This window comes from Curtobacterium sp. DN_7.5 (assembly GCF_022655355.1).
Classification (GTDB): Bacteria; Actinomycetota; Actinomycetes; order Actinomycetales; family Microbacteriaceae; genus Curtobacterium; species Curtobacterium luteum.
The window spans coordinates 340,609-397,508 of record NZ_CP093378.1; the positions used below are offsets into that span (position 1 = coordinate 340,609).

The window sequence follows — 56,900 nt, forward strand, 5'->3', positions numbered from 1 at the left end:
TAGGCGTCGAGGTCCTCGCCGGGGATCCGGGCGAGGACGGTCGGGTTCGCGATCTTCCACCCGTTGAGGTTGAGGATCGGCAGCACGGCCCCGTCCGACACCGGGTCGATGAACGTGTGCGCCTGCCACGAGGCGGCGAGCGGACCGGTCTCGGCCTCGCCGTCGCCGACGACGCACGCGACCACGAGGTCGGGGTCGTCGAGCGCCGCTCCGTACGCGTGGGCGAGGGAGTACCCGAGCTCGCCGCCCTCGTTGATCGAGCCGGGCGTCTCGGGTGCCGCGTGCGACGGGATGCCCCCCGGGAACGAGAACTGCCGGAAGAACTGCCGGAGACCGTCCTCGTCCGGGGTGATCTCCGGGTAGAGCTCGCTCCAGGTGCCCTCGAGCCAGGCGTTCGCGTTCATCGCCGGGCCCCCGTGCCCCGGACCGCAGACGTACAGCAGACGGCGGTCCGTCTCGGCGATGAGCGCGTTGCAGTGCGCGTAGACGAGGTTGAGCGCCGGCGAGGTCCCCCAGTGGCCGAGCAGGCGCGGCTTGATGTCGTCCGGCTCGATCGGCCGGGTGAGGAGCGGGTTGTCGAGCAGGTGGATCTGCCCGGCGGTGAGGTAGTTCGCGGCGCGCCACCAGGCGTCGATCGCCCGGATGCGGTCGGTGGTCGCGATGGGTGCAGGGGACATGACCCCACGCTACGGACGGGTGGGTGGAGATTTTCCAGCAACGCATCCAAACCGATCGGCAGGGGGTGCCGAATGCCTGTCACAAGGGCGAAACGCCCAAGAAGCTCCCCGGCCATGTACGGCCGGTACACGTCTCCCGCACAGCAAGGGAGGCAGGGCCACCGGCCGGAGCACCGACACAGCAAAGGAACTCATCATGCGCAAGAGCCTGAAGACCACGATCACCCTCGCCACGACCGGCGCGCTCGTCCTCGGTGGCGCCGCGTTCGGTGTCGGCGCCGCGAACGCGTCGACCCCGGCGGTCCACACCGTCTCCTCCAGCTCGTCGAAGATCCCGGCGCCGGTCGCGTCGGTGCCCGAGGTCCTCGGTGGCACCACGGCCGTGAAGCTCGACTCGGGCTTCACCGACGCGCTGACCGCGCTGAAGCTGACCCCGGGTGTGTCGGGCAACGCCAAGCTCGCCGACGGGTCGGTGTCGTTCCCGATCACGGCCGGTTCGGTGACCTACTGGAACCCGGAGGGCAACTACCGTCCGTACGTGCAGGGGCTGCTCAACCACGACGACTCGGGGCTGACGCTCAAGGCCGGTGACACGACGGTGACGCTGGAGAACTTCGTGGTAAACCCGGGTTCGTCCAAGCTCTACGGTGACGTGCTGGTCAACGGCAAGGTCGCGGTCGCGAACGCGTACCTGTTCGAGCTCTGGGGTGGCACGCTCAAGCCGCTGCAGCTCGAGGGTGACAACGCGGTCCTGACCGGCACCACGGTCCACATCTCCGAGGACGCTGCCGGCCTGCTGAACAAGACCTTCGGCACTGACGCCGTCAAGCGCGGCCTCCTCGTCGGCACCGCCACCATCACCGCCAAGATCAAGTAAGACCGCACCAACGCCGAGAGCGTCGTCCCCGACAGGGGGCGGCGCTCTCGTGCGTCGTGGCCGGATCGTCGTGTGCGTCGGGCGGGACGGGCGTGCGTCGTGCGTCGTGCGTCGTGGGTCGGACGGGAGGCGCGGATCGCGTCAGCGACGCCGGCGCCACCACCGGGACGGTCGGGTGTCGGACGCGGCCGCCTGCGCGGCCGCCGCTGCCGCGTCGGAGGCGGCCCGTGCCTCCCGGCGGTCCCGCCACGCCGCGACCTCCGCATCGACGTCCCGGAGCGGCGTCACGACCGGCGGGCCGCCGAGCAGCTGCCGACGAGCCTCCTTCACGCGGGCGTTGAAGTCCTCGAGGACGTCGCGGACGTCACGCTCGACCGACAGCGCATCGAGGTGCTCGTCGAGTTCGGCGTCCTCCTTCCGGAGGGCGAACGCAGGCGGGGCGATCCCGGTGATCTGCTCGCGCTCGATCTTCGACCGGATCCACCAGTCCGGGTCGTGTCGGCCGTCGTTCGAGGGCAGCGGCTTGCCGTGGTAGGGGTTCCCCTCGAAGACACCGCGGCGTTCGGCTTCCTCGATGAGCGCCCGGGCGTGCTGGCCGACGTCCTTCGCGCGGAGCAGCCGTCGTTCCTCGCGGACCTCGTCGGGGTCGAGCGACCCCCGTTCGATCTCGCTCTCGACGAGCCGCTCGTACCGGTACCGAGCAGCGCGCCGGAGCCGGTCCATGCGTGCGTCGACGTCGTTCATGACCCCTCCATGATCACTCCGTGCGGTCGCTGCCGCCAGTCTCGTCGGAGCCGGCCTGCTCGGTCCGGACCTCCTCGATGGTCAGCGCGGCCTGGATGAGCGCCAGGTGCGACAGGCCCTGCGGGAGGTTCCCCATGAAGGAGCCGTCCTCGCTGATCATCTCGCTGTAGAGCCCGACGTCGTTCGCCTGCGCCACCATCGCGTCCATCAGCGCCGCGGCGTCGTCGACCCGGCCCGTGCACGCCATCGCGGCGGCGAGCCAGAACGAGCAGGCGACGAACGGCGACTCCTCCTGCTCCATGCCCGAGTAGCGGTAGACGAGCGGGCCGCGCTGCAGCTGCTCCTCGATCGCGCGGATCGTGGACGCCATCCGGGGACCGCGGTCGAAGGCGCTCATCGCGTGCAGCAGGATCGAGGTGTCGAGCTCGTCCGAGCCCGGGTACATGACGTAGTACCCGCGTTCCTCGTCCCACCCGTGCTCGGCGACCCACTGCTCGATGAGTTCGCGGTTCTCCACCCACTTGTCCCGCGGGCCGTCGATCATGCCGGCGTCGTGCAGCTCGACGGCGGCGTCCAGAGCCTGCCAGCAGCCGATCTTGCTCGACACGTAGTGCTGGGTGTCCTGGAGCTCCCACATCCCCGAGTCGGCTTCCTCCCACCGGTGGCACGCGTCGTCCGCGAGGCCCTGCAGGACCGTCGCCGTCTTCCGGTCGATGACGTTGCCGGCACGGACGTACTGCCGGAGGATCTCGAAGACGTCGCCCCAGACGCCGAGCTGGAGCTGGTCGCCCGCGCGGTTCCCGATCGTCACCGGGCCGATGCCCTGCCACCCCGGCACGTCGCGCTCCTCGACGCCGTCGCTCGCCGAGCCGTCGAGCTCGTAGAAGATCGGCATGTCCTCGTCGTGCTCGGCGATGGTGCGCATCACCCAGGACACGGCCGCGTGGGTCTCCTCGCGCAGGCCGAACCGGGTGAGCGCGTGCACCGTGTACGACAGGTCGCGGACCCAGGCGAAGCGGTAGTCCCAGTTCTTCCCGCCGGTCCGGTCCTCCGGCAGGCTCGTGGTCGGTGCCGCGGCGATGGCGCCGGTGGGGGAGTAGATGAGCAACTTCAGGGCGAGGGCGCTCCGCTGCACGGCCTCGGACCACGGGCCGTCGTAGTGGAACGCCTCGGACCACGTCGACCAGTTCGCGATCGTGCGGTCCATCGCCGCGAGGGCCGCCTCGGGCTTCGGCATGAAGATCGGTTCGTCCTGGGTACCGACGATCGTGAGGATGTGCTTCGACCCTGGCGTCGCGGTGAACCGGCCGGAGAACCGGGGGCCGTCGTCGTGCACCGGTTCGAAGCCCTGCTCGACGATCGCGATGGTGACGCCGTCGATGCCGATGACGGCACCGTTCGCGGTGTCGAGCCGCTTCGGCTCGGCGGTGTTCAGCAGGGTGCCGGGGACGACGGCCCACTCGAGCTCCACCGATCCGCGCACCCCCTGGACGCACCGCGCGACCTCGGCCCACGGCAACCGTCCGGCGACCCCGGTCACCATGGCGTCGGAGACGGTCACCTCCCCGGTCGGGGTCGTCCAGGTCGTGACGAGGACGTTCGTCCCGGGCAGGTACTCGCGCGAGACCTCGGCGTCCCCGGTCGGACGGAGCGCGACGTGGCCGCCGTGTTCGGCGTCGAGGATGCTCGCGAACACGGGTGGCGAGTCCATCGACGGGATGGGCAGCCAGTCGATGCGGCCGTCGAGCGCGATGAGCGCCACCGTCCGCCCGTCACCGACCGCACCGTAGGAGCGGAGCGGGACGTAGCCGTCGACCCGCTCCTCGTCGTCGGTCGCGTCGGGGGTGTCCCGGGTCCGTTCGCTCATGCACCCAGCCTGCCCCGGGGGTACAGCCGACCATCAGCGGGACGTACCCCGACCGCTCCGGTGGCAGCATGGGCCCATGGTGCAGCCAGCTCGGATCGACGAGGACGGGGCCGGTCGGCGGGCCTTCCGCAACCAGCTCGCGGTCGTCACCGGGATCATGCCGGTGATCGCGTTCGTGCTCGTCGTCGACCGACAGGAGGTCGGTGTCCTCGCGACGCTCGGCGCGGCGCTGCCGCTGGTCGCCCTCGTCGTCACCGCGCTCGCCCGACCCGGTGCCGACCCCCGGTGGTTCGCCCTCGTCCTGGCGCTCGACGTCGCCGGGATCGCGTTCATCCGCGGGGACGTCCCGTCGATCGGCGTCAGCGCGCTCTTCGTCCTGCCGGCGCTGTGGGCCGGGTACGCGTTCGGCCTCCCGGGAGCGGCGAGCACCGCCGGGATCACCGTCGTCCTGCTGTGGATCGGGGCGCCGGGCGAATGGGACGTCATCGACACCGCGGACACCGCGCGGCTGATCTCCCTGCCCCTGGTCATCGTCGCGGTCAGCGGCACGGCGGCGGTCCTCGCCGCCCGGGCCCGCGCGCGTCAGGAACTGCTCCGGCGCCAGACCGTGCTCCTCCAGCAGCGGCTCACCGCCGTCGTCGCACGGGAGGAGCTCGTCCGTGCGACCCTCGACTCGGTCGACTTCGACGTGCTGGCCTTCGACGCCGAGGGCGGCACGACGGTCGCGAACCACGGCCGGCAGGGCAGCGCGCTCGACGACCTGGCGTCGGCGCCGGGCGATGCCTCGCTCGCCGAGCTCGTCCGGCGCACACTCGACGGCGACGAGCTCGAGGACGTCCTCGTCGCGGTGCGTCCGGGTGACGGAGCGGTGCGGACCTACTCGATCAACACGCGCCTGCTCCCGCCGGACACCGGGGGCGGGGTGCTCGTCGCCCGGGACGTGACGGCGGAACGCAGCGCGCTGGACGCCCGCGACGACCTGGTGGCGTCGGTGTCGCACGAACTGCGGACGCCGACGACGGCCGTGCTCGGTTCGGTCGAGCTCGCTCGCGAGGTGCCGGGGCTCCCGGAGACCGCCGAACGCATGCTCGACGTCGCGGCCCGCAACGCCGAACGGCTGGTCGAGTTGGTCAGCGGCATCCTCCAGGCAGCGCGGGAGGACCGGGTCGACCTCGTCCTCGCTCCCTGTGACCTCGTGGACGTCATCGAGGCGGCGGTCGAAGCGGCAGGACCGGCCGCCCGGGCGGCCGGCGTCGAGCTGCGCCTCCCGGTGTGCTCCGGGCCGGTGCCGGTGGTGGCGGACGCCTTCCGGGTCCGGCAGGTCGTCGACAACCTCGTCAGCAACGGGGTGAAGTACAACCACGCCGGCGGGTGGGTGGAACTCGGCGCGCACGCCGTGGGTGACCGAGCGTGGGTCATCGTCCGTGACGACGGCATCGGGATCGACGACGAGGACCAGACGCACCTGTTCGAACGGTTCTTCCGTGCCGAAGCGGTCCGCAGCAGTACCATCCACGGGACCGGGCTCGGGCTCGCGATCTGCCGACAGATCGCCGAACGCCACGGCGGGGACCTGACGGTGTCGAGCGTGCTCGGGGAGGGGACGACCGTGACCATGACGATCCCGGTGGGCGGGCCCGGCAGGACCGGGGGCGCGCGGTGAACCCGCTGCTCCTCTGGACGGCCATCGGCAGCGGCCTCGCCCTGCTCCTGGTGGTCCTGGTGACCCGTCGCCGGCTCGGCGGCCGGCACCCCGAGGTCCGACGAGGTTTCCTGGACGTCGGGGTCGCCAGCGTCGGCACCTTCCTCGTCCTGATCGGAGCGGCGCTCCTGGCCGGGGACGCGACCCGGATCCTGGTCGTGTGGCTGGTCGTCGTGCTCGCGGTCGCACTGGTGTGCACCGTGATCCGGTCAGCATCGACCCGTGACGAGCCCCCGGAGGACGTGCAGCGGCGGTCGGACGTGCTCCGCGGCGTCACGAGGGTCCTCGCCCGAGCGGACTACCACCAGGTGTCCTTCGTGCGGCTGGTCGTCTCCCTCGACGACGCCGCGCTGGTGACGACGGCCTTCGGTCCCGGGGCGGGGGTCGTGCACCGGGACCGGCTCGTCGCGGCCCTCCAGCGTCTGGTCCCGCCGGACGCGACCGTCTGGACCGAGGGGGACGACCGCGTCGTCGTCCTGGTCAGGCAGGAGGAGTGCGACCTCGCCGGGTGGCGCGCCGAACTCGAGATGTCGTCGACCGGGGACCCTGCCGACGGAGCGACGGTCGGGTCCTCGACGACCTGGGCCGTGACCTCGACGGACGACCGCGGGTACCGGCTGGAGGACCTCGAGCGGCCCTGACCCCCGGTGTCGCCGATGCCCGACGGCGTCCCGGGTCAGCCCTCGGTCGGGAGGTCGATCGAGAGCACGTCCGTCGCGGTCTGCTGGGTTCGCGAACCGCCCGATCCCTCGGCGAACACCAGGGTCACCACCACCCGCATGGTCGCGGTGCGGTCGTCCGTCGGGCCGAGGACGAACGTGCCCGACCAGGACTGCGGACGCGAGACCGCGAAGCCCGACGGGTCCGTCTGCGCTCCCGGCTGGCCGCCGGGTGGGAGGTCGCTCCCGTCGCGTGCCAGGGCGGAGGTCTCCACCGCCGCACGGACCAGCCGGACGTCGGAGCCTCCGCGGGAGGAGACGGACATCGACAGCGGCTTGGCGGAGCCCGCGGTCCAGTCCTGCAGCGGCAGCGTCGACCAGTACCGCACGCCGACGACGAGGTCACCGGCGCGGACCGTCCGGCTCAGGGCGCCGTCGACGAGGTCGCCGCCCGGTCGTGCTGACGGGGTGCTCGCGGCCGTGCTGGGCGAGCCCGACGCCGACGCCGACGCGCTTGCCCGACCGGGGTCGCGGGTCGCCCGGTCCGTCGCCGCGGACTCCCACGGAGGGGTGCCGCACGCGGTGAGCGCCAGCGCTCCCGTGGTGACGACCGCCGCGACGAGGAACGGCCTCGATGACGTCCGCCTCATCGCTCCCCCGATCCCAGAGCAGATCTTGAGGATCCGCAGCGCCATGCTAGCGCGCGGCCAGAGGACGCTGGGTGAGGCTGATCGCGACCACAGCACCACGCCGACCGATCAGGAGCCACCATGTCGACGACCCGACCGACCGCAGCCCCGACCACGGGCGTGCCGACCCGGTACACCGTCCGCCACGACCCCGAGCTGGCCGCAGCCGTCCTCGACGACCTCGCGTCGCTGCCGGACTACCGCCCGACGATCGGGTGCGTCATCCCGGCGTACAACGAGGCCGAGAGCATCGCCGCGGTCCTCGACTCCCTGCTCGCGCAGACCCGCGTCCCGGACGTCGTCCACGTCGTCATCAACAACACGACCGACGCGACCTTCGACATCGCGGCCGCCTACGCGGGACCGCACCGGATCGAGCACGGGGACGTCGTGCAGGAGACCGAGGTCTACGTGCACGACATCGGCGAGAACCCGGACAAGAAGGTCGGCGCGCTCAACTACGGCTTCAGCCTCATCGAGGGCTGCGACTACATGCTCGGGGTGGACGGCGACACGACCGCGCACCCCGAGGCGGTCGAGTGGCTCGCGCAGGAGATCGTCTCGGACGCACGCATCGGCGGCATCTCCGCGATCTACTCCATCGACGACGCACCGTTCCGCGGCCTGGTCCCGCGGTTCCTGATCGCCGGACAGCGTGCCCAGTTCGCCGCCTTCAACATGCAGAACATGCTCAAGGGCCGGAACATGGCCGTGCTCGGGGGCCAGTTCTCGATCTTCTCGATGCGCGCCCTGCACGAGGTGATGGAGGTCAACCACCAGGGGTCGCCCTGGGTCAAGGACAGCGAGGTCGAGGACTCGCTGCTGTCCCTGCAGATCAAGAGCGCCGGGTACCTCACGAAGATCAGCGCCCGGGCCCGTGCGGACGTGGGCGGGATGCACACCCTCCGCGGGCTCGACGCGCAGCAGGTGAAGTGGAACTTCGGGGCGATCGAGCTCATGTGGCCCGGGCAGCGCGGCGACACGAAGGGGCAGCCGTTCCACCCGAACCTGCGGCTGCGGTGGGTCGAGCACGCGTCGATGCTCACGAACTTCGTCACCCGCGTGCTGTTCGTGCTCCTGCTGGTGGCGTCGCTGTCGATCGGCGCCTTCGTCTTCAGCCCCGTGTGGCTGCTGCCCCCGATCGCTGCCGTCGCCCTCAACCTGCGCGTGGTCGCGTCGATGAAGCACCGGACGTGGCGTGACGTGGTCTTCGCGTTGGCTGCGGTGCCCGCCGAGGTCTACATGTGGATCCGGCTCGGGCACTTCCTCCGGGCGTGGACGCGGTTCGCGAGCAAGAAGCAGACCGACAACTGGGCCGAGCAGGCGAAAGCCGAGCGCGGTTCGGGCAACGGCTACCTCGCGCCCGTGGTGGTGGTCGTCCTGGTGATGGCGGCCGCGGTGTACGGCTGGCTGCAGCTCGACGTCGTCGCGCAGTCCACGATCCTGTGGTTCGGCTGGCCGGTGCTGGCGGTGATCACGGCGCTGCAGACGCTGGGCATGATCGGGAAGCTGCTCCGGCGCCAGTTCGGGTACCGGGTCTGATCCGCGTGTGCGACCGCGACTCAGCCGGCTGCGAACCCCGGATCGCCGGGGCCCGTCAGGCGGTACCCGACACCCCGGACCGTCACGACGAACCGCGGCGCGTTGGGGTCGTCACCGAGCTTCCGGCGGAGGTTCGCCATGTGCACCTCGACGTTCCGGCGGTCGGCGTCACCGACGTAGTGCGTGGTGACGTAGGCGTCGTTCCGCAGCGCCAGGGCCAGGTCGGCCTTCGAGCGCACGCGGCGCCGCGACTCGAGCAGGGTGGCGATGAGGTCGAACTCGGTCTTCGTGAGCTCCACCGGGGCGCCGTCGACCTCGGCGAGACGGGCGTCGGGGTCGAGTGCGAGCCCGTTGTGCTCGACCCACGAGGCGGAGGGGTCGTGCGGGACCGCGGACGGCTCGGAGGCGCTCGCCGCCGGCGTCCCGGCACCCGGGGCGGTCTCAGCGACGCCCGACGCGGACGCGCTGGTCGTGGCGGGCTGCGGCGGGGCGTCCGCGAGGGGCTCGGCGCCGGCGCCCGGCACCGGCAGCTCGGGACGGGGCTGCCCGCCACCGACGGCGGCGTGCGGGCCGTCGCCGACCGCGGCGTGCGGGCCGCCGTCCACCGCCGCGGTGTCGGAGCCGTCCACGACCGATCGTGGGCGGCGCAGCATCGCACCGAGCCGAGCGCGCAGCTCACGGGGGCGGAACGGCTTCACGATGTAGTCGTCCGCGCCGGCCTCGAGCCCCTGCAGGACGTCGATCTCGTCGCCCATCGCCGAGATCATCACGATGTAGGTGTTGCTCCCGGACCGGATGCGGCGGGCGACCTCGAAGCCGTCGATCCCCGGCAGCGAGACGTCGAGGGTGGTGACGAGCGGTTCGTGGGCGAGGACCGCACGGACGCCGTCCTCGCCGTTCCCTGTGCTCACGGTCGAGAACCCGGCCTGTGTGAGCACCTGTTCGAGCAGGTAGCGGATGTCGAGGTCGTCCTCGATCACGACCGCGACCCGACGCGGGTCGCCCGGCCGGTCCTCCATGCTGTCCCCCTCCAGCCGTCCGGAGGTGCTCCGTGGACGGCACGGTGATCGTCGTCGACGCGTCCACCGAGGCGGATCGCTACGGCTGGCTCGTCTCCTCGCAGTATGTCAGTCGGCTCGACCGGGTGTACGGCTGGGGGGCGGCGCTCAGCAGCTTCACACCGCCCCCGACGTTCCTGCTGATCGGCGACCCCGGTTCCGCCTCGGCAGCGCAGGTGCGGTCGATGGTCCGCATCAGCCGCACGCTCGGGGTCCGGGTGGTGTGTGACACCTCCCGGACCTCGGGCGAGCAGGGGGGAGACGTCCTCGCGCGGGCGATCGCGGCCGGTGCGACGGCGTGGGACGGCAACCCCGGTGCCGCCGGGGTGGTGTTCACACCGGCGTGACGACCGCGGTCACCGCGGGCGGCACGACGCCGCACCGCGGAACCGTCAGGGGCCGTCCGCGAGCCCGACGAAGGCGACCAACCGATCGAGCAGGAGCCGTCGGAACGGCACCGAGGACCAGCCGTGGTCCGCGCCCTCGACCGGGGTGAAGGCTGCCCCGGGCAGCACCTCGCCGTACCGTTCGCCGTACGACAGCGGCACGATCTGGTCGGCCGTGCCGTGCAGGACCTCGGCCGGCCCGGTGTAGCGGTCGATACCGGCGTAGACGTCGAGGCCGGCCGTGACCTCGTCGATGAACGCCGTGCCGAGCGCCATCCCGCCGAAGTCGAAGTACCCCTGCTCGCGGGCCGGCGCGAGTGGCTGGCCCTGGATCTCGTCCTTGCTCGCGATGTCGTCGACGACGACGCCCGCCGGCGACCACAGCGTCAGCGAGGCGACCAGCTCGGGGACCCGGGCCGCTGCCGTCGCGGACTCCACGGCGCCGAGGCTGTGCGCGACCACGTGCACCGGTGCTCCGGCGTCCGCGGCGAGCGTCCGGATCATCGACTCGACCTGGTCGACCTCGTCACCGATGGTGATGTCGGCGAACTCGCCGTCGCTCGTCCCGTGGCCGAGGCGGCTGTACGAGCGGACCACCGCTCCGTGCTCGTGGAGCCGACGGGCGGTCTGCACGAACAACTGCTGGCCGCCGGTGTCCGTGCTGCCGAAGCCGTGCACGAGCAGGACCGCCGGGCGTCCGGGCTCGACCGTGCCGAGCTCCCAGCCGCGGACCGTCCGGCCCCGGTGGTCGAGGGTGATCGGGCGCATCAGTTCGTCCGGTCCGCGAAGCCGGCGGGCAGGTCGGCGGGCGCTGTGTCGACCACGGTCTCGTCGTCCTCGCCCACGTGCTCGAACAGCGTGATGTGCGCGAATTCGGGCACGACGTAGATCGGGTAGGTCGGGCCCTGGTCGCGGTACTCGCGCATGCGGTCGAGGTGGTCGTTCTGGAAGAGCACGGTCTTGCTGCCGTCCTCCTCCACCCAGTGCGGGAAGAAGATCGTGCCGTGCAGCACGCGTTCGCCCGGGACGACGGTGACGACGACGCTCGTGCCGGTCGGCTCGTTCCACGACACCTTGTACACGCCGGCGGTCAGGGCGACGAGGTCGACCTGCTGGTCCTTGACCCAGCGACCGCCGACCATGCCCGAGTGGATCCGGTAGTCGATGGTGGTGGCGTTCTTGACGTACATCTCGTACTGCCAGCCGTTGGCGTACGTGTAGATGAACCGGTGTCCGACGATGCCGGAGAGGTCCTGCTCGGGGACGGGGTGTTCGACGCTCGTGGTGATGTCCATGCATTCGAGTTTGCACCCGGAATGCGTTTGTTGCAGACGTAGTTCCGGTGAGTACGCTGAGAGGGTGTCCACCCGCCCGAACGACCACGGCCTCTCCGACGCGGCCCGCCGCCTGAGCGCGGAGATCGGGCCCTTCCGCCGTGCGCTCCTCACCACGGCGCGCCGCTCCGGTGACCTGCCCGACATCCCGGACGCGCAGATCGAGGTCCTCCGGCGACTCGACGCCGACGGGTGGTCGAGCCCGACCGCCCTCGGACGGGCGCTGGGGCTCGCGCGCTCGACGGTCAGCAACCTCGTCGCCGCGATGGAGCGGGACGGGCTCGTCGAGCGCCGGCTCGCCCGCGGTGACGGTCGGAGCACCGAGGTCGGGCTGACCGAGCTCGCCGAGCGCCGGCTCGCGGTCTACGACGAGGCCGCCGAACGGGTGCTCGTCGAGGCCATGGCGGCGTCGTCCGCAGCCGACCGTCGCGTGCTCGCCGAGGCCGGCGCCGTGCTGGAGCGACTCCGCCAGCGTCTCGAGGGCCGCGCGGACTGACGCCCGACGAGCACGTCCGGCGCGCCGACCGCGCCGCCCGCGCCGCCCGCGCCACCGACGACCACGCCCGGGCGTGTCGCTCTTGTGCGCCCCGGGCGTGTCGCTCTTGTGCGCCCCGGGCGTGTCGCTCTTGTGCGCCCCGGGCGTGTCGCACTACTGTCGTCCTCCTGCCCACCGGCAGGACGCCCGCCCCGGGCACCACGGAAGGACTGCGCATGCGCGCCGTACAGCACCCCGAACAGTGGGTCGAGCTCCAGCTCGACGCACTCGTCGTGCTGTCCGAACGGCAGTACGCGAGCCAGTCCCTCCGCAACCCCGCGTAGGCACGCGACCGTCACCCGACGCCCCGCGAGCCCACCCGGCCCGGGGCGTCCCGTCTCCTGCCCTCCCGTCTCCCACCCGACCTCGGGTCGGGTGGACCGGTCGGCAGTCAGGCACCGTCCCGGACCGTCACCCCCGGCCGTCACCCGACGGCCGCCGACCGTCACGGAAAGCGAGACGAACCACCATGCAGCACATCACCGACCGATTGCTCAGCTGGGCCTCCCTGCTCGAGGAGACCACCGAGCAGCAGGCCCGCACGACGGCGCGGATGCCGTTCGTGTTCCCGCACCTCGCCCTCATGCCCGACGCCCACCTCGGCCTCGGCGCCACCGTGGGCTCCGTCATCCCGACCCTCGGCGCGGTCATGCCCGCCGCCGTCGGCGTCGACATCGGGTGCGGCATGATCGCCGTCCGGACGCAGTTCTCCGCGGCCGACCTGCCGTCCGACCTGCGCGGCCTCCGCGAGCAGATCGAGCGTGCGATCCCGCTGTCCGCCGGCGCGTCGAACCGGAAGATCGTCGCGACCGCCGAGCCGCGCATCGCCGAGCTCGAGACGATGGCCGAGGCGGCCGGGTTCGACCCCGCGGGCGCGCACGGCGGGTGGCGGAACCAGCTCGGGACGCTCGGGTCGGGCAACCACTTCATCGAGGTCTCGCTCGACGAGGCCGACCGGGTCTGGCTGTTCTTGCACTCCGGGTCGCGGGGCGTCGGCAACAAGATCGCCCAGCGGCACATCCGGGTCGCGAAGCAGCTGATGCGGCGCTGGTGGATCGAGCTGGCGGACCCCGACCTGGCCTACCTCGTCGAGGGGACCCCGGAGTTCGACCGGTACATCGCCGAGCTCCGGTGGGCGCAGCACTTCGCCCTGCTCAACCGCGAGGAGATGATGGACCGCGTCGTCCGGCAGCTCGCCGAGGTGCTCGGCACCGCGGTCGACGAGCAGGAGCGGATCAACTGCCACCACAACTTCACCCAGCGCGAGACGCACTGGGGGAAGAGCGTGTGGGTCTCCCGGAAGGGCGCGATCCAGGCGCGGGCCGGGCAGCCCGGACTCATCCCGGGCTCGATGGGGACCGCGTCCTACGTCGTGGAGGGCCTGGGCAACAAGCCGTCGCTCGAGTCGTCCCCGCACGGTGCCGGCCGTCGGTTCTCCCGGTCCGCGGCGCGGAAGACCTTCACGCACGACGAGCTCCGCGCCGCGATGGTCGGGATCGAGTACCGCGACACGGACGCGTTCCTCGACGAGATCCCGGCGGCGTACAAGGACATCGACCAAGTGATGGCGGACGCCGCCGACCTGGTCCGCGTCCGGCACACGCTGCGGCAGGTCGTCAACGTCAAGGGTGACTGACTGCCTGGGGCCACGCCGCCGGTTCCGGCCCGTCGCGCCAGCGACGGTCCGGCCGTGCCGGTGGGGAGAGGCGCGGCGGGCCCGCACCGCGGCCTCTAGTCCGTCCCGTCGTCGGCCTGGAGGCGCGTGGCGGGTCCGCACCGCGCCTCCGGTCCGTCCCGTCGTCGGCCTGGAGGCGCGTGGCGACCCGGCCACGCGCCTCCAGGCCCGTCCTCCCGGTCCGTCATCGGTGCGGTCCGGGGACCGCACGCGGTCCGGACAGGACCGTCCCCGACGGGCACGCTGGACCGATGAGCGGAACGGCGGAACGGGCGGTCAAGGACGCCGGACGGCAGGCACGGCGGGTGGCCGACAGCCGCTGGTTCGAACTGCTGGCGCGCGGCGGGTTCATCGGCAGCGGTGTCGTGCACCTCCTCATCGGGTACCTCGTGATCCTGCTCGGGATCGGCAGTGCGGCCGGCGGGAGCGAGACGGACCAGTCCGGCGCCCTGCAGCAGATCGAGCGGGTGCCGGGCGGGGTGTTCCTGCTGTGGGTGGTCGCCATCGGGACCGCTGCCCTCACCATCCGGCTCGTCGTCGAAGCCGTCGTCGGCGGGCGGAGCGACAGCGCTCGCGCCTGGGGAGCCCGACTCAAGAACGCCGGCAAGGCCGTGGTCTACGGCGCCATCTCGTGGTCGGCGATGCAGTACGCGATCGGGGCCGGGACGAGCTCGAGCGGGTCCTCACGGACCGCCGCAGCCAAGGCCATCGCGACGCCGGGCGGGGTGTTCCTCCTGCTGCTCGTGGCGCTCGTCGCGATCGCGATCGGCATCGCGCTCGTCGTCGAGGGGGCGCGTCGGTCGTTCTGGAAGCAGCTCGTCCGCCCGCGGCAGCCGATCGAGCACGCGGTGACCGTGCTCGGCGTCGTCGGCTACGTCCTCAAGGGTGTCGCGGTCGTCGCGGTCGGCGTCCTCATCGCCGTCGCTGCGTTCCGGAGCGACCCGGACCAGGCCACGGGCCTCGACGGCGCCTTCGACGCACTGCACGAGATGCCCGGGGGCACCGTGGTGCTCGTGGCGATCGGCATCGGGTTCGTGGCGTTCGGCGTGTACAGCTTCTTCCGGGCGCGGTACGCGCGGCTCTGAGGGCGCGGGGTGCCCTGGCCGTGCGGACCGGACGAGCCTCCGGGAGCGATGCGGCATCAAAGTCGTTTTGTGATCGAACTTCTACCCCCGCTTCTGGGGGTGCGGTGGTGAGGATGGCTCCGTAGCGTCCTGGGTAGTTGCTCAGGTCGGCCATGGGGGCTGTGCGCTGCACGCAGCTGTTGAGGGGTTCTTCGCGCGTTCGCTGCGTCCTTGTCGCGCCGTGTCCGTTGGTCAGTGTTCGCCGTGGTGGCGTTGCTCGCGCTGCTGGGGTCGTTGTTGGTGTCCGTGAGTCAGCCGGCGCCTGCGCAGGCGGCGGTGACGGGAACGGGTGGCCAGTTCGTCCCGATGCCGTCGAACGCCCGCGTGCTCGGCGGTGGGACCAGCGCCGGGACGTGGCGGACGGTGCAGGTCGCCGGGGTCGCCGGGCTGCCGTCGTCCGGGATCGGTGCCATCACGTTCATGGTGACGATCGCGGACCCGAACGGGTCGGGGCAGCTGCAGGCGCGCGCGGACTCGGGGGACGCAGCGACGTTGCTGACGATCTACAACTCGGGTGTGGGCGGGAACACGTCGAACACCGGGCTCCTGGCGGTCGCCGACGACGGCAGCATCCAGGTGAAGACCGACACGGCCCAGTCGACGGTCATCATCGACGTCACCGGGTACTACACGTCCACGCAGAACGGTGCGTCCGCGGGCGGGTTCACGGCGATGTCGCCGGTCCGGGCGTTGGACACCCGTGACGGTACCGGCGCGTCCTCTGCCGGGGTGCTGCCGCCGGGGTCGCGGCGCACGCTGCAGGTGACGGGCAAGAACGGCATCCCTGCCGGTGCGGCAGCGGTCGCGGTGAACGTCATCGTGATCAACCGTGAGGCGAAGGCCGGGTGGGTGCGTCCCACGCCGAACGGCGCCGACGGCAGCACCGGGGTGTTGAACCACAACTCGACCAAGGGTCTGACGACCGCGATGCAGGCGCAGGTCGCGCTCGGCGCCGACGGGAAGTTCTACCTCGACACCGCCAGCGGCGGCGGCAACATCGACCTCGTCGTCGACATCCAGGGGTACTTCCTGCCCTCGAACCCGGGTGGTGGGTTCACGCCGTTGCAGGGTCGACTGATCGACACGCGGAACAGCTCCAGCATCGCTGCCGGCGGCTCGTTCACAGTGCAGGTCGGCGGTCAGGCGGGCGCACCGACGGTCGAGGGCGGGCTGTCGGCGGTCGCGGTGACGTTCACGGCCATCAACGACAGCGGTGCGGACTCATACGCGAAGATGTGGGCGGACGGTGCGGCGGAGCCGGCCTCGTCGGCGATCAACAGCGACGCGACGTCGAAGGTGACGAACACGGTCGTGACGGCGGTGGGTGCGAACGGCAAGATCCGCATCAAGAACATGGGGTCGACGGCGATGAACTACCTCGTCGACCTGCAGGGCGCCTACAACTCGCTGCCTGGCGGCCCCGGGAACACGAACCGGACCGGTCAGCGGACCTCCGCGACGACCCTGCCGTTCCCGATCACCGACCAGACGAACGCGTCGGTTGACGTCGGGACGGGGAACCTGCTGGTCACCACGACCGCGTTGAACCTGCCCGGGGTGACGCAGAACACCACGATCGGGGCTGCGTACAACTCGCGGGCGACGAACGTCGCGAACGCGAACACGATGGACGCGAACCGGTGGCAGTACGCGCTCGCTGGTGCGGGCGACCTCACCGCCAACGCGCAGGGTGTCATCTACACCGACGCCGTCGGGACGGCGTGGCAGTTCACCCCGACCGGTACACAGGGTGCGTTCATCTCCCCGGCCGGTCTGCAGCAGACCCTGACCCGCGTCACTCCGAGCGGGGAGGACACGCAGTACCAACTCAAGGGGTGGACGTCGAACTCGACGACGGTGTTCAACCTCGCCGGGCAGCCCACCAAGGTGACCGACCGCAACGGCAACATCACCGACTTCACCTTCGCCACGTCCGACCGGTACAAGCTGACCAGCCTCGTTTCCACGGCTGGCGTGACGGGTGCGCGAACGGCGAACTCGTCGTACGCGAACGGCGTGCAGACGTTCTCCCAGTCCAGCGGCTCGAGCTCGCGGAGCGTGTCGTGGACGAAGAACAGCGCCGGTGACATCACCACGTACACGGACGCGCTCGGCAAGCGGACCACGTTCGGCTACACCAGCGGTGACCTCACCACCATCACGGCGCCCGAGGGCGGCGTGACGGCGTTCACCTACGACTCCTCCGACCGGATCACGAAGGTCGAGCAGCGCAACACCACCGCCGGTTCCCCGGGGACCGCCGTGACCCGACTCTCCTACGCATCGGACACCTCCACGCTCGTCGCGGACCCCCGGTCCGACCAGTCCAAGGCGATCGCCGACACGGCACACACCAGCTACACGCTCGACGGCAACGACCTCGTGACCAAGGCCGTCGACCCAGAAGGGAACGAACGGTCCCGGACGTACAACCCGGCGAACAACGGCGTTGCGACGTCGACCGTCGGAGCGGCGGGCGGCGATGTGGCGCAGACGAAGACCACGAACAAGTACGACGCGAACAACGGGCAGTCGTTGACGCAGTCCGAGTCCGGCTCCGGCAGCACCAGCAGCGCCACCTACGGCTCCTCCTCGGCAGCGGCGGCGTACCTGCCGTCAAAGACCACCGACGGGTCGAAGAACGACACCAACTTCACGTACGACGGGCCCGGGAACCTCTCCTCCACCAGCACCAACGGGCAGAGCGGGAGCACGGAAGCGTCGACCGCGACGCTCGAGTACAACAAGAAGGGCACCGACCCGTACGCATGGGGTGCGGTCAAGACCGCGCAAGCGCCCGGCAACACAGTCAAGACCAGCTACAGCTACGACACGAACAACCAGTTGCTCGCGATCACCGCTCCCGACAACACGGTCGGGCAGCAGAAGTACTCGTACGACGCATTCGGCCGGGTGCGCAACCACACCGACGGCAACGGCGGCGTCACAACGTACGCGTACGACAACGACGACCGGCTCCTGACGACCGCGTTCGACGACGGCACCCCGACGGTCACGAACACCTACGACGGCAACGGCAACCTCCTCACCGAGCAGTCCTCGACCGGCACCATCACCAACACGTACGACCAGCGCAACCGCCTGACGTCCACGGCGAACACCGCCGGCGGCGGGACCGTGTCCTACGCGTACGACCTCGGCGGGAACACCCGCACCGTCACCGACCAGCACGGCACCGTCACGCACGACTACAACTCCGCGAACGTGCTCACGGCGACCACCTACCCGGCCGCGAACGGCGGAACGGCGAAGCAGGTCTACAAGATCGACGACCACGGACGCCGCACCGACACCTGGCTCGGCGCCCCCGCGAACGCGACGCCGGACACGGCGCCTACGACCTGGGCGGCGCACCAGAAGATCACCTACGGTGCCGGCAACAAGGTCACCCGCGTCCAGGCATCGGCGAACAGCGCGAACCCGAAGCAGGTCATCGACCTGACGTACTGCTACATCACGGGTGTGGCAACCGGCGCGGACTGCGCAGCCCCCAAGAGCGCGGACGATACGGACAAGATCCAGTGGTCCAAGAACAACCTGTCCGGGCAGACCACCGTCTACACGTACGACTCCAACAGCCGCCTCACCAAGGCCGAGCAGGCTGCAGGTGGGACGGACGTGACCTGGGCGTACACGTACGACAAGGCCGGCAACCGACTCACCGAGACGCAGTCCGGTGACCGGACGAGCTCGCAGACGTTGACGTACAACGCGGTCGGGCAGATCACCTCGGACGGGTACGAGTACGACAAGGTCGGGAACCTGACCAAAGCACCGGGAGAGACGTTCACCTACAACGGTGCGCAGCAGCTGACCTCGTCCACCAAGGACGGCGTCACCACGACGTACGAGTACGCGGGCGCGGACATGAACAAGCTCCTGTCACAGTCCACGGACGGTGGTGCGGAGTACGACTACACGTATGGCACGACGGATCAGAACGGTGTTCCCGTGATCAGCAGCCGCACTGTCGCCGGCACGGGCACGGCGTCCGTGATCAGCGACCCGGTGACCGGGCAGCCGCTGGACTTGCAGACCACTGACGGTGCCACGAGCATGTGGGTCGTTGACGGGATCGGCAACCCGAACGCCGCGATCACCGACGCGGGTGCGAAGGCGTATGAGGTGCACTACGACCCGTACGGTACCGAGCGGATCACCGCTGACGACAAGGCCAGCGTGCAGTGGCAGCAGAACCCGTACGGGTTCAAGACCGGACTCCGCTCGAGCAGCAGCAACGGGCTGACGAAGTTCGGGTATCGGTGGCAGGCCAGTGCCACCGGCGGATGGATCGAACGCGACACCCTCGACGCACCCCTCGACCCGGGCAACGCAAACCGATACGCGTACGCGGCGGACGACCCCATCAACAGTTTCGACCCGTCCGGCCGAGCGATTGGATTGGTACGCGGTCTAGCAGCTGCTACCGGACTTTATTCGACTTATGGAGCGCTCAGCGGTGAAGGTACCCCTGCTGGCTATATCGCAGGCTCCTTGGCTGAGATAGGCTGCGGGCTTACTGCTGCTGCTATCGGAGTAGGTACCGCGGGGGTGGGAGCCGCCGTCGTCGGTTTCGGGTGCTTCGCCCTCGGCGAGTATGTGAGCAGTCAAGCCAGTGCTGCTTCGGTTAATTAAGGAGGGCGAATGAAACGCACGGGACCAACTGCAACGCTGGTGATAGGTGTGCTGGCCTTCGGTTTGGCGGCTCTTTTTGTATCTTCTTTTCAGCCGCTCGAGTCCGTCGGTCGATCCGGGTTGCCCGCGATTGTGATAGAGGTCGCACTCACTGTCGGGGGGATCGCGTGTGTGGTCTCCGGGCTGTACCGTTTGCGTCGGAAAGGCAAGTAAAAGTATCGACGATAACGGCCGCCGCACCGACACCTGGCTCGGCACCCCCGCCAACGCGACGCCAGAAACGGCACCCACGACCTGGGCGGCGCACTCGCATGCCAAGGGAGAGTATACGCAAACCGCCTTTCACAGCGGGATCCAGAGCGGATTGATCACCGGCCTGATCCCGGCCGTCGGAGGCGGAATCTACGGAGTTAAGGTATCGTGAGTAAATCTATCGTGCTTCGTGTTCTCAGCCTTGTCTTCACATTCGCGGCTCTCGGCATAGGCTTAGGCTTGTTCTTATCTCCGGAGAGCATGGAGTTGCCGACATTTCTGGTCATGGCTTTGGCTGCCGTTTCATTCGGAATAGCGGCGGTCGCCGTCTGGCGGCGAGCGGGTCGATCTGATAAGAGTGCGAGGTAGTCCTCTGGGGCGGTGTAGCTCCTTTGTGCATAGATCTATCGCCCGCCCTTGCCGTTACAGGACCCGCGTCCGTCGATCTGCGGCTGGGCCCAGGTGAGGAATGAAGTGAGTCGTTCAGGAACGATCACGATGTTCGTGCTCGGCGCGATCTCGTTCGCGGTGGCCATCGGTTTCACGTTCTCCTCGGAGCCGCTCGATCCGGTCGGGCGAACGGGATTGCCCGCGGTCGTGATCGAGGTGCTCGCTGCATTGGCTGGGATCGGGTGCGCGCTCTCCGGGGTGCGCGGGCTGCGTCGCAAGCCGTAGCGGGACCTGCCCTGACTGGGGGAGGAACCGACGTCGACCGCAGGGACACACGGCGTCGGGATCGACACGTTGCCGGAGTGCGCGACGGCGACCGGGAAAACCCTGTGCTCGGGGGACGTGTCGTCGAAGCCGCGGAGCGTGTGTGGCATTCGCCCACCGCGCTCGTCGACCACGGGTGAACGCGCACCGAGGCCGTCCCCGGTACGCAGGGACCATGGACCCCGCGACCACCGGACCCGTGACCGTCTTCTGCGACGACCAGGCCGTCCTCGCCGAGAGCATCGTCTGGAGCCCGGAGGAGCACGTGCTCCGCTGGACGGACATCACCCTCGGCACGCTCACCACGGCGTCGGCCGACGGCACGGTGCAGAGCGTGGTCCCGCTGCCGCCGCCTCTCGCGAGCTTCCAACCCCGGGCATCCGGAGGGTTCGTGGCCGCGCTCGGTGACACCGTGGTGCTCACCGACCAGGACGGCGTGGTCGATCGGGAACTCGCCCGGGTGGACCACGCGACCGCGGGCATGCGGTTCAACGAGGGCAAGTGCGATCCCTTCGGCCGGTTCGTCGTCGGCAGCATGGACCTCGGCGGTGACGATCCCGCGGGCGCGCTGTACTCGTTCGAGGCCGACGGCTCCGTCCGCACGTTGCGTGGCGGGTTTGGGGTGGCGAACGGCTTCGAGTGGTCCGCCGACGGGACGACGATGTTCGTGACGGACACCAGCACCTCGACCATCTACCGTGCGTCGTACGGACCGGACGGCGTGCTCGGTGAGCTCGTGCCGTTCATCAGCGGTGCGGCGCACGACGGGCTCGTCCGCGACGACGAGGACTGCCTCTGGACCGCGGTGTACGGCTCCGGGCGGGTCGAGCGGTGGAGCCCGGACGCCGCACTGCTCGAGGTCGTCGAGGTCCCGGCGCCGAACGTGACGTCGGTGGCGTTCGGCGGCGACGACCTGTCGACGCTCTTCATCGCGACGGCACGGGAGAACCTCGAGGAGGGCCAGCTGGAGGCGCATCCGCACTCGGGAGCGGTGTTCGCCGTCCCGACGCGTGTCCGCGGGCTCCCGGCGAACACGTTCAGCGGCTGACGGGGTGGGGTCCGTCGGGCAGGAGTCCGGCGCGGGTATCCTGGGCGACCGTTCGACCCGAGGAGACGCCGTGGACGACGACCGCACCCCGCACCCCGACGACCGCACGCCACGCGCCGGCACCGCACCGGACCCGGCGGGCCGCCTGGCCGAGGCGGAGGACGCCGACGTCACGGTCGAGGTGGACCGCATCGCCGTCGACGGAACCTACGTCCGGGTCAGCTCGATCGGTGAGCCGGGTGAACGCGCCTTCCTGCTCGTCGCGGGCCTCGGCATCGCGGCGACGTACTACGAGCGGCTCGCCCCGCACCTCAACGAGAACGGCCCGGTCCACGCCCTCGACCTCCCCGGGTTCGCGGGCGTCCCGCACTTCCGCGGCCGGGTGACGATCGAGCGGTTCGCGGACGCGGTCGAGCGGGTCATCGACGAGCTCGGTCTCGAGGACCCGGTGCTCGTCGGGCACTCCATGGGCACGCAGGTCGTGACCGAGGTCGCGGCACGGCGCCCGGACATCTCGGACCTCGTCCTCATCAGCCCGGTCGTCGACTCGCGGGCACGGACCGTGCGGCAGTCGGCGTTCCGGTTCCTCCGCTCGACCGTGCACGAACCGGCGGCGGTGCGCTGGCACGGCATCACGGCCTACGCGCTCTGCGGGTGGCACTGGTTCTCGAAGGTCCTGCCGCGGATGATCGCCTTCCCGATCGAGGAGCGTGCGGCCGAGGTGCAGGCCCGCGCCCTCATCGTGCGTGGTGAGCACGACGCGATGGTGCCGCGGGACTGGGTCCGACGGCTGGCCCGGGTGTTCCCCTACGCGGTGCTCCGCGAGGTGGTGGACGGCGCCCACTCGGTGATGCACGCGCAGGCGGACGCTGTGGCGCGGCTCGCGGTCGACCACGTGGCCGGTCGGATCCCGGACCGAGGGGTGTCGTCGCTGCAGCGTGTGCGTGACGACTCGACGTCATCGGACCTCGATCGGTTGGGCCCCGGTGATGCCTGGCTGCTCGTGAAGTCGCGGTTCATCGAGCTGTTCGGCATGGCCCGGAACGACGACGAGGCCCTGGAGGCCGCGAAGTCCGCACACGCGGTCGCGATGGCGGACGGCGACGGCCTCCCCGTCGATCCGGCGGACCGCCGAGCGGTCGTCGACGAGGTCGCACCCGAAGCGCGCGACGCGCGCTGACGACGGACGGGAGGCGCGGTGCCAGCTGGCACCGCGCCTCCCGTCCGTCTGTGGTGCAGTCCGTCAGGGCTGGATGCGCCCGATGAGCATGTCCGGCGTCAGCGAGTGGGCGTCCGCGAGGACCTTCCGGGCCTCGTCGGTCTTGTCCCACACGTTCCAGAGCAGCACGCCCTTCACGACCTGGTCGTCGTCGAGGTAGTACACGACACCGGTCACGGTCGGTTCGGTCCAGTCCTCGACGGTGTGCAGCGACGAGGACACCTGGCCGACGGCCTCGTACCCCATGTCGAACACGTCCGAGTAGAACATCGGCGTGTGGTCGTACGTCTCGTCCGCGTCCGCGAGGTTGCGGCCGGCCTGCCGACCCTGCTGCTGGGCGTTGTCGACGTGCTCCACGCGGCGCGTCCCGAGGATGCGGTCCGGGTACTCGGCGACGTCCCCGGCCGCGAAGACCGACTCGTCGTCGGTGCGGAGCGTCGAGGACACCACGATGCCGTCGCGGACGGTGAGCCCGGCGTCGGCGGCGAGCTGCGTGACCGGCTCGATGCCGAGGCCGACGACCACGGCGTCCGCCTCGACCGAGGAGCCGTCGTCGAGCGTGAGGACCACGCCGTCGCCGGTCTCCTCACCGGAGGAGACCCGCCGGCCGAGCCGCAGGTCCACGCCGGCGTCGACGAAGCGCTGCTGGAACGCCCGCGCCAGGTCGTCCGGGAACATCCGGCCGCCCACGACGTCGTCGGGGTCGACGAACGTCACCTCCGCGCCGTTCTGCGAGATGCCGGCCGTGATCTCGGTGCCGATGTACCCGCCGCCGACGACGACCACGTGGGCGCCGGCGTCGGCGAACTCCCGGAGCTTCCGGTAGTCGGCGGCGCTGCGGTAGTCGAGGACGCGGTCGGACGGCTCGAGTCCGGGCAGACCGCGCGGCTTCCCACCGGTCGCGATGAGCAGCCGCTCGTACCCGTGCGTCTCGCCCGAGTCGGTCGTGACGGTCTTCGCGTCCCGGTCGATCGCCGTGACCCGGCTGCCCAAGAGGAACGTCGCGCCGGTCTCCTCCGTGTGGAGGTCGACCTTCTCGTCCCAGCTGAACTCCGGGTCGGTCCAGAGCTTCTTCGAGAGCGCCGGCCGCGCGTACGGCGGGTCGACGTCCTCGCTGACGATGCCGATCGTCCCGTCGGCGTCGAGTTCGCGGATCCCGCGTGCTGCGGAGTCCGCGACCATCCCGCCGCCGACGATGAGGTACCGGAAGTCGGTCATGTCGTGCTGCTCCCTAGATCGTGGCGACCGAGCCGGAGTCGACCCGGTAGTTGGCGCCGTTGACGAAACTGGCGAGGTCGGAGCACAGGAACGCGACGACGTTCGCGACCTCCTCCGGCTCACCGCGTCGGCCGAGTTCCATGTACGGCCGTTCCTCGTCGAGGAACGACGAGACGGCCTCGTCGAAGGACGAGCCCAGCTGCTTCGCGCGCTTGTCCATCATCGCGTCGGTCATCGGCGTGTGGATGAACGCCGGGCTGACGCAGTTGACCAGCAGGCCCTCGGACGCGTAGCTGCGCGAGAGCCCCTTGGCGAAGGACAACACGCCGGCCTTCGCGGCGCAGTAGGGCAGCTCGTCGTCGTACGGCTGCGAGGCGTCCTCCGACACCAGGTAGACGATGCGACCCCAGCCGCCGTTCCGCAGGTCCGAGATGAACTCACGGGTGATGCGGACCGGCCCCATGAGGTCGATGTCGATCGTGTCGAGCCAGCCCTGTTCGTCGATCTCGTGGAACAGGCCCTGCGCACCGGTGACCCCGGACGACTGCACGAGGATGTCGATCTCGCCGACGGCGCCGCGGACCCGCTCGTGCAGGGCCGCGAGGCTGTCCGCCTTCGTGACGTCCGCCGCGAAGGCGTGCAGCCGACCAGGAGGGGCCTCGAGCTGGTCCGCGCTGTTGTCCAGGCGGGCCTGGTCGAGGTCGGTCACGACCACGGTCGCGCCTTCGGCGAGGAGGATGCGGGCCGTGTTCCAGCCGATCCCCGAATCCCCGCCGAAGACGAGCGCGGTCTTGCCCTGGATGCCGAGGTCCATGCGCTGCTTACTCGTGGTCGGAGGCGCTCGCGACCGCCGGGGTGGTGGCCGAGGCCAGCGGCGTGCTGGGCGAGCGGTTCTCCGCGGAGACCATCCAGGCCAGCTGCTCGAGGCGCTCGATGAAGCCGTGCAGCAGGTCGGCGGTGGTCGGGTCTTCCTCGTCGACCTCGTCGTGCACGTCGCGCATCGTGCCGGTCGCCTGGTAGAGGCGCAGCGTGATCTCGTCGATCGCGTCGTGCGTCGTGATCTCGCCGTCCGGGAAGGCGTCGAGGTGGCTCGACGCGGCGACGGTGGCCGAACGGCCGTCCGGCACGGCGTACAGGGCGCGCATGCGCTCCGCGGTGTCGTCCGCGAACTCACGCGCTGCGTCGACGATCTCGTCGAGCTGCAGGTGGAGGTCACGGAAGTTCGTGCCCAGGATGTTCCAGTGCGCCTGCTTGCCCTGGAGGTGCAGGTCGATGAGGTCCACGAGGACCGCCTGGAGGTTCTTCGCGAGCTTGTCCGATGCGTGCATGATCGGCTCCTTCCACGTCGGTGACCATTCCGGTCTACGCGGGACTCCCTCCGTGCACGCTGGCCGTCCGTCCCCCGGGCACGTCGAACGGACGACACGAGCCGGATGTGGGCGTTCCGACCACCCGCGGCCGGCGGGGCTCAGTGCGCGGCGACGGGGGTCAGCGCGCGGCGACGGAACTCAGCGCGCGGCGACGGAACTCAGTGCGAGGCGACGGGGCTCAGTGCGAGGCGACGGGGTCGACGTGGTCGACGGCCTCGCGCATGTCCTCGAGGAAGCGGGCGACGACCCGGGCGTCGGCGGCGGGGAGGCCCTCGGCGATCGCCATCATGCGGCGGTGCATCACGCCGAGTGTGGCCCGGACCTCGTCGTCGGTCTCGGTCGTCGGCACGATGACGAGGGCTCGGCGGTCCGTCGGGTGCGGCTCGCGACGCACGTGGTTCGACCGCACCAGCCGGTCGATGAGGATCGTCGTCGAGGCGGAGGAGATCTTGAGGTAGGCGGCGAGGTCCTTCGGGCTGACCTGGCGGCCGGCCCGCTGCGCCTGCAGCAGGAACCGGACGGCGAGCAGGTCGGTCTCACCCATGCCCATCGAGTCACGGGTGCGTCGGCGCATGGCCGTCTCGGCGGAACGGTAGCGACGCAGGGCGTTGAGGACGGCGACGCCCCGCTGCGTCGCGTCGTCGTCGGGGAACCAGTACCCGGACGCCTCGGTGATCTCCTGCGTGGACATGCGGGACAGCGTAACCCGTCTCCTTACTAGAGCGTCTAGCGAGTCCGCGGATGGGGTACAGGCGCATGCGCCTGCATGTTGTGCAGGAGAGACGAACGGGAGGCGCGCCGCCAGCTGGCACCGCGCCTCCCGTTCGTCCTGTCGTCGCGTGCGGCGACGGCCGCTGCGGACCGGCTACGCGGCGACCGGCTCCGACGCGGCGTCCGCGAGCGCGCGCAGCGCGTCCTGGACCAGCGAGACGACCTCGTCGTCCTCGCGCGGGTGGGTCTCCGCGAACCGGACGACCGACTGCGGGATCGCGACCTTGACGTCCTCGAGGACCTTCGCGCCGGCGATCCCGGCGACCTTGCGGGCGTCGTCGTGCGCCCAGACGCCGCCGTACTGGCCGAACGCCGAACCGATCACGGCGAGGGGCTTGCCCGAGATCGGCGAGGCGCCGAACGGACGCGAGGCCCAGTCGAGGGCGTTCTTCAGCACGGCCGGGATGGTGCCGTTGTACTCGGGGGTGACGAGGAGCACGGCGTCCGCGGCGGCGAGTGCCTCGCGGAACGCGACGGCGGCGGCCGGCGGGGTCTCGCCGTCGATGTCCTCGTTGTAGAAGGGCAGGTCGGTGATGGCGTCGTACGTGCTGAGCGCGATGCCCTCCGGAGCGTGCTGCTCCGCGGCCTCGGCGAGCTTGCGGTTGATCGAGCCGGCGCGGAGGCTGCCGACCAGGACCAGGACGTTCGTCATGCGCGTTCCCTTGTTCGGTGACGGAAAGGTGTCAGGTACAAGCAATCACAGGCGGGAACGCACTATTCCCGCACACCGGGTCGTCGGTATCGTCGGCCGCGTGAGCACGCCACGGACGCCCGCCAGCACGCCCCGCACCGCCGACCCCGACTGGTGGCGGAACGCCGTCGTCTACCAGGTCTACCCGCGGAGCTTCGCCGACGCGGACGGCGACGGACTCGGCGACGTGGTCGGGATCACGTCGCGGGTGCCCTACCTCGCCTCGCTCGGCGTCGACGCGGTGTGGCTCTCGCCGTTCTTCCCGTCCCCGCTCGCCGACGGCGGGTACGACGTGGCCGACTACCGGGCGGTCGACCCCCGGCTCGGCACGCTGGACGACTTCGACGCGTTCCTCCGCGCCGCCCACGAGCACAACCTCCGCGTCATCGTCGACATCGTGCCGAACCACACCTCTGATCAGCACGAGTGGTTCCGTGCCGCGCTCGCGGCAGGACCCGGCTCGCCGGAGCGCGCCCGGTACGTCTTCCGCGAGGGAGCGGGGGAGTCCGGCGAGCTCCCGCCGAGCGACTGGGTGTCGAACTTCGGCGGCAGCGCGTGGACCCGGGTGCCGGACGGGCAGTGGTACCTGCACCTCTTCGCGCCCGAGCAGCCCGACCTCGACTGGTCGAATCCCGAGGTGCGGACGGACTTCGAGGAGACGCTCCGGTTCTGGGCCGACCGAGGGGTCGACGGGTTCCGGGTCGACGTGGCGCACGGCCTGGCGAAGGACCTCTCCACGCCCTACCGGCCCTCGAACGAGCACGCTCTGCCGCTCGACGGTTCGGACCCGCTGTACGACCGCGACGAGGTGCACGAGATCTTCGCGGGGTGGCGCCGCGTGCTCGACGAGTACGACCCGCCCCGAGCCGCCGTGGCGGAGGCGTGGGCACCGGCATCCCGTCGGGTGCTCTACGCCCGGCCGACCGAGCTCGGGCAGGCGTTCAACTTCGACCTGCTCGAGTCGCCGTTCGACGCGGCGGTCTTCCGCGAGGTCATCGACCGGAACCTCGCGGCGTCCGAGCAGTCCGGCGCCTCCTCCACGTGGGTGCTGTCCAACCACGACGTCGTCCGGCACGCGACCCGGTACGGGCTGCCGGACGGGACCGACACCGACGCCTGGCTCATGACCGACGGTACGTCCCCGGAGCTCGACCGTGCGCGGGGGCTCCGACGGGCGCGGGCCGCGACGATGCTGCTGCTCGCGCTGCCCGGGTCGACGTACGTCTACCAAGGGGAGGAGCTCGGGCTGCACGAGGCCGCCGCCATCCCGCGGGACGAGTTGCAGGACCCCAAGTGGATCCGGACCGGCCACACGGTCAAGGGGCGGGACGGCTGCCGGGTGCCGATCCCGTGGACGACCTCCGGGCCGTCGTTCGGCTTCGGCACCGCCGCTCCGCACCTGCCGCAGCCCGCCGAGTCCGGGGCGAGCTCGGTCGAGGCCGAGTCGGGCGACCCCGCCTCGACGCTGAGCCTGTACCGCGCCGCGCTCGCCGAACGGGCACGGCTGCAGCGCGGGGAGGGGCTGACCTGGGTGGCGGAGCCCGCGTCGCCGGAGGTCGTCGCGTTCGACCGGCACGACGGGTGGCGCTCGATGACGAACTTCGGCACGGAGCCGGTCCCGCTGCCCGAGGGTGCCGTTGTGCTGGCATCGGGGCCGCTCGGTGACGCGGAACTCCCGGGGGAGACGACGGTCTGGATCGTGCCCGGACGCTGACGGCAGCTCCCCGTTCCTGCACAGCCGCGTCGGTCGCGTCGTCTCTCCACCGGTCTGACGCGAGCCCCTCGGAGGCGTGGTGCTGCTCGCGACGATCGGGAGCATGACACATCCCAGCACCACCAGATCCCGGATCGTCCGGCGCCTGGCGGTCGCGGCGAGCGCGTGCACCGCGCTCGCCGTGCTCGCCGCGCCGGCCCTGACCGCGCCGCACTCGTCCGCGGCGGAGCTCACGTTCCCGTACGTCCACGAGTTCACCTCGGCGGCCGGGGGTGAGCTGCACGGTGACGCGAAGATCGCCGGCGGACGCCTCCGTCTGACCGAGGACACCAAGAAGCAGGCGGGGGCGTGGTCGATCAACGACACGTTCCCGTCCGACAGCGGACTCGAGATCGAGTTCACGTACACGATGCACACCGCGAAGGACGACCCCGGTGCCGACGGGCTCCTCCTGTTCCTCGCGGACGGCGCCGCGCAGCAGGGCGTGGGGTCCTTCGGCGCAGGGCTCGGCTACACCTGCCGCAAGGAGGCGACCGAGGGCGGCGGCCGGGTGTGCGACCTGCCCGGCGTCCCCGGCGGGTTCGCAGCGGTGGCCCTCGACCACTACGGCAACTTCTCGGCACGGATCAACGGTTCCGGGCCCGGCGCCAGCCCGCAGCACGTGGTGATCCGCGGTTCCGGCGACGGGCTCGAGGGCTACCGCTGGATCGCCGGGGCCCCCGCGCCCGGCGGCGTCCTCGCTGCGGGTGACTCCCCGCGGCGGGTCCGGATCACGCTGTTGCCGGGTGCTGCCGGGCAGCTGTCGATGACGGTCCGTCTGCAGCAGGGCAGCGCCATGCGGACCGTGCTCGCCGACGTGCCGCTGCAGGGTGACGGGCAGGCTCCGCTGCCGGACACGCTGCGCCTCGGGTTCGCTGCGGCGACCGGCAGCCACGTCAACGTGCACGAGATCGAGCGGCTCCGCGTCTGGAAGCCCGCGGACCTCGCCGTGGAGCAGGACCTCCCGCCGACCCTGACCCCGGGCGCCCCGGTCGAGTACACGGCGACGGCCCGGAACACGGGCATCAACGACAGTGCGCCGAGCCCCTTCGCGGTCGACGTCCCCGACGGGTTCCGTGACGTGCGCTGGCGCTGCGCGGATGCCGACGCTGCCGCGTGCAGCGTCCCGTCCGGCACGGGCGACGTCGCCACGGACCTCGACCTGCCCCGTGGTGGGTCCGCCTCCGTCGTCATCAGCGCCACCGTGGACGACGCCGCGTCCGGTGAGCTCGAGAGCGTCGCGACCGTCGAGGCAGCTCCGTCCGTCTCCGACGTCGACGAGTCGGACAACCGCTCGACCGCGACCACGACGGTCGCCGCCGACACCACCGCGCACGTCGAGACGGACAAGCGCGTCAGCCCGTCGGACGGCGTCGCGCCGGGCGACGAGGTCGAGTACGTCGTGACCGCACGGAACCGCGGCCCGGCGGTCGCGCTCGACGTCGGGGCGGTCGACGACCTGCCCACGGCGATGCACTTCGCCGGGTCGCCCGACGGTTGCACGGCCGAGGGGCAGCGGGTGACGTGCGCCTCCACGGGGACGCTCGCGGTCGGCGACTCGGTCGACTTCCGGATCCGCGCCGTGCTCGACCCGGACTACGAGGGCGACGGGTCGGACGTGGTGAACGTCGCGACCGCCACATCGCCGAGCGACCCCGACGGCGGTGACGAGTCGCCGGAGGTCACGATCGGCGTCGTCGACCCGGGCGACGGGACGCGGCCGACGCCGACGCCGACGGTCACGCCCACGCCCACGGTGACGCCGGCGCCGACACCGTCGGGGTCGCCCTCTCCGGGACCCGGGGCGGGTGACGGCGGCGACGGCGGCAACGGCAACGGCAACGGCAACGGCGGCAACGGCAACGATGGCCCCGCGTCGGGCGACGGGCGGCCGGACGCCGATGCCGGCTCCGGGAACGGCGCCGGCCATGCTGGACCCGACCGCCTGGCGTACACCGGCGCCGGCGGGCTGGTACCGCTCGCGGTGCTCGCCGTCCTCGCCACCGCTGTGGGCGGGACGGGGTGGCTCCTCCTCCGTCGGCGCCGACGGGCGCGGGCGAGCGTCGGCGACTGAGCAGCGAGAGCGACCGGCCGTCGCCGGCGACGGTCGGTGCGTCCCGGCCGGGGTTCGAGTCTCCTCAGCGAGGAACCGGCCCCGGTCGGGCGCCCACCGCGCCGGCGGTAGGATCGACGCGACGATCCGCATGCCCGAAAGAGGTCCCGTGTCCGACTCCGTGGACGACGCCACCACCGTGGACGACGCCACCCGGCGCGCACGCTACTGGCCGATCCCCGTCCTCCGGGCGGTCCCCGCAGCGGTCGTCGCGCTCGTGATCACGTTCTCCTCGAACCACGCCGCGGGCTACGGCCTGCTGCTGTTCGGCGCGTACGCGGTGGTCGAGGGCATCGTCCTCGCGGTCGGCTCTCGTCGGCTCGACGGCGACGCGCGATCCGCCCGCTCGACCCTCGCCCAAGCCGTCGTCGCGCTCGTCGCCGGCGTTGCCGCACTGGTGCTGAACGGGGCCGGCCTGCCCGCGTTCATCACGATCGTGGTGGCGTTCGCGGTGCTGACCGGCGCGCTCGAGCTCACCCAGGGGCTCCGGGTGCGCGGCCGATCGCCCTTCTCCCGGGACTGGACGACGGTCGGCGGGCTGACCCTGCTGCTCGCGATCGCGTTCCTCCTCACGCCGCCGGACTACTCGAAGGAGCTCGGCGGCATCGACAACGCACAGGGCACCCTCGACGCGCCGATCATCCTGGTCGGGCTGTTCGGCGCCTACCTCGCCGTCGCGGCGGTCTTCCACGTGATCGCCGGACTCTCGCACAAGTGGGGAACGGCCGCTCCGGTCGCCGCCCCGGACGGAGCACCACACGCATGAGCACCCCCAGCCGTCGCGACCGCCTGCGCCCGGCCGAGCTCCTCGGGATCTCGGCGATCGTCGCCGTCTTCGTGGGCCTGGTCGTGCTCATCTCGACCCGCGAAGCGCAGCTCGCCGTGATCTTCCTCGGCGTCGCGTTCATCGTGGTCGTGGTCGTGCTGGCCATGCTCCAGCTGGCGTCGACGAGCGACCAGGACGACAACGACATGCTCGGCGGTCACAAGACCCCGGGCGAGGGCGACGGCAACGACTTCCACTGAGCGGACGACCCGCACGAGCAGCCGGCTCCGCCCGCTCCAGGGGGCGCCCGACCTGCCGTCGCGGTACCGCCACCCGCGGCTGATCCTCGCGATCTGCTGCATGAGCCTCTTCATCGTGTCGCTCGACGCAACCGTCGTGAACGTCGCGCTGCCGTCCATCGGCCGTGAGCTCGGCAGCACGATCTCCGGGCTGCAGTGGACGATCGACGCGTACACGCTCGTCCTCGCGAGCCTGCTGCTGCTCTCCGGGTCCACCGCGGACCGGATCGGGCGGCGGACGACGTTCCAGGTCGGCCTCGCCCTCTTCACCGTCGGGTCGCTCCTGTGCTCGCTCGCGCCGGGCGTCGGCTGGCTCGTCGTCTTCCGCATGGTGCAGGCCGTCGGCGGCTCGATGATGAACCCGGTGGCGATGTCGATCATCACGGCGACCTTCGACGACCCGCGGCAGCGCGCTCGTGCGGTCGGCGTCTGGGGCGCGGTGGTCGGGGTCTCGATGGGGCTCGGGCCCCTCGTGGGCGGAGCGCTCACGGACTCGGTGGGGTGGCGTGCGATCTTCTGGATCAACGTGCCGGTCGGCATCGCGGCGATCGTGCTCACCCTCCTGTTCGTCCCCGAGTCGCGCTCGCCGAAGCCGCGGAGGCTCGACCCCCTGGGGCAGGCGCTCGTCATCGTGCTGCTGGCGTCCCTCGTCGGCGGACTCATCGAGGGGCCGCGCCTCGGCTGGACGTCGCCGGCGTCGCTCGGCCTCTTCGCCCTGGCAGCGGTGGCCCTCGTCGTCCTGGTCCGGGTCGAGCGGCGCCGCGCCGAACCGCTCGTCGACGTCCGGTTCTTCCGGAGCATCCCGTTCTCGTCCGCGGTCGTGACGGCGATCGTCGCGTTCGGCGCGAACGGTGCGTTCCTCTTCCTCAGCGCGCTCTACCTGCAGGAAGTCCGTGGCATGAGTCCGTTCGAGGCGGGCCTGTGGACCCTCCCGGCCGCCGTCGCGACGATGCTCGTCTCGCCCCTGTCCGGGCGGCTGGTCGGCTCGATGGGGGTCCGGGTGCCGCTCCTGCTCGCGGGTCTCGGCATCGCGGGCGCCGGCGCCGTCCTCACCACGATCGGAGCGGCCACGCCGATGCCCGTGCTCGTCGTGGCGTTCGTGCTGTTCGGCTTCGGGTTCGGGATGGTGAACGCGCCGATCACCAACACCGCGGTGTCGGGCATGCCCCGCGCCCAGTCCGGCTCGGCCGCTGCCGTGGCGTCGACGAGCCGGCAGACCGGGGTGTCGCTCGGGGTCGCCCTCGCGGGGACCGTCACCGGGGCGAGCGCCGTGGCGAGCGTGGGGCCGTCGTTCGCGGTGGCGACCCACGCGATGTGGTGGATCGTCGTCGGGATCGGGGCGGCGATCATGGTGGCCGCGTTCCTCTCGACGTCCGCCGCTGCGGACCGTTCCGTCGCCGGGATCGCACCGCTGCTCGACGAATGAACCCGGGCTGACAGCGGGCCGGCGACACGCCCGAGATCACGTTTTCGCAACCGTCCTGTCAGGATCGCGGGTCCTGCCGACACTCCTGGACGAAGGGGGTGGGATGTGGACGTGGGAACGGGCGCCGAGACGGACGAGCAACTCGTCCGGGCGATCGGGCACGGCGACCAGCAGGCGCTCGCACGAGCGTTCGACCGGTACGCGGCCACGCTCACCCGGTACGCCTGGGCCGTCGTGGAGAGCCGCATGGACGTCGAGGAATCGGTGCAGGACACGTTCCTGACGCTCTGGCAGCGCGCCGCGACCCTCGAGCTCCCGGCCGACACGATGCTGCCCTGGCTGCTCGTCGTCTGCCGGAACCACGCGCTGAACGCCGGGCGCAAGCAGGCCCGTCGCCGCGGCGTCGAGCTCCCCGAGGAGCTCCGCGCACCCGACGACCACGCGGAGGCCGTCGAACGGCTCCGATGGGTCCGCGACGAGATCGCGGCCCTGCCCGAGACCGATCGACGGATCTGCGAACTCTGCCTGCTGGAGGGGCACTCCTACGCCGAGGCCGCGCAGCTGCTCGGCCTGAGCGTCGGTGCGGTCACCCAGCGGGTCTCGCGGTCCCGCGCACGACTGCGGAAGGCGGTGATGCACGATGAACACTGAACCCCCCGAGGGAGACGACCTCCAGCGGATGCTCGTGGCGATGAAGCAGAACGTCCTCGAGCGCGCCACACCGCGACGCCGACGCCGTGCGCGCCCCGGTCTCGTGATCGGTGTCGTCGGGCTGCTCGCCCTGGGCACCGCCTCCGGCGCGGTCGCCCTGAGCCTGTCCCAGCAGGACCGACCCGTCGCAGCGCCCACCGAGACGCAGGAGCCCGGACCGGCACCGTCGGCCACCACACCGACGTCCGCACCGATCACCGCGACCCCGACGCCCCGCCCAGTGCCGACACCGACGCCGACGAGCGAGCCGGACGTCCGGATCCCGGGCGACTGCTACCTCCTCGTCCCCGACAGCGACTACGCCCGTTTCTTCGGAGCGGCTCAGCACACGTCGACGATCTGGACTCCTGAAGGCGGTGGTCGGCAACCGGACGGGAACGACCGGATCCAGGGGCTGCGCGACCCAGATGAAGCCTTGTCGTGCACGTGGCAGAACGAAGGAGTCGTCGCCAACATCTCCGTGGTGGTCCGCCCGGCTTTTGAGGATGACGCTGCCGAGATCCCGGAACTCGTGGCGGAATCCAACCCGACGTGCGAGGACCGCTTGGGTGGCCGGGCCTGCAGCTGGACGCCTGGTACCGACAGTGGCGACGCTGTCCGGGGCACGTACTTCACCCGCGGCAACCTGACCATCGACATCATGCAGACCGACTTCCCGACGAACGGGCTCTTGCCCGCGATCGTCGGGGAGATCTGGGGGGACTGACGGCCTGGAGGCGCGTGGCGGGTCCGCACCGCGCCTCCAGTCCGTCGGACGGGGACCTACCCGACGCGCGCCGCCACGATGTCGCGCGCCAGCGTCTGCGTCGCGCGGTTCGGCTCCGGGCTGGTGCGCATCGCGAGCCCGATCCGCAGCGGCGGGACATCGTCCGCGAGCTCGAGCACCGCGCCCTCGTGCTCCACGCCCGGGTCCGGGACCACCCCGACGCCGAGGCCTGCGGCCGCGAACCGGATCACCGCGGGCATGTCGTTCATCTCCGCGATGATCCGGCGCCGGATCCCGAGCCGCTCGAGCGCCTGGTCGAGGAGGACGCGGTTGCCGAACCCGTGCGCGGTGTCGACGAAGGGCTCGTCCGCCAGCTCCGCCAGTGACACGGATGTGCGACCGGCCAGGGGGTGGTCCGGGGCGGTGAAGACGCGGAACGGCAACTCGCGCAGCGGCTCGACGACGATGCCGCTCGGCGGGTTCGGCAGCCCGGAGTAGGCGAGGTCGAGCCGTCCGGCCACGAGGTCCTGCACGAGCCCGGTCGTCCCCGTCGGCGAGGTCATCAGCTCGACCGCGACGAGCGGGTGCCGCTGCCGGAAGCGCCGCAGCACGCCGGTCAGGTCGACGATGTCCATGCTCGTGAAGATGCCGAGCCGGACCCGCCCGCGGAGGTCGGCGTCCTCGACCGTCGCGAGGTCCCGCATCCGGTCGAGCGACTCGAGCACCGCGCGGGCGTGGGGGAGGAGGTCCTCGCCGGCGGTGGTCAGCACGAGGGTGCGTCCGGTCCGCTCGAACAGCCGGACGCCGAGCGACCGCTCGAGGGAGGCGATCCCGGCGGACACCGTCGACTGCGCTGCCCACAGGCGCTCGGCCGCACGGGTGACACCGCCCTCGGTGGCGACGGCGACGAACTGCTCCAGCAGGCGGGTCTCCATCACCCCATCATCGACCGCGTCGATGCCACACATCAAGAACATCCGTTGGACTCGATTGCGCCCGGGGTCGATGATCGGAGCATGCCAGTCATCGGGCAGAACCCCGACACTCGTCCGTCGGCCGGACCCGTCCCCGCCCCGCGCGGCCGCCGGTCGCACAGCCGCCGCCGTCACGGCGCCGGCTTCTGGGCCGTTGCGTTCGCGTTCCTGTCCGTGATGGCGTTCGCGACCGTCCCGGCCCCGCTGTACGTCATCTACCAGGCGCGCGACGGCTTCCCGACGATCACCACCACGGTCGTCTTCGCGGCGTACGGCGTCGGTGTGGTCGGGTCCCTGTGGCTCGCCGGGCACCTCAGCGACGTGCACGGACGGAAGCCGCTCATCCTCGTGTCGGTCGCACTCGAGATCGTCGCCGCGGTGCTCTTCCTGGTCTGGAACGACGTCCCCGGGCTCATCGTCGCCCGGCTCGTCACCGGACTCGGCGTCGGCACCCTGACCGCGACGGCCACCGCCCACCTCGGCGAGCTCCGGGTCCGGGCGACCGGCTCCGAGGCCTCGGCCAAGGGCGCGAGCGTCGCGGCGGGCGCGGTCAACCTCGGCGGTCTCTCGCTGGGCGCCCTCGTCGGTGGCGCGCTGGCCGAGTTCGTCGGCCAGCCCCTGATGGTGCCGTACGTCGTGTTCGTCATCGCCTTGGCGATCGCGTTCGTCGTCGTGCTCGCCGCGCCCGAGACCGTCGACCGCCCCGAGTCGCCCGTGCCGTACCGTCCGCAGCGCATCCAGGCCCCGGCCGGCAAGGGTGCTGCGTTCTGGGCCGCCGGCACCGGGGCGTTCGCCGCGCTGGCCGTCCAGGGCCTGTTCACCTCGGTGGCGCCGACCTTCCTCGGGACGACGTTCCACGTGACCGACCGACTCGCCGCCGGGGCCACGACCTTCGGGGTGTTCGCCGCGAGCGCGGTCAGCCAGCTCGTCTTCGCCCGACTGTCCCAGCGGGCGCAGATCCGGCTCGGGGTCGTGCTCCTCGTCGGCGGGCTCGCGGTCCTGGCCGTCGCTGCGGTCCTCCTGCAGGTCGCCGGGTTCATCGGGGGCGGGGTGGTCGCGGGCGCCGGGGTCGGGCTGCTCTTCCGCGCCTCGATCGCCAGCGCCGGTGCGCTCGTCGGACCCGAGCGTCGAGGCGGGGTGCTGGCTGCGACGTTCCTCATCGCCTACGCGGGTCTGACGGTCCCGGTGGTCGCGGTCGGTGCGGCGCTGCTCGTGCTCCCGACGCTCTCGGTGCTGGTCGGGTACGTCGTGCTCGTGGCGGTGCTCGCCGTCGTCGCCGGGCGGCGGCTGGCCGCGCGCGCCTGAGTCCCGGGTGCCCGCAGGTCCTGCGGGCACTGCGGTCGCTACGGGCGCTGCGGTCACTGCGGGTGCCGCGGGTACCTGCGGCTCCGCGGACGCGGTCGGCCACTGCGGTCGCCTGCGGCACCGCGGGCACTCGCGGGCCCTTGTGGCCCGCAGCTGTCCGACCCGGCCCGCAGCTGTCCGACCCGGCCTGGAACCCGTCCGACCCGGCCTGGAGGCGCGGAGCCGGTCCGGCATACTGGCCGCATGCCCCAGAAGCGCCGCCGGTCCGTCATCACCGGGGTCGCGGCCGTCCTCGCAGCGGGTCTGCTCGCGGGCGGGCTCGCCCTCACCGCCGATCGCAGCGTCGACGAGCCGGTCATCGCCGAGGGGCCGTCGGCCGCGGGGACCACCTCGGGGAACGAGGGCGTCGTGGTCATCACCCGCGACGGCCCCGACCTGCCCGGCGCGGACGTCCTCGACGGGTGCGCGTCCGACGACCGGCAGCTCGTGGCGCAGTACGACACCGATGCCCTCGGGCGGGTCGTGCTGCAGTGCGGCAACCCGAGCCAGGGCTACGAGCACATCCGGGTCCGGCACGAGCAGGACTGGACCGAGGTCCTCGGCGGGCGCGGCTCCCGGGACTGGGACGACGCCATGCTGACCGCGGTCCGGACGGCCCTGACGGCGCCGCGCTCCGGCTACCCGGAGGACGCCGGCGACGGCAAGGTCTGCTTCGTCGCCCCGGTGTCGTTCGACGACGGATCGCGGCCGGATCGCGAGCCGTTCGTCAAGGTCATCGTCTCCGCCACCACCGACCGGGTGATCACGGCGTACCCGACGCGCACCGACGGCTGCTGACCGTCGCGGGCGCGGCCCCGCTGTCCCCGCTGCCGCCGTCGCCGTCGCCGCTGTGGTGCGACGCAGCCGTCGTCGTGCGACAGCGGACACGTCGTTCGTTGCGCACGCGGGCAGTCGCCGTCGCTGCGGTGCGACGCCGCCGTGGTCGTGCGACAGCGGCCGCGTCGTTCGTTGCGCGCGCGGGCAATCGCCGCGGCTGCAGTACGCCGTCCCCGCCACCGTCGCTATGGTGCGACGCCGCCGTCGTCGTGCGACAGCGGACACGTCGTTCGTTGCGCACGCGGGCAGTCGCCGTCGCTGCGGTGCGACGTCCCCGCCACCGTCGCTGTGGTGCGACGTCCCCGCCGCCGTCGCTGCGGTGCGACGCCGCCGTCGTCGTGCGACAGCGGACAGGTCGTTCGTTGCGCACGCGGGCAGTCGCCGTCGCTGTGGTGCGACGCCGTCGTCGTCGTGCGACAGCGGAGACGTCGTTCGTTGCGCACGCGGGAAGTCGCCGTCGCCGGAGCAGACCGACCACCACCCCAGGACGACGCGGACGAGCCGCCGCGGCACGACCGACTAGGCGTGGACCTCGTGCTCGTGCCGCCGGTGCGACGCGGGCTCGAGCTGGAACGTCGAGTGCTCCACGGGCACGTCGAAGTGCTCCGCCACGCACTGCTGCAACTCGTCGAGGATGCGCGGAGCGTGCGCCGTCGAGAAGCAGTGGTCGTCCACCACCACGTGCGCCGTGAGGTTCGGCACGCCCGTCGCGACGAGCGTGGCGTGCAGGTCGTGCACGGCGATCACGTGGTCGAGCTCGAGGATGTGCCCGCGCACGGCGTCGAGGTCGAGCCCGGGCGGCGTCGACTCGAGCAGGACGTTCGCGGTCTCGCGCAGCAGCCGGAGCGCCCGCGGCAGGATGAGCAGGCCGATGAGGATGGCGGCGACCGAGTCGGCGCGCTCCCACCCGGTGACCATGAGCACCACGGCCGCGACGATCACGGCGACCGAGCCGAGGGTGTCGTTCAGGACCTCGAGCCGGGCGGCACGTGAGGTGAACCCCTCGCCCGAGGCCCGGAGGAGCACCGCGTACGCGACGAGGTTGCCGACGAGGCCGATCACGCCGAACACGAGCAGGGGCCCGGAGTGGATCTCCGCCGGGACGACCAGGCGCTGGATCGCGGAGATGATCACGAAGACGCCGACCGCGAGCAGGATGGCCGCCTGCGCGGTGGCACCGAGCACCTCGGCCCGCTGGTACCCCCACGTGCGCTGCGCGGTCGGGCTGCGCCGGGCGAGCCGGGTCGCGACGAGGCCGATGCCGATCCCGCCGGTGTCGACCACCATGTGCCCGGCGTCCACCAGCAGCGCCAGGGACCCGGTGACGACCGCGCCGACCACCTCGGCGAGCAGGATGCCCGCGGAGACGCAGAACGCGACGAGCAGGGCACGCTCCGAGGCGTGGCCGTGCGCGTGCCCGTGGTCGTGTCCCATGCCGACATCGTAGGGACCGCCGCCGACGCCGTGCCAGGATCAGGCTGTGAGTCGGTCACCGTACGAGCTGAGCACCCCCGCGGACGCCCTCGCCCGGCTCCACCCCCGCCTGCGCACCTACTTCGGCCCGGTCCCGGTCGGGCACGTCGGTCGGGGGTCCGGAGTGTTCGACGTCGTGGGGACACCGCGCCGCTGGCTCTGGCCGCTCCTGGCCTGGTTCGCCCGTGACGCGGTGATGTTCCCGGTCTGGGAGCGCAACGTGCCCTTCACGGTCGAGAACCGCCCCGTGCGCGTCGGGCGCGGTCCGGGCCCGGGGGACGTCGCGGTCCGGGCGCACCGCACGTTCCGGTTCCGATTCGGCGACCGCACGATGGTCGACGCGATCACGGCGGGGCCGGACGGTCTGGTCGACCACCTCGGCCGCCGTGGGCGCGTGTCCGCGCGGCTCCGCGCGGAGGTCCCGACGGACGGGCCGGATGCGGGTGCGCTTCGTCTCGTCTCCACGCACGTGGCGTTCCGTGCGCTGGGACGGGAGTGGGGCCTCCCGGCCGTCACCGCACCGCGTGTGACGCTCGTCGAACGATTCGATGACGATGCCGACCTGCAGCGCGTGTCCCTGGTGCTCGCGATGCCGGTCCTCGGCACGCTGTACCGGTACGAGGGGGCGTTCAGCTACTCCGTCGTGCCGGAAGGAGAACGCTGATGGGAACACCGGGAACACAGGGGACGCCGGAGCCGAAGCCCCGCGTGGTCGTCGCGGGCGCGAGCGGGTTCGTCGGGCAGGCCCTGCGCCGCGCCTTCGCGGACGAGGGCTACGAGGTCGTCACCGTGGGCCGCACGGGCGACGCCGTGTGGGGCAACACCCTCCGCATCCGCGAGCTCGTGGACGGTGCCGCGCTGGTCGTCAACATGGCGGGCAAGAGCGTCAACTGCCGCTACGGACGACGGAACCGCAGGGAGATCCTGCGCTCCCGGGTGGACACGACGCTCGAACTGGCCGAGGCGATCCGGACGAGCGAGCACCCGACCCCGCTGTGGGTGAACGCGTCCACCGCGACCATCTACCGGCACGCCGACGACCGCCCGCAGGACGAAGCCACGGGGGAGCTCGGCGAGGGGTTCTCGGTCGGGATCGCGAAGGCGTGGGAGCAGGCGTTCTTCGGTGCCGACCTCCCGGGCACGCGCCGGGTGGCCCTGCGCATGGCGATCGTGTTCGGCGACGGCAGCGCCCTCGTCCCGCTGCTCCGTCTGGCGCAGGCCGGCCTCGGTGGTCCGCAGTACGACGGCGCCTGGTTCCCGACCCGCTCCCGGCTCCGCGCCGGCACGTACCACCACCACCGGCACACCCGTGGACGGCAGCGGTTCAGCTGGGTGCACCTGGACGACGTCGTCGGTGCGATCCGCTTCGTGCGCGACCACGAGGCGATCGACGGCCCGGTGAACGTGTCGAGCCCGAACCCCTCGGACAACCGGACGGTGATGGCGACGATCCGCGACGCGGTCGGGCGGCGGTTCGGCCTCCCGACGACCCGGTGGATGCTCGAGCTCGGCTCGTTCGCGATCCGCACGGAGACCGAGCTCGTGCTGAAGAGCCGGTGGGTGGTGCCGACCCGACTGCTCGAGGCCGGCTACGAGTTCCGGTACCCGGATCTCCGAGGCGCGCTCGCCGGGATCATCGCGGAGCGTCGACAGCATCGGGGCTGAGCGTCGGCGACGGGACCGGCACACCGCCGGCCCCCGGCACGCCGCCGGCCCCGAGCGACGGCGCCCGCACGCCGCCGGCCCCGGGCGACGGCGCCGGCACGCCGCCAGCCGAGGACGACACCGCGGGTGGCAGCCCGGACGACGCCGACCCAGCCCGCCGCGCCGGCCGCGACGCCCACAGCACGGCCCCCACGACGACCGCCCCCGCCACGACCTCGACCGCGTCCGGCACCTCCCCGAACGCCGCCCACGAGGCGAGCACCCCGACCACGGGCACGAGCATCGAGAACGGCGCGACCGTGCTCGACGGGTAGGTCCCCATCAGCCGCGACCAGATGCCGTACCCGACGAGGGTCGCCACGAGGACGATGTAGAGCAGGCCGAGGTCGGCCGGCAGTGCTGCGCGTGTGAAGACCGTGCCGAGCGCCTCCCCGATGCGCGACGGACCCTCGACGACCACCGACAGCACCGCCATCGGCACCGGCGGCACGATCGACCACCAGAGCGTGAGGTGCAGCGGGTTCGGGGCCCCGGCCCGCCGCGTCGCGACGTTGCCGATCGCCCACCCGAGCGCCCCGCAGAGCGCCAGCACGACCGGCAGGAGCGCCGCCGCCTGCGCACGGTGCACCGCGATCGCCGCGAGCGCGCACACCGCGATCGTCACCCCGACGACCTGCCGCCCGGTGAGGCGCTCCCGCAGGAAGACCCCGGCGAGGACGACCGTGAACGGCGCCGACGCCTGCAGCACCAGCGACGCCAGCCCCGAGGGCATGCCCGACGCCATGCTCAGGTAGAGGAACGCGAACTGCAGGACCCCGAGCCCGAACCCCACCAGCAGCAGCCGGCCGAACGGGATGCGCGGCCGCGGCACGAAGAGCACCGTCGGCACCGCGAGCAGGGTGAACCGGAGCGCGGCGAGCAGGAACGGCGGGAAGTGGTCGAGCGCCAGGGCGGTGGCGGGGAAGTTCAGCCCCCAGGCCACGGCCACGACGACGGCGAGGAGACGGTCACGAGCGAGCACGCCTCCAGCCTGGCGAGCACGACGCTGTAGCACCAGCGAATGATCCGACAGCGACGATGTAGTGTCCCTGCATGGTCGACTTCGACGTGCAGCTCCTCGCGGTCCTCCGCGAACTCGCCGACCGCGGCAGCGTCACCGCCGTCGCCGAGGCCACCCACCGCACCCCGAGTGCGGTGTCGCAGCAGCTCCGCACCCTCCAGCGGCAGGCCGGGGTCCCGCTCGTCGAACGTCGGGGCCGCGGCGTCTGCCTCACCGAGGACGGCCGGGTGCTCGCGGGGCTCGCCACCGGGGTGGCCACCGCCGTCGCCGCGGTGGACGCCGCCTGGCGCGAGCACTTGGGCGGCACCATCGGCCAGGTCGACCTCGCGATCTTCCCGTCGGCCGCCGAGCTCCTGCTCCCCGGCCTCCTCAGCCGGATGCGGGAACACCCGGGCATCGAGCTCGTGCTCGTCGACGTGGACGTCAGCGAGGACGAGTTCGGGCCGCTCGCCGCCGACCACGACGTCGTCGTCGGGCACCGTCCGGACGGCGCGCCGCCCGCGGGACGGGCAGGCCTCCGGACGTTCCCGCTGCTGCGCGAGCCGCTCGACGTCGCGTTCCCGACCGACCACCCCCTCGCCGGACGCCGTCGGGTCGCCATCGACGACGTCGTGGGGGAGACGTGGATCGGGGTCCCGGAGAGCTACCCCATCGACCGGGTGCTCACCGCGCTCGCGGCCGCGACGGACACTCCGCCGAGCGTCGCCTTCCGGACGATCCACCTCCCGCTCATCGAGAACCTCGTCGCCGCCGGGCACGGCATCGCCCTGGTGCCGCGCTGGACCTCGGGCACACGGGCGCCGGGCCGGTTCCACCTCGCCGAGCTCGCGGACGTCCGGGCCGGACGTCGCATCGACGCGCTCGTCCGCCCGGACCGTGCGGTCCGTCCCGGGGTGCGGACCGTCCTGGAGGCGCTGGTCGCCGAGGCGCACGACGTCACCGCCTGAGCCGGTGACGGTCGCGGCGGGGCCGACCCGGGCCTCCAGGCCGATGCGTGACGCACGACCGCAGACGGCCGCCTCCGCGCTTCGCGGGGACGGCCGTCGGACGTGGAGCGTCGGACTTGGAGCGTCGGGCGTGGAGCGTCAGACGTCCAGGTGGTCGACCAGCTCGTCCGCGAGCCCCGTGTACGTCGCCGGCGTGAGGTTCGTCAGCCGCGCCTTCGCGCCGTCCGAGATGTCGAGGCCGTTCACGAACGCGACCAGGTCCGCCTGGCCGATCCGCTTGCCGCGCGTGAGCTCCTTGAGCATCGCGTAGGGGTCCTCGATGTTCGACTGCCCGGCGGTGACCTCGGCGCGGATGACCGTCTGGATCGCCTCGCCGAGCACCTCCCAGTTGCCGTCGAGGTCCTCGGCGAGCCGCGCCTCGTTGACGGCGATCTCGGACAGGCCGCGACGGAGGTTGTCGAGCGCGAGCAGGGAGTGGCCGAACGCGACGCCGATGTTCCGCTGCGTCGTGGAGTCGGTCAGGTCGCGCTGCAGGCGGCTCGTGACGAGGGTCTCGGACAGCGTCGAGAACAGGGCCGACGAGATCTCGAGGTTCGCCTCGGCGTTCTCGAAGCGGATCGGGTTGATCTTGTGCGGCATCGTCGACGACCCCGTGGCACCCGCGACCGGAATCTGCGTGAAGTACCCCATCGAGATGTAGGTCCACACATCGGTGGCGAGGTTGTGCAGGATGCGGTTCGCATGGCGGACGCGGTCGTACAGCTCGGCCTGCCAGTCGTGCGACTCGATCTGCGTCGTCAGCGGGTTCCAGGTCAGCCCGAGGCCCTCGACGAACTCCTTCGACAGCGCGGGCCAGTCGGCCTCGGGGTCGGCGGCGAGGTGGGCCGAGAACGTGCCCGTCGCGCCGCTGAACTTGCCGAGGTACTCGGTCGCCTCGACCTGCGCGAGCACCCGCTCCAGGCGGTACACGACCACCGCGAGCTCCTTGCCGAGCGTCGTCGGCGTCGCGGGCTGCCCGTGCGTGTGCGAGAGCATCGGGACGGCCTTGAGCTCCTCGGCCATCTGGCGGAGCGCCGCGATCACTGCCTTGAACGCCGGCAGCCAGACCTGGTCGACGGTGTCGCGCACGGTGATGGCGTACGAGAGGTTGTTGACGTCCTCGCTCGTCGCGGCGAAGTGGGTGAGCTCCGCGATCGCGTCGAGGCCGAGCTCCGACAGCCGCCGGCGGACGAAGTACTCGACCGCCTTGACGTCGTGCCGGGTCGTCGCCTCGATCTCGCCGAGCTCGGCGATCTGCTCCTGCCCGAAGGTCTCCGCGACGCGGCGCAGTGCGGCCTTGTCGTCGACGCTCAGCGGCGACGTGGTGAACATCGCGTGGTCGGTCAGGAAGACCAGCCACTCGACCTCGACCACGATGCGGGCGCGGTTGAGGCCGGCCTCGGAGAGGTGCTCGCCCACCGTGTGCACGATCGGGTAGTACCGCCCGTCGAGCGGGCTGATCGGCTGCGGGGGAAGGGGGGTCATGGGGCTCCCTGACGGACTGCCGGCTCGAGTTGGCGGAAGAGCGCCCGGCAGGCCCGTTCGACGGTCGAGAGCACTCGGTCGAACTCGTGCCGGTCCGCGTAGTACGGGTCCGGTACGTCGGTCTGCTGGGGCCAGGCGTCGTCGTACCGCAGCAGGAGCGTCACCTTCGCGGCGTCGTCCATGGTCGGTGCCCACGACCGCAGGACGCGTTCGTGGGAGCGGTCGAGTGCGACCACCAGGTCGAGGTCCGGGAACCGGTCCGGGTCGAACTGGCGGGCGCGATGCCTGCTCCCATCGTATCCGCGCGCGGCGAGGGCCGCGATCGTCCGCTCGTCCGCCGGCTCGCCGACGTGCCAGTCGCCGGTGCCCGCGGACTCGACGACGAACCGGTCGCTCATCCCGGCGTCGGCGGCGAGCTGCGCGAACACGATGCCGGCCATGGGGGAGCGGCAGATGTTGCCGCTGCAGACGAACGAGACGCGGAACGGGGCGTCGGCGTCCTGGGTCATGGGGACATCATGGCGCAGCAGGCGGTGGTCGGCGACACCCCCGATCCGGCCGGGAGGCACGGTGCGGGTCATGGACGACGGCTCCACTACGCAGGTGGTGGCGTCGGGTGCGTGCGCGCTCACGCGCGCCGGAGGTGCGGTCCGGCGGTGCCCGGTGCGGCGGTGCGCGGCGCCGAGGCACCCGGTCCGGCGGTGCGCGGCGCCGAGGCACCTGGTCCGGCGGTGCCCGGTGCGGTCACGCGCGGCCGCGGTCGAGCACCGGCCGCACGAACAGGCCGATCAGCCAGGCGAAGACGGCCAGGACGAAGGCGCCCACGATGCCCCACCCGAAGGAGTCGACGTGCAGCCCGAAGCCGATCGCGGTCGAGATCCCGGCGACGATGAGCAGCAGCACGGCGTTCACGACGAACGAGATGAGCCCGAGGGTCAGGATGTACAGCGGGAACGCGACAACCCGGATGATCGTCCCGATGACCGCGTTGACGAGGCCGAAGACGAACGCGACGAGCAGGAACGTGAGGACGGTCGCGGTCGTGCCGCCGTCCCCGAACGCGGTCACGGAGACGCCGCTCACCAGGAGGGTGGTGAGCCAGAGCGCGAGGGCGTTGACGACGAGGCGGACGAGGAATCGCATGCGCCCATGATGCCCGGGCCCACCAGGGCGCGTGCCGCGAGACCGCTGCCGGTACCCTGACGGGATGAGCGACGAGCGCGTCCACATCCGTCCCGACATCGCCGTGCTGCCCGCGTACAAGCAGGGTCGTCAGGCAGCGGCGGACGCGTTCAAGCTCTCGAGCAACGAGAACCCCTTCCCGCCGCTGCCCGGTGTCGTGCAGGCCGTGCAGGCGCAGACGGCGTTCAACCGCTACCCGGACGCCACCGCCCTCGCCGTCCGTGCCGAGCTGGCGCGCCGGTTCGACGTCACCGCGGACGAGGTCCACGTCGCCCCCGGCAGCGTCGCGATCCTGCACGAGCTGGCGAAGGCCACGAGCGGCCCCGGCGACGAGGTCGTCTACGCCTGGCGGTCCTTCGAGGCCTACCCCGGGGTCGTCACCGTCGCGGGGGCGACGAGCGTGCAGGTGCCGAACCGGCCGGACGGCGGGCACGACCTCGACGCGATGGCCGCCGCCGTCACCGAGCGCACCCGCATGGTGATCGTCTGCACGCCGAACAACCCCACGGGCCCGGTCGTCACCGCCGACGAGTTCGACCGGTTCATGGCGTCCGTGCCGTCGACCGTGCTCGTGGTCCTCGACGAGGCCTACGCCGAGTTCGTCACCGACCCTGCGGCGGTCCGCGGCGGAGCGCTCATCGGACGCTTCCCGAACCTGGTCGTCCTGCGGACGTTCTCGAAGGCGTACGGACTCGCCGGCCTCCGTGTCGGCTACGCGATCGGGCCGCAGTACGTGCTCGACGCCGTCCGTGCGTGCGCGATCCCGCTGTCGGTCACCGCGCAGGGGCAGGCCGCGGCGCTCGCGAGCCTCGAGCGCGAGGACGAACTGCTCGAACGCGTCGCCGAGCTCGCCGACAGCCGCGACCGCATCGTCGCCGCGCTGCGCGACCAGGGCTGGCCCGTCCCCGACGCCCAGGGCAACTTCGTCTGGCTGCCGACCGGCACCGGGACGGCTGCCGCAGCCGAGGCGTTCGAGGCCGCGGGGATCATCGTCCGCGCCTTCCCACCGGAGGGCATCCGCATCTCGATCGGCGAGCACGAGGCTGTGGAAACGCTCCTCGAAACGGCCCGGTCGCTTGTGGGGGACCTCACATCGGCCCGTTGACCGCTGCCGCTACGCTGGCCCGCATGTCATTCCGCGCCGCGGCTCCCGCGACGAGCACCATCCGGCTCCTCGACCCCGAGGGTCGGTTCGTGGAGACCGACGAGAACGCCGAGTTCGCCGCCGCAGCGCGGGCGATCCCGGACGAGACCCTGCTGGCGATGCACCGCCGCATGGTGCTCACCCGCCGGTTCGACCACGCCGGACACAACCTCCAGCGCACCGGGCAGCTCGGGCTCTGGGTGCCGAGCCACGGACAGGAAGCCGCGCAGACCGGCTCCGTCTTCGCGCTCCGCGCCCAGGACCACGTCTTCCCGTCGTACCGCGAGCACGCCGTCACCACCGAGCGTGGCGTCGAGCCGATGGAGATCATCGCGATGTACCGCGGCCAGACGCACGGCGGCTGGGACCCGGACGAGCGTGGGAACACGCACATCTCGACGCTCGTGATCGGCTCGCAGACGCTGCACGCGACCGGGTACGCGCTCGGGCAGAAGCTCGACGGCGTCGTCGGTACGGGCGATCCGGACGTCGACGCATGCTCCATCGTGTACTTCGGCGACGGCGCGACCAGCCAGGGCGACGTGAACGAGGCGTTCGTCTTCGCCACCTCGACGCAGGCGCCCGTCGTGTTCTTCCTGCAGAACAACCACTGGGCGATCTCCGTCCCGGTGACCGTGCAGTCGCCGACCCCGCTCGTCGACCGCCCGCGTGGCTTCGGCATCCCGAGCGTCCTCATCGACGGCAACGACATCCTCGCGTCCTACACGGCATCCGTCGTCGCGACCGAGCACGCCCGCAGCGGCCGGGGTCCGGCGTTCATCGAGGCCGACACCTACCGCATCGGCGCCCACACCAGCTCGGACGACCCGAGTCGGTACCGCGCCGACGGCGAGCTCGAGGACTGGGTCCGCCGCGACCCGATCGCGCGCTCCGAGGCCTACCTCCGCTCGAAGGGCGCGACCGACGAGCAGTTCGCCGCGTTCGACGCCGAGGGCGAGGACCTCGCCGCCGACGTCCGTCGCCGCACGGTGGAGCTGACCCCGCCGCCCGTCGACGTCATGTTCGACAACGTCTACCGCGAGCCGCACCCGCTCGTCGCCGAGCAGAAGGCCTGGCTCGAGCACTACGAAGCCGGCTTCGAGGGGAGCGCCCACTGATGAGCACGACCGAGCAGCTCTTCGACTACACGCTCCGGGCCCACCCCGGCGCCGGCGAGGTCCCGAGCGACCCCACCCCCACGCTGACCATGGCCAAGGCGCTCAACGCCGGGCTCGCCGCCGCGATGGAGGCCGACGACAAGGTCCTGCTCATGGGCGAGGACATCGGCCAGCTCGGCGGGGTCTTCCGCATCACCGAGGGCCTGCAGGACCGCTTCGGCCCCGAGCGCGTGCGGGACACCCCGCTCGCCGAGTCCGGCATCATCGGCACCGCGATCGGCCTGGCCCTGCGCGGCTACCGACCGGTCGTCGAGATCCAGTTCGACGGCTTCGTGTGGCCCGGCTTCGACCAGATCACCTCGCAGCTCGCGAAGATGCAGAACCGGCTCCCGGCGCACATGTCGCTGCCGGTCGTCATCCGGATCCCCTACGGCGGCCACATCGGTGCCGTGGAGCACCACCAGGAGTCCCCGGAAGCGTACTTCGCGCACACCGCCGGCCTCCGGGTCGTGAGCCCGAGCACCCCGAACGACGCCTACTGGATGATCCAGGAAGCAGTGGCGTCGAAGGACCCGGTGGTCTTCCTCGAGCCGAAGTCCCGTTACTGGCCGAAGGGGCAGGTCGACCTCGTCGACGGCCACGTGCCGATGCACACCACGCGGGTCGCCCGCACCGGCACCGAGGTCACCCTCGTCGGCCACGGCGCGATGGTCGCCACGCTCATGCAGGCGGCCGAGATCGCCGAGTCCGAGGGCACGAGCTGCGAGGTCGTGGACCTCCGCTCGATCTCCCCGATCGACTGGGAGCCGCTGCTCGCCTCGGTCGCGAAGACCGGTCGGCTCGTCATCGCACAAGAGGCGTCGGGCTTCGTGAGCGTCGGCAGCGAGATCGCCGCCACGGTCGCGGAGCGTGCCTTCTACACGCTGCAGGCGCCCCCGCTGCGGGTGTCCGGCTTCGACGTCCCGTTCCCGGTGTCGAAGCTCGAGCACCTCCACCTCCCGGACGCCGACCGCGTCCTCGAGGCCGTCGACCGCGCTCTCGCGTACTGACCCCCGTCCGACCCCGAACGACGTCGAAGGAGCCGTAGTGGCCGCCGCCGAATTCCCCCTGCCCGACGTGGGCGAAGGCCTCACCGAGGCCGAGATCGTCCAGTGGCGTGTCGCCATCGGGGACGAGATCGCCGTCGACCAGGTGCTCGTGGAGATCGAGACGGCGAAGTCGCTCGTGGAGCTCCCGTCGCCGTTCTCCGGCACCGTGACGGGCCTGCTCGTCGCGGAGGGCGACACCGTCGAGGTCGGCAAGCCGATCATCCGGGTCGACTCGGACGTGGTCGCCGGTGGCCAGCCGGGAGGCTCCACCCCCGTCGCCGAGGCGGCTCCCGTGTCGCCCGTGGTCGCCCCCACCCCGTCGGTCGCGCCCGCAGAGCCCGCTCCCGCCGCGCCGGCTCCCGCTGCGTCCACGCCGGCAGCCGCTCCTGCGGCGCCCGCTCCTGCGGCGCCCGCCCCGGCAGCGGCTCCGGCCGTGGCCGCTCCCGCCGCGCAGGCTCCCGTCGCACCGGCCGCTCCCGCGGCCGCGGCGCCGTCCGCAGCACCGACGTCCGTCGCCGACGGCGCAGCCGTCGTCGGCACCGACGAGACGTCCGGCGCGGTCCTCGTGGGGTACGGCTCCGCGACCTCCGCGCCGTCGCGTCGGAAGCCGGGAGCCCGCCGGGCCGCAGCCCTCGCGGCCGAGGCGAGCCGCGCCTCCAGTGCGGACGCGGCGGCAGCCGCCGAAGCGGCATCCGACCCGGGTGAGGACTCGACCGCCGACGCCGTCGCCAGCCAGGGCACGCGCCCGCGCAAGCAGAGCGTGGCGACGAACGTCCTCGCCAAGCCGCCGATCCGGAAGCTCGCCCGTGACCTCGGCGTCGAGTTGAGCGAGATCGTCGCGACGGGCCTCTCGGGTGAGATCACGCGCGACGACGTGATCCGGCACGCGAAGCAGGCCAGCGTGTTCCGCAACATCGAGACGCCCGAGTGGGGCGAGGTGCGCAGCGAGACCATACCGGTCAAGGGCGTCCGCAAGGCCATCGCGACCGCCATGACCACCTCGGCGTTCACCGCTCCGCACGTGTCGCTGTTCGTGGACGTCGACGCGACGCACACGATGGAGTTCGTCAAGCGGCTCAAGGCCTCGCCGACGTTCGCCGGGGTCAAGGTGTCGCCGCTGCTCATCGTGGCGAAGGCCGTCATCTGGGCCGTCCGTCGCAACCGCTCGGTGAACTCGACGTGGACCGACAGCGAGATCATCGTCCACCACTTCGTCAACCTCGGCATCGCCGCTGCGACCCCGCGCGGGCTCATCGTCCCGAACATCAAGGACGCGCAGGACATGTCGCTCCTCGAACTGGCGCAGGCGCTCGAGCAGCTCACGATCACCGCCCGCGACGGCAAGACGACCCCCGCGCAGATGGCGAACGGCACGGTGTCGATCACGAACATCGGGGTGTTCGGCATGGACACCGGGACGCCGATCCTCAACCCGGGCGAGGTCGCGATCGTGGCCATGGGGACGATCAAGCCGAAGCCGTGGGTCGTCGACGGCGAGGTCCGCTCGCGCATGGTGACGACCATCGGGGCGTCCTTCGACCACCGGGTCGTCGACGGCGACGTGGCATCGCGCTTCGTGCACGACGTGGCCTCGGTGCTCGAGGAGCCAGCGCTGCTGCTCGACTGACGGTCGGAGGCTGCGGTCGGCGGCGGCGGCGGCGGCGGCGGTGCTGCGGCGGCGGCGGTCGGCGGCGGTGCCCGGTCGCGGTGGCGGTCGGCGGCGGTCGTGCGGGATTCCGCACGACCGGGGCCGGGTTGCGCGGAAGTTCCGCGGAGTTCACCCGGATGTCGGTGGCCGGGGTGAGGATCGGAGCATGGTCCACCAGCTCCTGGTCCCCCCGCAGGAGATCCGAACGGATCGGCTGCTCCTGTCACCGCTGACGCCCGGTGACGTCGTCGACGTGCACGCGCTCTTCTCGGACGCCCGCACGTGGCAGCACCTGCCCGAGGGTCGGCACCGCGACCGTGCGCAGACCGTCGCGCTGGTCCAGGCGAAGATCGGCGGCCGCATCCGCCACGGGCTCGGGTCCTGGCTGGTCCGCTCCGTGCATGACGGTGGGTTCCTCGGTGTCGCCGGTGTGGACATGACAGCCGGGCACGTCTGGAACCTGGGCTACCGGTTCGTGCCGGAGTCGTGGGGCAACGGCTACGCGACCGAGGCCGCCGTGGCCGCAGTGCGGGCCGCGCACGACGCCGCCCCCGACGTGCCGGTCACCGGTCGGGTGCTCACGAACAACCCGGGGTCGGCGGTGGTGCTCCGTCGCGCCGGCCTCTCGCTCGTCTGGCAGGGCACGACCGCTGCGCCGACGCCGGTCGGGGTGGAGCGGCAGGTGTGGGCCGACCGCGGCCTCACCGACGAGCAGCACGCCTGGCTCGTCGAGCACGCCTGATCGCTGGCGCGCTCCCGCGGGGCGGTGCCCTCGCTGCTCGGTGCCCTCCCTGTGCGGTGCCCTCGCCGCACGGTGCGAGGTTTCGCGCGTGGTGCGAGGGACAAGGTCTCGCACGGTGTGCAGAACCTCGCACCATGCCACCGCCACGTCGCACGGTGCGAGGTGCACGCCGCGCGGGGCACGGTGCGAGGTTTCGCGCATGGTGCGAGGGGCAAGGCCTCGCACGGTGTGCACAACCTCGCACCATGCCACCGCCACGTCGCACGGTGCGAGGTTTCGCGCATGGTGCGAGGGGCAAGGTCTCGCACCATGTGCACAACCTCGCACCATGGCATCGCACCGCCGTGTCGCCCCCCCGGGTCAGCGGAACAGCGCGCCGCACAGCCGCGGCAGCTCCGCCCGCAACGACCACTGCACGGTGTTCCAGTCGTGACCGCTCCGTGGCGCCGACGCGATCGTGGTCCGGATGCCGGCCCGGGTGGCGGCGGCGCCGAGTTCCCGAGCGTTCTCGCTGAACTCGCGGTCGCTCGACCCCGCCGTCAGCCAGAGCTCATGCCCGCGGTACGGCTCGTGCGCGGCCATGAGCGCCCGCGGTGCCGCTGCCTCCCAGCGGGCGACCGAGCCGCCGAACGCCTGGTCCGCGCTGTGCTGCGGCGATTGGTCGATCGGCTGCAGCTCACTCGAGATCGCGAGCGCGGCCCCGAAGTCGTCCGGGTGCCCGGTCAGGAACTGCACGGCGCAGGTCGCCCCCTGCGAGAACCCGACCATGCCCCAGTGCGCGCGGTCCCGGGTCACCGGCAGGTGTGAGGTCGTCCATGCTGGGACGTCCTCCGTGACGTAGGTGTCGACGTCGCCGAGCTGCGAGTCGACGCACATCGTGTTGCGTCCTGGTGCGGAGAGCTGGTCGACGGACAGCACGATCGGCGCGCGACCGTGGTGCGCGGCGGCGTACGCGTCGAGCACGGTGCTCATCCGGCCCGCCGTGAACATGTCGCTCGGGGCTCCGGGTTGCCCGGCGAACGCGAGGACGACGGGCAGCGGCCGCGGGTCCCGCACGAGGGCGGCCGGCGGCAGGTAGACGACCGCGGGCCTGGCGTCGAAGTGCGACCGCCGGCCGGGGATCTCCACGGTGCGCACCTCGCCCACCGCCGGCATCGTGGTCGCCGGCGTCGCGTGCGCGTCGAACGCCGGGAACGGGTCGCTGTCGACGACGGTGCCGAGGGTCGGGTACTTCGCGAACTCCACGTTGACCCCGAGCGCCGGGACGAGCATCGCCGCCGGCACGAGGACGATCGCCATCGCGCGGCGCCAGCGTCCTCCCTGCACCAGGGCGGTGCCCGCGAGGGCGAGGGTCGCGGCAGCGAGCGCGCACCACATCCGTGTCACCGGGCTGAGGGACACCCCGAACAGGTCGAGCACGTCGCTCGTCAGCCAGCAGGCGAGGAGCACGACCGCGGCTGCGGCTGCGGCGATCCCCGCTCGCACCCCGACACCGCGCCACGCAACGGGAGAGCGCCAAGCAACACCTCGATGCCGGACCGCGGGCAGGAGCACGAGCAGCGCGACCACCGTGAACGCCACGTCGATCGGCACGAGCTTCGACGGGGCCTGCAGCTGTGTCGCGAGCAGCCACTCGGTCGCGGTCATCCCCGGCCGGCCTGCGAGGTGGGACGTGCGCCGCCAGCTTCGGCGCCCGCGGCCGTGACGTCACTCCGCCGGTGCGCCTGGCGGAGCGCCCAGAGGTGCTTCGGCCGGAGCCCCGGGACGTACGCGGTCGCGAGTGCCCGCGCCACCCGGGGCACGTGCAGCGGGGTCGGCACCACGAGCCAGAGCGGCTCGTGGCGCGCGCCGAACTTCTCCTTGAACCGCTGCAGGGACCGGAAGCCGTACACGGGTTCGAGCACACGGGCCAGCAGCGCCGACCCTCGGGCGACGAGCGCACCCGCGTCGGGGTGCACGGCCAGCGGTGTGCCGGACAGGCTGATCGTGGTGAGCCCGGCCTCGCGGGCGCGCAGTGCGGTGCGGGCGATGAGGAACTCCATCACCCCGGGCATGCCGCCCTCGCCCCGGCGCATCACGTCGAGCGTCCAGCCGGTGAGGGTCCCGTGCTCGTACACGGGTAGCCAGCTCGTCACGCCGACGACGTGGTCCTCGGCGTCGAGCGCGAGCATGAGCCGCACGTCGGGGTCGTCGAGCTCCCGGAGCCCGCCGAGCGTGAAGCCCATCTCCGGCAGCCGACGGTCCGCCGCCCACCGGGTGCAGATCGCCTCGACCTCGTGGCGGTGCGTGTCCGAGAGCGCGCCGAAGGTCGTCCACGCGTCCCGAACGCCCTCGCGGTCGGCGCGGTTCGACGCCGTCCGGAGGTCCTGCCGCTTCTTGCCGCTCAGGCTGAACGCCGTGACGTCGAGCACCGCCTCGACGCCGACCGGCAGCGCTGTCCAGCCGTCGGCAGCGAGGATCTCCCGCACCGGCTCGTGCACGCTCGTGAACGCGGGCACCCAGCCCTTGCGCTCGCAGGAGTCCGCGAAGTCCCGGAGGACGACTGCGCGGTCGGCGGCGGCGCAGACGGGATCCGAGACCGTCAGCGCGACGTCCCCGTGCACGCGGTACGCCACCGCACCCAGCCCCGCCGGGTGCACCCAGGTGGCGTTCCCGTGCCAGGTGCCCATGTGCCCGAGGCTGCCGGCGTCCCCGTCGCGGAGCATCGCCACGAGCGCGGCCTGCGAGCCGTCCACGGCGCGGAAGCGTGCCCGGACGAGACGCCCGTGCAGCCCGAGCACCACCGCGAGGACGACCGCCGGCACGACCCAGGCGCCGAGGAGGGTCGCCTGCCACTCGAGTGCGTCGAGCCCGAGCCCCTGCCACTGCACCCCGCCGTCGTGCAGGGGTTCGATGAGGAACGCGTCCGCGAGCACGACGGTCAGGACGACGAGCACCCCCACGGCGATCGTGACGCCGAGTCGCCGACCGTGCTGCACGAGCCAGGCGGCAAACAGCAGGAGCATCCCGACCGCGGCGGTCGAGTCGTCGCGCATCGCGTCCGCGAAGGGCGACAGGACCCCGTCGGCGTCGGGCACGACGAGCGTCACCAGGGTGCCCGCTCCGAGCGCGCTCAGCGTCGCCACCACGACGGTGCGCGCGGGCGGCAGGGCGCGGACGGTTCGGTCCGCCTCGTGGTGGACCGGCCTGGAGGCACGGTGCGCGACGAGCGCGCCCGCTGCGGTCCCGAGGAGGGTCGCCAGGGCACGTGCCAGGTCCGATCCGTGCCCGGCGAACAGCACGAGCGTGAGGACGACCGTCCACAGGACCGTCCGGACGCGCCACCGCCACTGGAGCGTCATCGTGGCCGAGGCGGCCCCGAGGAGTGCCACGGCGACGGTCGAGGGTGCGAGGAGCGGTTGGCCGGTCGCCGTCTCGGCGTGGGCCTCGCCGAGCGCGGAGCCGACGGTCACCGCGACGAGCGTTGCCAGCACGGCGAGTGCGGGAGCGACGACGCCGATGACGACGGTCCGGACCGACCCGAGCGCGCGTTCGGCCACCACGGTCGTCGCGACCACCGCGGCGAGTGCCAGGCAGGCGACCGGCGGGTGGTGCGGGAAGTCCGGCTCCGAGTGCAGCAACCGCGCGGAGACGACCGCGAGCACCGCGGCGACCGCCACGACGACGGAGACCGGGAGCGCGCGGAGACGGGTGAGGACGGGAGGAACTGCCACGGTCTCATCGAAGCGGTCGCCGCACCCCGGGCACATCGCTCCGCGGCGTGATCCTCGGATGGCCGATCGGCCACCGGGCGGTCATCCGACCGGCGGGGTGTGCTCGGCCGGGATCCGGAGGTGCAGGGCGAAGCCGTCACCGGGCTGCGGGCCGGCCTCGAGCGACCCGCCGAGCAGTGAGGCCCGCTCGCCGAGCCCGATGAGCCCGAGCCCGGACCCGGGGAGCTCGAGGCGGTCCGCACGCGCCGGACCGTTCACGAGGTCGACGAGCACGGTCCCGTCGTGGAGGCGTGCGCTCACCCGCACCGCGGCGTCCGGGGCGTGCTTGCGCACGTTCGTGAGGCCTTCCTGCACGAAGCGGTACACGGCACGCTGCACGGGTTGGCCGAGCGTCTCCGGCAGGTCCACGGTCGCGGTGGTCTCGAGGCCGCTGTCGGCGATGAGCCGCGGGAGGTCGGCGAGCACCGGCTGCGGGGCGATCTCCCGCGCGGTGCCGCCCGAGGCGCGGAGCACCTGCACCATCTCGCGGAGCTCCTGCAGCGTGACGACGCAGAGCTGCCGGATCGTGCGGGCGAAGCCGCGCTCGGCCTCGTCGCGCCCGGCGACCTGCACGGCTCCGGCCTGGACGGCGATGAGGGTGACCTGGTGCGAGACGACGTCGTGCATCTCGCGGGCGAGGAGTGCCCGTTCGCGGGAGAGCGCGACCTCGGCGGCCTGCCGTCGTTCGTCCTCGCGGGCCAGACGGACCTCGGTCAGCTGCTCGGTCAGGCGGGCGCGCGTCCGGACGAGCAACCCGATGGCGAGCGGCCCGATGGCGAAGATGGCGGCGTACAGCACCGACACGACGAGCTCGCCCATGGTCTGCGGCGGTCCGACGAACCCGGCGAAGCCGACGAACTGCACGGCGGCGGCGACGAGCATCAGCCAACGGCGGTCGGTCCGCTCCCCGAGCGTGAACAGCGCGATGCTCGCCGCGACGACCGCCGACCCGACGAACAGGCCGGGCATCGTCAGCGCGAAGGCGAGCACCGGGGCGCGGCGTCGGAGCAGCAGCGCCGCGGCGGCGGCGAGCGACAGCCAGGTCTCGAGGGCGGTCGCTCCCGAGATGTCGAGCACGGCGTCGGCGACGGCGGCGGCGACGAAGAGCGCGTCGACCAGCCACCACGGTGCCCGGTGCGCACGCGCCCAGCGCAGGCCGGTGTCGACGAGGCGGTCGAGCCTCCCGTCGGCGTCGTGCAGCGCCTGCGCGAGCCGGGTCCGGTCCCGGTGCTCAGCCATCCAGGAGTCCTGCCTCGGCGGCGCGCAGCGCCAGCTGGACCCGCGTCGCGACGCCGAAGGTCACGAGCAGGGCGCGGACGTCCTCCTTGACGGTGCCCGTGCTGACCCCGAGCCGGCGTCCGATCTCGGGGTTGCTGGCCCCGTCGGCGATGCACGCGAGGACGGCGCGCTCCCGATCACTGAGGTGCGGCGGCTCGATCGGGGCCCGTGCGGCGAACAGCCGTCGACGGTCGACCCCCGGTGCGATCACGACGCCACCGCGGGCGAGGACGCGGACGTACTCGGCGAGGGCCTCCGGGTCGGTGTCCTTGAGCAGGAAGCCGGCGGCGCCGAGTTCCATCGCCCGACCGATGTACTCCTCCGCGTCGAAGGTCGTGAGCATCGCGACCGAGGGCGGGTCCGTGAGGGACTGCAGCTCGCGGAGGACGTCCAGCCCGTTGACGTGGGGCATGCGGACGTCGAGCAGCACCACGTCCGGGCGGTGCTCAGCGATCACCCGCACGGCGTCCACGTCGTTCGACGTCGCCACCACGTCGATGTCCGGGGCCGCACCGAGGATGAGTTCGAAGCCGTACCGGACG

General features: G+C 72.0%; 51 protein-coding genes (2 of these 51 only partly in view). 29 read left to right on the forward strand and 22 right to left on the reverse strand.

Features of this window, described 5'->3' with window-relative positions:
* On the reverse strand, positions 1-677 hold the start of the coding sequence (locus MON03_RS01665; protein ID WP_242090127.1) for a phosphoketolase family protein. The gene continues 1,705 nt to the left of window position 1, outside the view; only the first 677 of its 2,382 coding nucleotides appear in the window; its start codon is at positions 675-677; the stop codon falls past the left edge of the window.
* A 196-nt stretch (positions 678-873) separates the two neighbouring features.
* Here MON03_RS01665 and MON03_RS01670 point away from each other — a divergent pair, with 196 nt between their 5' ends.
* A complete protein-coding gene (locus MON03_RS01670) occupies positions 874-1,554 on the forward strand; it encodes a hypothetical protein (protein ID WP_022902958.1) in 681 nt (226 codons plus the stop codon).
* A gap of 141 nt (positions 1,555-1,695) precedes the next feature.
* Here MON03_RS01670 and MON03_RS01675 read toward each other — a convergent pair whose 3' ends face one another.
* Positions 1,696-2,298 (reverse strand): DnaJ family domain-containing protein, encoded by a 603-nt coding sequence (locus MON03_RS01675; protein ID WP_242090129.1) that lies wholly within the window; start codon positions 2,296-2,298, stop codon positions 1,696-1,698.
* A 13-nt stretch (positions 2,299-2,311) separates the two neighbouring features.
* Positions 2,312-4,165 (reverse strand): glycoside hydrolase family 15 protein, encoded by a 1,854-nt coding sequence (locus MON03_RS01680; protein WP_242090131.1) that lies wholly within the window; start codon positions 4,163-4,165, stop codon positions 2,312-2,314.
* Between the two features lie 76 nt (positions 4,166-4,241).
* Here MON03_RS01680 and MON03_RS01685 point away from each other — a divergent pair, with 76 nt between their 5' ends.
* Together MON03_RS01685 and MON03_RS01690 are read left to right on the forward strand one after the other, a co-directional pair.
* Positions 4,242-5,828, forward strand: a complete 1,587-nt coding sequence (locus MON03_RS01685) for a sensor histidine kinase (protein WP_242090133.1) — start codon at positions 4,242-4,244, stop codon at positions 5,826-5,828.
* The gene (locus MON03_RS01690) at positions 5,825-6,508 is read left to right on the forward strand and encodes a hypothetical protein (RefSeq protein WP_022902954.1); all 684 of its coding nucleotides are present in this window, start codon (positions 5,825-5,827) and stop codon (positions 6,506-6,508) included. Before MON03_RS01685 ends, MON03_RS01690 begins: the two co-directional genes overlap by 4 nt.
* A 35-nt stretch (positions 6,509-6,543) precedes the next feature.
* Here the strand turns inward: MON03_RS01690 and MON03_RS01695 are convergent, their stop codons facing one another.
* Entirely contained in the window at positions 6,544-7,176 is a 633-nt protein-coding gene (locus MON03_RS01695; RefSeq protein WP_022902953.1) for a hypothetical protein, read from the reverse strand.
* Between the two features lie 120 nt (positions 7,177-7,296).
* Between MON03_RS01695 and MON03_RS01700 the strand changes: the two genes are divergently transcribed.
* Positions 7,297-8,757 (forward strand): glycosyltransferase family 2 protein, encoded by a 1,461-nt coding sequence (locus MON03_RS01700; RefSeq protein ID WP_242090135.1) that lies wholly within the window; start codon positions 7,297-7,299, stop codon positions 8,755-8,757.
* A 20-nt stretch (positions 8,758-8,777) separates the two neighbouring features.
* Here the strand turns inward: MON03_RS01700 and MON03_RS01705 are convergent, their stop codons facing one another.
* Positions 8,778-9,776, reverse strand: a complete 999-nt coding sequence (locus tag MON03_RS01705; protein ID WP_242090137.1) for a response regulator transcription factor — start codon at positions 9,774-9,776, stop codon at positions 8,778-8,780.
* Positions 9,777-9,808: 32 nt separating this feature from the next.
* Between MON03_RS01705 and MON03_RS01710 the strand changes: the two genes are divergently transcribed.
* Entirely contained in the window at positions 9,809-10,162 is a 354-nt protein-coding gene (locus tag MON03_RS01710; protein WP_242090139.1) for a hypothetical protein, read from the forward strand.
* 45 nt (positions 10,163-10,207) lie between these two features.
* Here the strand turns inward: MON03_RS01710 and MON03_RS01715 are convergent, their stop codons facing one another.
* Both MON03_RS01715 and MON03_RS01720 read right to left on the reverse strand, forming a co-directional pair.
* Positions 10,208-10,969 carry an alpha/beta hydrolase gene (locus MON03_RS01715; protein ID WP_242090141.1) on the reverse strand — a complete coding sequence of 254 codons (762 nt, stop codon included), beginning with the start codon at positions 10,967-10,969 and terminating at the stop codon, positions 10,208-10,210.
* A complete protein-coding gene (locus MON03_RS01720) occupies positions 10,969-11,496 on the reverse strand; it encodes a phenolic acid decarboxylase (protein WP_022902644.1) in 528 nt (175 codons plus the stop codon). The genes MON03_RS01715 and MON03_RS01720 overlap by 1 nt, the downstream gene beginning before the upstream one ends.
* 64 nt (positions 11,497-11,560) lie before the next feature.
* Here MON03_RS01720 and MON03_RS01725 point away from each other — a divergent pair, with 64 nt between their 5' ends.
* The 7 genes from MON03_RS01725 (at position 11,561) to MON03_RS01755 (ending at position 22,719) form a co-directional block, all read left to right on the forward strand.
* Positions 11,561-12,031, forward strand: coding sequence for a MarR family winged helix-turn-helix transcriptional regulator (locus tag MON03_RS01725; protein ID WP_022902643.1), 471 nt, complete (start codon positions 11,561-11,563; stop codon positions 12,029-12,031).
* A 508-nt stretch (positions 12,032-12,539) separates the two neighbouring features.
* Positions 12,540-13,706 carry an RtcB family protein gene (locus MON03_RS01730; protein WP_022902641.1) on the forward strand — a complete coding sequence of 389 codons (1,167 nt, stop codon included), beginning with the start codon at positions 12,540-12,542 and terminating at the stop codon, positions 13,704-13,706.
* A gap of 290 nt (positions 13,707-13,996) precedes the next feature.
* Positions 13,997-14,830, forward strand: coding sequence for a DUF1206 domain-containing protein (locus MON03_RS01735; protein WP_242090143.1), 834 nt, complete (start codon positions 13,997-13,999; stop codon positions 14,828-14,830).
* Positions 14,831-15,145: 315 nt separating this feature from the next.
* A complete protein-coding gene (locus MON03_RS01740; RefSeq protein WP_242090145.1) occupies positions 15,146-19,525 on the forward strand; it encodes an RHS repeat-associated core domain-containing protein in 4,380 nt (1,459 codons plus the stop codon).
* 750 nt (positions 19,526-20,275) lie between these two features.
* The gene (locus MON03_RS01745; protein ID WP_242090147.1) at positions 20,276-20,452 is read left to right on the forward strand and encodes a hypothetical protein; all 177 of its coding nucleotides are present in this window, start codon (positions 20,276-20,278) and stop codon (positions 20,450-20,452) included.
* A 214-nt stretch (positions 20,453-20,666) separates the two neighbouring features.
* Positions 20,667-21,539 carry an SMP-30/gluconolactonase/LRE family protein gene (locus MON03_RS01750; protein ID WP_242090149.1) on the forward strand — a complete coding sequence of 291 codons (873 nt, stop codon included), beginning with the start codon at positions 20,667-20,669 and terminating at the stop codon, positions 21,537-21,539.
* 70 nt (positions 21,540-21,609) lie between these two features.
* Positions 21,610-22,719, forward strand: a complete 1,110-nt coding sequence (locus MON03_RS01755) for an alpha/beta fold hydrolase (RefSeq protein WP_242090152.1) — start codon at positions 21,610-21,612, stop codon at positions 22,717-22,719.
* A gap of 63 nt (positions 22,720-22,782) precedes the next feature.
* On the opposite strand, the gene MON03_RS01760 is transcribed toward MON03_RS01755, so the two are convergent.
* The 5 genes from MON03_RS01760 to MON03_RS01780 form a co-directional block, all read right to left on the reverse strand.
* Positions 22,783-23,976, reverse strand: coding sequence for an NAD(P)/FAD-dependent oxidoreductase (locus tag MON03_RS01760; protein WP_242090154.1), 1,194 nt, complete (start codon positions 23,974-23,976; stop codon positions 22,783-22,785).
* Positions 23,977-23,989: 13 nt separating this feature from the next.
* On the reverse strand, positions 23,990-24,790 hold the full coding sequence (locus MON03_RS01765) for an SDR family NAD(P)-dependent oxidoreductase (protein WP_022902635.1): 801 nt from the start codon (positions 24,788-24,790) through the stop codon (positions 23,990-23,992).
* Between the two features lie 7 nt (positions 24,791-24,797).
* Positions 24,798-25,304 (reverse strand): Dps family protein, encoded by a 507-nt coding sequence (locus tag MON03_RS01770; RefSeq protein WP_022902634.1) that lies wholly within the window; start codon positions 25,302-25,304, stop codon positions 24,798-24,800.
* Positions 25,305-25,524: 220 nt separating this feature from the next.
* The gene (locus MON03_RS01775; protein WP_242090156.1) at positions 25,525-26,037 is read right to left on the reverse strand and encodes a MarR family winged helix-turn-helix transcriptional regulator; all 513 of its coding nucleotides are present in this window, start codon (positions 26,035-26,037) and stop codon (positions 25,525-25,527) included.
* A 174-nt stretch (positions 26,038-26,211) separates the two neighbouring features.
* Entirely contained in the window at positions 26,212-26,769 is a 558-nt protein-coding gene (locus tag MON03_RS01780; RefSeq protein ID WP_022902632.1) for an NADPH-dependent FMN reductase, read from the reverse strand.
* A gap of 100 nt (positions 26,770-26,869) precedes the next feature.
* On the opposite strand from MON03_RS01780, the gene MON03_RS01785 reads away from it, so the two are divergent.
* From MON03_RS01785 to MON03_RS01815, 7 genes are all read left to right on the forward strand, one after another.
* A complete protein-coding gene (locus tag MON03_RS01785; RefSeq protein ID WP_242090158.1) occupies positions 26,870-28,522 on the forward strand; it encodes a glycoside hydrolase family 13 protein in 1,653 nt (550 codons plus the stop codon).
* 103 nt (positions 28,523-28,625) lie between these two features.
* Positions 28,626-30,635, forward strand: a complete 2,010-nt coding sequence (locus MON03_RS01790; RefSeq protein ID WP_242090160.1) for a lectin-like domain-containing protein — start codon at positions 28,626-28,628, stop codon at positions 30,633-30,635.
* Positions 30,636-30,783: 148 nt separating this feature from the next.
* A complete protein-coding gene (locus MON03_RS01795) occupies positions 30,784-31,440 on the forward strand; it encodes a DUF308 domain-containing protein (RefSeq protein ID WP_242090162.1) in 657 nt (218 codons plus the stop codon).
* Positions 31,437-31,700, forward strand: a complete 264-nt coding sequence (locus MON03_RS01800; RefSeq protein ID WP_022902628.1) for a hypothetical protein — start codon at positions 31,437-31,439, stop codon at positions 31,698-31,700. The genes MON03_RS01795 and MON03_RS01800 overlap by 4 nt, the downstream gene beginning before the upstream one ends.
* Before the next feature lie 100 nt (positions 31,701-31,800).
* Positions 31,801-33,165 (forward strand): DHA2 family efflux MFS transporter permease subunit, encoded by a 1,365-nt coding sequence (locus tag MON03_RS01805; protein ID WP_242090163.1) that lies wholly within the window; start codon positions 31,801-31,803, stop codon positions 33,163-33,165.
* 105 nt (positions 33,166-33,270) lie between these two features.
* Positions 33,271-33,816 (forward strand): RNA polymerase sigma factor, encoded by a 546-nt coding sequence (locus MON03_RS01810; protein WP_022902626.1) that lies wholly within the window; start codon positions 33,271-33,273, stop codon positions 33,814-33,816.
* Complete coding sequence (locus MON03_RS01815) at positions 33,806-34,582, forward strand: hypothetical protein (protein WP_148286061.1); 777 nt, start codon at positions 33,806-33,808, stop codon at positions 34,580-34,582. The genes MON03_RS01810 and MON03_RS01815 overlap by 11 nt, the downstream gene beginning before the upstream one ends.
* A 56-nt stretch (positions 34,583-34,638) precedes the next feature.
* Here MON03_RS01815 and MON03_RS01820 read toward each other — a convergent pair whose 3' ends face one another.
* Complete coding sequence (locus MON03_RS01820; protein WP_242090165.1) at positions 34,639-35,517, reverse strand: LysR family transcriptional regulator; 879 nt, start codon at positions 35,515-35,517, stop codon at positions 34,639-34,641.
* A gap of 81 nt (positions 35,518-35,598) precedes the next feature.
* On the opposite strand from MON03_RS01820, the gene MON03_RS01825 reads away from it, so the two are divergent.
* Complete coding sequence (locus MON03_RS01825) at positions 35,599-36,861, forward strand: MFS transporter (protein ID WP_242090168.1); 1,263 nt, start codon at positions 35,599-35,601, stop codon at positions 36,859-36,861.
* Between the two features lie 243 nt (positions 36,862-37,104).
* Complete coding sequence (locus MON03_RS01830) at positions 37,105-37,698, forward strand: hypothetical protein (RefSeq protein ID WP_175328872.1); 594 nt, start codon at positions 37,105-37,107, stop codon at positions 37,696-37,698.
* A 558-nt stretch (positions 37,699-38,256) separates the two neighbouring features.
* Here MON03_RS01830 and MON03_RS01835 read toward each other — a convergent pair.
* Positions 38,257-39,171 carry a cation diffusion facilitator family transporter gene (locus MON03_RS01835; RefSeq protein ID WP_022902621.1) on the reverse strand — a complete coding sequence of 305 codons (915 nt, stop codon included), beginning with the start codon at positions 39,169-39,171 and terminating at the stop codon, positions 38,257-38,259.
* A 46-nt stretch (positions 39,172-39,217) separates the two neighbouring features.
* Between MON03_RS01835 and MON03_RS01840 the strand changes: the two genes are divergently transcribed.
* Positions 39,218-39,874, forward strand: coding sequence for a DUF4166 domain-containing protein (locus tag MON03_RS01840; RefSeq protein WP_242090170.1), 657 nt, complete (start codon positions 39,218-39,220; stop codon positions 39,872-39,874).
* Complete coding sequence (locus MON03_RS01845; protein ID WP_242090172.1) at positions 39,874-40,875, forward strand: epimerase; 1,002 nt, start codon at positions 39,874-39,876, stop codon at positions 40,873-40,875. Before MON03_RS01840 ends, MON03_RS01845 begins: the two co-directional genes overlap by 1 nt.
* Here MON03_RS01845 and MON03_RS01850 read toward each other — a convergent pair.
* On the reverse strand, positions 40,844-41,896 hold the full coding sequence (locus MON03_RS01850) for an EamA family transporter (protein ID WP_242090174.1): 1,053 nt from the start codon (positions 41,894-41,896) through the stop codon (positions 40,844-40,846). The genes MON03_RS01845 and MON03_RS01850 overlap by 32 nt on opposite strands.
* Positions 41,897-41,967: 71 nt before the next feature.
* Between MON03_RS01850 and MON03_RS01855 the strand changes: the two genes are divergently transcribed.
* Positions 41,968-42,882 (forward strand): LysR family transcriptional regulator, encoded by a 915-nt coding sequence (locus MON03_RS01855; RefSeq protein WP_022903769.1) that lies wholly within the window; start codon positions 41,968-41,970, stop codon positions 42,880-42,882.
* Positions 42,883-43,020: 138 nt separating this feature from the next.
* On the opposite strand, the gene purB is transcribed toward MON03_RS01855, so the two are convergent.
* The 3 genes from purB to MON03_RS01870 form a co-directional block, all read right to left on the reverse strand.
* Complete coding sequence (gene purB / locus MON03_RS01860) at positions 43,021-44,406, reverse strand: adenylosuccinate lyase (RefSeq protein ID WP_022903768.1); 1,386 nt, start codon at positions 44,404-44,406, stop codon at positions 43,021-43,023.
* The gene (locus MON03_RS01865) at positions 44,403-44,915 is read right to left on the reverse strand and encodes a low molecular weight protein-tyrosine-phosphatase (RefSeq protein WP_022903767.1); all 513 of its coding nucleotides are present in this window, start codon (positions 44,913-44,915) and stop codon (positions 44,403-44,405) included. The genes purB and MON03_RS01865 overlap by 4 nt, the downstream gene beginning before the upstream one ends.
* Positions 44,916-45,150: 235 nt before the next feature.
* Positions 45,151-45,549, reverse strand: coding sequence for a phage holin family protein (locus MON03_RS01870; RefSeq protein WP_022903765.1), 399 nt, complete (start codon positions 45,547-45,549; stop codon positions 45,151-45,153).
* A gap of 64 nt (positions 45,550-45,613) precedes the next feature.
* On the opposite strand from MON03_RS01870, the gene MON03_RS01875 reads away from it, so the two are divergent.
* The 5 genes from MON03_RS01875 (at position 45,614) to MON03_RS01895 (ending at position 51,328) form a co-directional block, all read left to right on the forward strand.
* Positions 45,614-46,693 (forward strand): histidinol-phosphate transaminase, encoded by a 1,080-nt coding sequence (locus MON03_RS01875; protein WP_242090176.1) that lies wholly within the window; start codon positions 45,614-45,616, stop codon positions 46,691-46,693.
* 23 nt (positions 46,694-46,716) lie between these two features.
* Positions 46,717-47,850, forward strand: coding sequence for a thiamine pyrophosphate-dependent enzyme (locus MON03_RS01880; protein ID WP_242090178.1), 1,134 nt, complete (start codon positions 46,717-46,719; stop codon positions 47,848-47,850).
* 89 nt (positions 47,851-47,939) lie between these two features.
* The gene (locus tag MON03_RS01885) at positions 47,940-48,899 is read left to right on the forward strand and encodes an alpha-ketoacid dehydrogenase subunit beta (RefSeq protein ID WP_242091492.1); all 960 of its coding nucleotides are present in this window, start codon (positions 47,940-47,942) and stop codon (positions 48,897-48,899) included.
* Between the two features lie 37 nt (positions 48,900-48,936).
* Positions 48,937-50,565 carry a dihydrolipoamide acetyltransferase family protein gene (locus tag MON03_RS01890; RefSeq protein WP_242090179.1) on the forward strand — a complete coding sequence of 543 codons (1,629 nt, stop codon included), beginning with the start codon at positions 48,937-48,939 and terminating at the stop codon, positions 50,563-50,565.
* A gap of 187 nt (positions 50,566-50,752) precedes the next feature.
* Positions 50,753-51,328 carry a GNAT family N-acetyltransferase gene (locus MON03_RS01895; protein WP_175328866.1) on the forward strand — a complete coding sequence of 192 codons (576 nt, stop codon included), beginning with the start codon at positions 50,753-50,755 and terminating at the stop codon, positions 51,326-51,328.
* A gap of 360 nt (positions 51,329-51,688) precedes the next feature.
* On the opposite strand, the gene MON03_RS01900 is transcribed toward MON03_RS01895, so the two are convergent.
* From MON03_RS01900 to MON03_RS01915, 4 genes are all read right to left on the reverse strand, one after another.
* Positions 51,689-52,975 carry an alpha/beta hydrolase gene (locus MON03_RS01900; RefSeq protein WP_242090181.1) on the reverse strand — a complete coding sequence of 429 codons (1,287 nt, stop codon included), beginning with the start codon at positions 52,973-52,975 and terminating at the stop codon, positions 51,689-51,691.
* Entirely contained in the window at positions 52,972-55,041 is a 2,070-nt protein-coding gene (locus MON03_RS01905) for a bifunctional lysylphosphatidylglycerol flippase/synthetase MprF (protein ID WP_242090183.1), read from the reverse strand. Before MON03_RS01905 ends, MON03_RS01900 begins: the two co-directional genes overlap by 4 nt.
* An 81-nt stretch (positions 55,042-55,122) precedes the next feature.
* Positions 55,123-56,319, reverse strand: coding sequence for a histidine kinase (locus tag MON03_RS01910; protein WP_175328863.1), 1,197 nt, complete (start codon positions 56,317-56,319; stop codon positions 55,123-55,125).
* On the reverse strand, positions 56,312-56,900 hold the 3' portion of the coding sequence (locus MON03_RS01915) for a response regulator (protein WP_022903756.1). It continues 44 nt past the right edge of the window; only the last 589 of its 633 coding nucleotides appear in the window; the start codon falls outside the window, past its right edge — the gene reads right to left on this strand; it ends in the stop codon at positions 56,312-56,314. The genes MON03_RS01910 and MON03_RS01915 overlap by 8 nt, the downstream gene beginning before the upstream one ends.

What these genes read in the sequence shown, in the direction of transcription:
- MON03_RS01835 (WP_022902621.1), bottom strand. Translation starts at nt 39,171, where the DNA reads ATGGGACACGACCACGGGCACGCGCACGGCCACGCCTCGGAGCGTGCC.
- MON03_RS01675 (WP_242090129.1), bottom strand. Translation starts at nt 2,298, where the DNA reads ATGAACGACGTCGACGCACGCATGGACCGGCTCCGGCGCGCTGCTCGG.
- MON03_RS01770 (WP_022902634.1), bottom strand. Translation starts at nt 25,304, where the DNA reads ATGCACGCATCGGACAAGCTCGCGAAGAACCTCCAGGCGGTCCTCGTG.
- MON03_RS01670 (WP_022902958.1), top strand. Translation starts at nt 874, where the DNA reads ATGCGCAAGAGCCTGAAGACCACGATCACCCTCGCCACGACCGGCGCG.
- MON03_RS01680 (WP_242090131.1), bottom strand. Translation starts at nt 4,165, where the DNA reads ATGAGCGAACGGACCCGGGACACCCCCGACGCGACCGACGACGAGGAG.
- MON03_RS01845 (WP_242090172.1), top strand. Translation starts at nt 39,874, where the DNA reads ATGGGAACACCGGGAACACAGGGGACGCCGGAGCCGAAGCCCCGCGTG.
- MON03_RS01720 (WP_022902644.1), bottom strand. Translation starts at nt 11,496, where the DNA reads ATGGACATCACCACGAGCGTCGAACACCCCGTCCCCGAGCAGGACCTC.
- MON03_RS01790 (WP_242090160.1), top strand. Translation starts at nt 28,626, where the DNA reads ATGACACATCCCAGCACCACCAGATCCCGGATCGTCCGGCGCCTGGCG.
- MON03_RS01895 (WP_175328866.1), top strand. Translation starts at nt 50,753, where the DNA reads ATGGTCCACCAGCTCCTGGTCCCCCCGCAGGAGATCCGAACGGATCGG.
- MON03_RS01805 (WP_242090163.1), top strand. Translation starts at nt 31,801, where the DNA reads ATGAGCCTCTTCATCGTGTCGCTCGACGCAACCGTCGTGAACGTCGCG.
- MON03_RS01815 (WP_148286061.1), top strand. Translation starts at nt 33,806, where the DNA reads ATGAACACTGAACCCCCCGAGGGAGACGACCTCCAGCGGATGCTCGTG.
- MON03_RS01730 (WP_022902641.1), top strand. Translation starts at nt 12,540, where the DNA reads ATGCAGCACATCACCGACCGATTGCTCAGCTGGGCCTCCCTGCTCGAG.
- MON03_RS01775 (WP_242090156.1), bottom strand. Translation starts at nt 26,037, where the DNA reads ATGTCCACGCAGGAGATCACCGAGGCGTCCGGGTACTGGTTCCCCGAC.
- MON03_RS01745 (WP_242090147.1), top strand. Translation starts at nt 20,276, where the DNA reads ATGTTCGTGCTCGGCGCGATCTCGTTCGCGGTGGCCATCGGTTTCACG.
- MON03_RS01855 (WP_022903769.1), top strand. Translation starts at nt 41,968, where the DNA reads ATGGTCGACTTCGACGTGCAGCTCCTCGCGGTCCTCCGCGAACTCGCC.
- MON03_RS01910 (WP_175328863.1), bottom strand. Translation starts at nt 56,319, where the DNA reads ATGGCTGAGCACCGGGACCGGACCCGGCTCGCGCAGGCGCTGCACGAC.
- MON03_RS01700 (WP_242090135.1), top strand. Translation starts at nt 7,297, where the DNA reads ATGTCGACGACCCGACCGACCGCAGCCCCGACCACGGGCGTGCCGACC.
- MON03_RS01865 (WP_022903767.1), bottom strand. Translation starts at nt 44,915, where the DNA reads ATGACCCAGGACGCCGACGCCCCGTTCCGCGTCTCGTTCGTCTGCAGC.
- MON03_RS01830 (WP_175328872.1), top strand. Translation starts at nt 37,105, where the DNA reads ATGCCCCAGAAGCGCCGCCGGTCCGTCATCACCGGGGTCGCGGCCGTC.
- MON03_RS01705 (WP_242090137.1), bottom strand. Translation starts at nt 9,776, where the DNA reads ATGGAGGACCGGCCGGGCGACCCGCGTCGGGTCGCGGTCGTGATCGAG.
- MON03_RS01780 (WP_022902632.1), bottom strand. Translation starts at nt 26,769, where the DNA reads ATGACGAACGTCCTGGTCCTGGTCGGCAGCCTCCGCGCCGGCTCGATC.
- MON03_RS01765 (WP_022902635.1), bottom strand. Translation starts at nt 24,790, where the DNA reads ATGGACCTCGGCATCCAGGGCAAGACCGCGCTCGTCTTCGGCGGGGAT.
- MON03_RS01750 (WP_242090149.1), top strand. Translation starts at nt 20,667, where the DNA reads ATGGACCCCGCGACCACCGGACCCGTGACCGTCTTCTGCGACGACCAG.
- purB (WP_022903768.1), bottom strand. Translation starts at nt 44,406, where the DNA reads ATGACCCCCCTTCCCCCGCAGCCGATCAGCCCGCTCGACGGGCGGTAC.
- MON03_RS01900 (WP_242090181.1), bottom strand. Translation starts at nt 52,975, where the DNA reads ATGACCGCGACCGAGTGGCTGCTCGCGACACAGCTGCAGGCCCCGTCG.
- MON03_RS01685 (WP_242090133.1), top strand. Translation starts at nt 4,242, where the DNA reads ATGGTGCAGCCAGCTCGGATCGACGAGGACGGGGCCGGTCGGCGGGCC.
- MON03_RS01695 (WP_022902953.1), bottom strand. Translation starts at nt 7,176, where the DNA reads ATGAGGCGGACGTCATCGAGGCCGTTCCTCGTCGCGGCGGTCGTCACC.
- MON03_RS01820 (WP_242090165.1), bottom strand. Translation starts at nt 35,517, where the DNA reads ATGGAGACCCGCCTGCTGGAGCAGTTCGTCGCCGTCGCCACCGAGGGC.
- MON03_RS01760 (WP_242090154.1), bottom strand. Translation starts at nt 23,976, where the DNA reads ATGACCGACTTCCGGTACCTCATCGTCGGCGGCGGGATGGTCGCGGAC.
- MON03_RS01715 (WP_242090141.1), bottom strand. Translation starts at nt 10,969, where the DNA reads ATGCGCCCGATCACCCTCGACCACCGGGGCCGGACGGTCCGCGGCTGG.
- MON03_RS01885 (WP_242091492.1), top strand. Translation starts at nt 47,940, where the DNA reads ATGGCCAAGGCGCTCAACGCCGGGCTCGCCGCCGCGATGGAGGCCGAC.
- MON03_RS01870 (WP_022903765.1), bottom strand. Translation starts at nt 45,549, where the DNA reads ATGCGATTCCTCGTCCGCCTCGTCGTCAACGCCCTCGCGCTCTGGCTC.
- MON03_RS01880 (WP_242090178.1), top strand. Translation starts at nt 46,717, where the DNA reads ATGTCATTCCGCGCCGCGGCTCCCGCGACGAGCACCATCCGGCTCCTC.
- MON03_RS01875 (WP_242090176.1), top strand. Translation starts at nt 45,614, where the DNA reads ATGAGCGACGAGCGCGTCCACATCCGTCCCGACATCGCCGTGCTGCCC.
- MON03_RS01735 (WP_242090143.1), top strand. Translation starts at nt 13,997, where the DNA reads ATGAGCGGAACGGCGGAACGGGCGGTCAAGGACGCCGGACGGCAGGCA.
- MON03_RS01800 (WP_022902628.1), top strand. Translation starts at nt 31,437, where the DNA reads ATGAGCACCCCCAGCCGTCGCGACCGCCTGCGCCCGGCCGAGCTCCTC.
- MON03_RS01825 (WP_242090168.1), top strand. Translation starts at nt 35,599, where the DNA reads ATGCCAGTCATCGGGCAGAACCCCGACACTCGTCCGTCGGCCGGACCC.